Here is a 45,589-nt window from a genome sequence, read left to right as displayed (position 1 = left end):
GATGATCGTATTAGTAAGCATTTAATCTAAATGGCAGTTACACAGAATCTGGGATGGTCTCGTCCAGTAACTTCGCAATTTCTGTATCCATTATTATTGCGTTCCTTCTTTAAGCTCATTGATCCGTTTTTCTAACAGTTCAGTCAGTATTTTTTTAGCATTTTTTTGCTGTGAAGCATTGTCACGAGCCAGCTTAAGCTTGTTGATATCAATATCAAAGGCATCTTTTAGTAGGTCTACAAATGCAGCGTTATTCGGATGCTCTATCAGCTCAGTTTTGACCACGCCATCTTCTTTATCACGGTATAACTCATAAGCTTCGCCATGTTGTAATTGACTTAAAACAATAGCAGAGTGAGTAGTGATATAAAAGGTAGTATTAGGGAATAGACGTTTCAAGGTAGGAATAATAGTCGCTTGCCATTTGGTATGAAGATGGCTTTCTATTTCATCAATGAAGACCACCCCTTTGACATGAGCGATATTGGTTTCATTAGTGAAATAACTGTAACCTGCGATAATGGACTGCATGATTTTTAGTATTGAGGCAAAGCCACTAGATAATTCAGACAGCTCAGTTTTCTGTTCAGCTACCTTGATAAATACGCGATTGCTACCTGATATTTCAAGAAACTTACTATCAATTCGCTCGTCTACTTTGTTAAGTAAATTTAGCAGCGTGGTAATTTCAACTTCGCGATTATCTTCTACAGCTTGATAAGGGTTAGCAGATTGAGCACGCTGAATTATCCATTGATTTAATAACTCACCCATCCCAAGGCTCTGCATTTCTTTGCTATTTAATGCAGAAAGATTTGTACTAAGATAATTTGATAAGCGAGGACCGTAAGATAAAATACTTTTTTCAAAATTACCTTCATGATATTTGATTGTGCCTCGATTCAAAGCTCCAATCATGACTACAGCCATACCATGACTTTCGAAACCTTTCAAATTTTCATTAGAAACATTATTAAATGTTCGCCCGTTAGCAATTATATTATCAAATGTGAATAGCTCATCGCTCATAGTGCTAGGATGAAGGATTTCATTGGTAGTAAAATATAAAGCAAACAAAGCCTCTAAACATCTGGTCTTACCAATACCGTTTTCACCAATCAGGCAATACACGCTTTGCTTTGGTTGAAAGCTCAAATGCACATCACCTACGCCTACCAGCTGTTTGATTTGAATGTCATTGCCTAACATGGCTACACCTAATTTTTATTAAACTGTTAGTTTGATAATGAAACAGCGAATTTAGAAATACAAGCTAATCATCCCCTAAACACTCGCTCCAACCGCCCGTGCCACCGCAATACCTTCCTCAATCGTCAAAAACTTACGCTGGCTTGGGCTGTCTTTAAACAGAATCTCGCCGTCTTGGAAGATCAAACATTCATTGACCGCCAGCTGTTGCCATTTTTCATTTTCAGTGAGTGGAACGGTCACTAAAATAGTGACTTTATCCTGATCCGTCGTCACATCACCAAAGTTAATTGCTAAGTCATCATCTGACAGTTTGGCTTCCCCAAAAGGTGCTTGGCGCGTGAGATAAAACAATAAGCTACCGGCATAAGCCAATTGCCATCGACCATTCGATATTAGACAATTAAATAGACCGTTGGCGGATAAATAACGACATTGAGTAGTCAAAAAATTAAACAGCGTTTGATCATCGGGACGCGACTTAAAGCTACTTTTTAGGCGATTAACGAGGTAGCAAAATGCCATTTCAGAGTCAGTATTGCCTACTGGCTGGCAATGTGAGGCGTTACCGTTGTCTTGCAAGCGCTGACAGCGTTTGATAAATTCACTATTCATCTGTCCATTATGCGCAAACACCCACTGTTCGCCCCAGACTTCACGAACGAAAGGATGGGTATTCGCCAAGCAATTCTGCCCTTGAGTCGCTTTACGAATATGCGCAATGACGTTCATGGCTTTGATTGGATAGTTATTGACCAAATCAGCGACTGGTGACAGATGGCTTGGTCGGTTGTCATGGAACAAGCGCAGTCCCGTTGAGGCATTTGCCGACTCATCACGCTTAGAGCTGTCATCATTGGCACACTCGCTACGCTCAAAAAACGCAATGCCAAAGCCATCTTCATGACTGTCCGTCATGCCGCCGCGCTTGCGAAAGCCAGCAAAGCTAAAACCAATATCCGTCGGGGTATTACAGTTCATTCCTAGGAGTTGACACATTTATGCGTTACCGCCTTTATTAAATTGGTTATCTGCTGCGTCATGATTGACCGGATTACCTGACACAATACCAAGTTCTATATCACTCATACTAGCCAATAAATCCGCTCCAGTATTGTCGTCGCTTTCAACACCATCTAGGATACGCTGGGCTTGTGCCAAATCCGTGTTTTCTACCCACAGGACGACACCAGAATTCATCCCTGGAATGGCACTTAGCGGTTGCAAGGACACGGTGATGCCATTGTTGCGTAGCAGATTGGCATGCAGCTCGCCTTGCATATTGGTGTCGTAGCGTGCCAGTTTGTGCCAGTTATCAACTTGATCGGTCATGGGGTCGCCTCTAAGGTTTCGGTACTAAAATTGGTACTAAAATAAATGCGTAAGCAATGTTTACGATAATTGATCTAGCGTATATTCTTTGATTGCAAACTCACTACTATTGCTCAATTTTTCACGTGCTTGCTCGGCTTGCATGATGTTGCTAAAGACACCGACTACTTGATTGTCTACTTTATTCCCCAAAAGCACAAATACTGTATTATTTTGCGGTTTTTCTACATGAGCCCAATGATAAGCAGCAAGGCGTTTCATCAAGTCAGGGTTTTTGACCATGATATTATCGCCAGTACGACCTTCGGTACGGTTATAATGGATAACATTGAGACGTAACAGCCAAAAAATAACGGCCGCTTTTGCCAGCATAACCGATAACGCACGTTTTTCATCGTTTCCAAGTGGACGTTTTGACTCATAGCCTTGTAAAAATGCCGCCATTTTATTGCGGTCAAAATTCACTGACTCGCCTTGCTCGGCATCGCCCCACGTGGTGCAAAAATCATTAATCGTAATGGCAATATCCATCACATAATGCTCGACGCTGACTTCGGTAAAGTCTAACAGCCCCGTTAAGCGCTCTTCACCTTTTTGGCTATTATTTAACGATAAGTTCCATAAGGTATTATCAGCAAACATGTCTAAATGACACAAGCCTTTTGGCAAAGTCGCAAGCGGCAAATCTGTATAAGATTGCCAAATATCACTCATGAGCTTAGCTTCGTCACCGGGCATAAACTGCATTTCACGGTCACGTACATCGCTCCATGGATACAAAGGTACGCCATATTCCTCAGCAGGTTGCAGTTGCTGTAGCGTTTCATGCAATACTGCTAACGACGCACCGATTTCATGACACATCGCTTGCGTAGTCTGCTGTGGATGCGAGCCTGCCAAACATGGCACTAGGGTAATGGCTTTATCGTCATAATGGATAACATAGCGTTTATCATCACTATTTTTATCACTGTCTAGTCCTTCATCATCAATCAATGCCAATGGCGCAGCGACCGGCAACTTACCGTCTAATTGGTTTAAGATAACCGCCATTTTTTCGATATCTTCTGGTGGGCGCTCTTCAAACAAGGTAAACACATAAGAGTGCGCACCATCTACGTCATCAGTTGTCTGAATAAACCAGTTAGAGTTTTTGATACCTTGGGTAATCGGAATGGCGCGTGCAAACGAGACGCCAAAGCGTTGACAAAAGGCGGCAAACTGATCATTGGTTAACTGGGTATAGACGGACATGACATCTCACTTTTGGCAATTAAATAAAAAGTTAAATAGGATAGATTTAAACAGCAATGGCGACAATTGTAACGCGCCTGAGCAAACGATAGCGAAAAGCGTAATAATCTTGCGAAAATCTGCCTGATATGGCGGTGATTTTGCTAGACTAGCGCATTGAGAGAATTGATTATAAGGTGAAAGACCCTATGTTAGCAAAGCGTATCATTCCTTGTTTGGACGTTGATAATGGCCGTGTGGTCAAAGGCGTGCAGTTTGTCGATATCAAGGACGCAGGCGATCCTGTTGAAGTCGCCAAACGCTACAACGAACAAGGCGCAGATGAGATTACTTTTTTGGACATTACTGCCACCAACGATGAGCGCGATACCACTTATCATACGGTTGAGCGTATGGCAGAAACGGTATTTGTGCCATTAACTGTCGGTGGCGGTGTGCGTAAAATTGCCGATATCCGTAACTTGCTCAATGCCGGTGCGGATAAAGTCGCGATCAACTCAGCTGCCGTATTTACGCCTGAATTCGTCGGTGAAGCCGCGCAAAAATTCGGTAATCAATGTATCGTCGTGGCTATCGATGCCAAACGTGTCGCGGATATTGAAGTTGATGGCATCATCCTGCCGCGTTGGGAAATATTTACCCATGGTGGTCGTAAGCCAACGGGCATTGATGCGGTTGCTTGGGCGAGCAAAATGGCTGAGCTTGGCGCTGGTGAATTACTAGTCACCTCGATGGACGGTGATGGCACCAAAAAAGGCTATGATTTGGCCTTGATGCAACAGATTACCAGCCGCGTTAACGTACCTGTCATTGCCTCAGGCGGCGTCGGCAACCTACAGCATTTAGCAGAAGGCGTATTAGAGGGCGGCGTCGATGCGGTGCTTGCCGCCAGTATTTTTCACTTCGGTGAGTACACCGTGCAGGAAGCCAAAGAATATATGGCAGCGCAAGGGATACAGATGCGCCTGTAATACGTTTGTAAAATGCAAATAAATTAGAAAAAATGTTATCATAGCGCTAACTGCTTATTATCATTTGGTTTTCGTTCATTTAACGGTCAATTCGTTTACGTGATAACCAATCAAATAAGTTATACCATTCACAAAAATTAAAGTAGCAAGGAAAACGAGTGTAAGTACTACGCATTGTAGACTAAACAAGTTTGACACAGCTAATCGTACTTTTTGGGTTTGGTATTATTTGACTCTATCATTATATTTAGCTACTCCTACATTTTAATTAAAAGCCCATTAGGCGAAGGATATTTTTATGTCGAATTTACAACAGCAACGCAATGACGTGACTCATATTGATGGTAACTTACATCAGAATGAAGATGCCCGTATTGGTATCGTGGTTGGTCGTTTTAACGGTTTTGTCGTTGAATCATTGGTAGATGGTGCTATCGACGCCCTACTTCGTCATGGTGTGTTGGGTAGCAATATTACCGTTATTCGCGTTCCTGGTGCTTTCGAATTGCCATTGGTTGCTCAGCGCGCTGCTGAATCAGACCGTTTTGATGCCATCATTGCGTTAGGCGCGATTATCCGTGGTAGCACGCCGCATTTCGACTTTGTCGCGAGTGAATCAGCCAAAGGCCTAAGCAGCGTTGCGATTGATTATAATATTCCTGTTGCCAACGGTGTATTGACGACTGACAGCATTGAGCAAGCGATTGAGCGTTCTGGTACGAAAGCTGGTAACAAAGGCTCTGAAGCCGCTATGGTCGTGTTAGAGATGATTGCGGTACTATCACAGCTAGACATCGATGACGATAGCGATGACGCTTAATTGAATGCGTTGCTCATTCATTAGTATTTGAATATTTTTGAGTCACGATTCAGCACCATTCTTTATTGATAAATATTATTGTTGATTAAATCTGTTAGGGCTATGGTTACTGCGATAGCCCTAAGTATGTCATTTAAATGTTCAACAGCAGTATCTAAAACTGTCTGGTAAATTTGCCAGCCGACTACTATTTAACATTTTATTTTAAAACTTCTTATCTTAAAACTAGGTATAGACCCCCTATGACTGACCAACTCAAGCGCGCTATTAACGCTGCGAAAACCGCCCAAACCAATGATAGTCAAGCTGAAGCCACGCGTATTGCGAGCAGCAGTGCGGGTGATCAAACCTTCGATATGAGTGAGTCTTCTTACAAGACCAGTCACACCGCTATCCGTAAAGCGCGCCGCTTTGCGATGCAAGGTCTATACGAATGGCTCGTCACTGATCGCCGTTTTGATGTAGACGGCAAGCTTGGCTGGAAGGCCAATGCGCCGCATGATATCGCTGCTCGTACACGCGCGACCAATGCCATGCATACCGTACATATCGGCTATTATCATGAAATGATGCGCGATATTCCTGAGCAGATTGAGGCACTAGATGCGCTTATTAGTCAGTATCTCGATCGTGAAATTGATAAACTCGATACCGTTGAACACGCTATTCTTTTGATTGGTTCTTACGAGCTGCAAAACCGTTTAGAAATCCCTTATAAAGTCGTGCTTGACGAAGCGATGAAGCTAAATAATCACTTTGGTGCCACTGACGCCCATAAACTGATTAATGCCGTCCTTGATAAAATGGCAGTTGAGCTGCGCGCTACCGAAGTAGAAGCAGATAGTAAAGCCAATCTACGCACCTCACAAAAAGCGGCCGCTAAACCGGTAGTAGAAGCTGATACAGATAGCAGTGCCGATACCCATGCTATGGAAGAAACACTCACTGCTTCAAACAAGCCACGTATCAGCGCCAATAATGCTACCGTCAAACGTAGTAGCGTTAGTAAAGCCAGTGCAAATATTAGTGACTTTAAGGCGAGTAAGAAAGATGCTGCTGAAAACACGGTTGAAAACGACAGTGTTGAAACAGTTACTGCAGTAGAACCGATTGTTGAAGAAAGCATTGTTGAAAAAGATATCGTCGTTGATGAACAGCCTGCAAAAGAAGCGGTAGCTGCTGACGCTGTCAATGACGACAGCAATGTAGAAAATACCACAGCGGATACTGGTCTAACGGACTCTAATATTCTCAATGTTGACTCAGAAGAGACCACATCAGATACTAATGTGTCAGATGTTACTGCAACAGACGATACTGATACGAAAAGCCAAGACTAACCATGAATGAATTTGAGCTGATCGAGCGCATATTTTCACAGATGCAAGCGGCACATGCACCATTAATCGGTATCGAAAAAGGTATCGGCGATGATGCAGCCGTCATAGCATTGCCTGCAGGCTCGCGCTTGGTCAGCTGTATTGACACACTGGTTCAAGGTCGTCACTTTCATGCCGACTGGCAACACATTGACGAATTGGCGTTTGCGATTGGTTATAAAGCCGTGGCGGTTAATGTCTCAGATATTGCCGCTATGGGCGCAACACCGCATAGTATTCTGCTAGCATTAGCATTGCCTGAACGTTTAGCGAACGAGCAATGGCTGACTGAATTTGCCAAAGGCTTGTTTCATGCCTGCCAATTATTCGGGGTGACTCTCATTGGTGGTGACACCACGCGCAGCGAGCGCTTAGTACTCAGCGTCAGCGCGCAAGGATTACTTGCCGCAGACACGCCAGCCGTCTACCGCTCAGGTGCGCAAGTTGGTGATAAAGTCTACGTATCAGGGTCACTCGGCGATGCCAGCTATGCCCTGCAACATCCTGACAGTGCTCAAGGCGTAGAGCTTGCCCATCGCTTGCATATGCCGACTCCACGTATTGCCTTAGGGGCAGCACTGGCAAAAATTGGTGCAACCGCGATGATAGATATCTCTGATGGTCTTTATCAAGATCTTGGCCATATCTGCCAACAAAGCAGCGTTAGTATGCGGCTTAATCTGGAGCAGCTACCTACTAGCAAACCATTGGCAAGCGTAGATTTGTCTGAGCGCTTATTGTGTCAGCTGGCGGGTGGCGATGATTATGAGTTGGCTTTTACTTTGCCTGCGCATATTGAACGACCTACGGGCAACACGCTAGTCACCTGTATCGGTGAGGTGACTGCGATGACAAATCATAAAGACACAGACACACCTACCGCTTTACGTCCTGAGTTATTTTATCAAGGACAGCCAGTCACACCGACTCATCCCACGCCGTTTTCTACATGGCCCACCCTTACCGGCTACCAACACTTCACAGGCTAATCCATGACTGATCACGACCTATCTAAGCCTGACATCAGCAAAGCCAATGACTGCCCTCCATTGCCCGTAAATGCTAGCCTGCTTGATCGTGTGGTTTATTGGCTCGGTATCGGTTTAGGTAGTGGCTTGCCTCGCCGTGCTCCCGGCACTTGGGGGTCAGTTGGTGGCTTAATCGTCGCCATACCTCTAATGAGCTTAGGTTTTGTGCCATTTTTGATTATTACCATCTTGTCCTGCCTCATTGGTATTTGGATATGTGGTCGTACCTCCGAGCTGATGCAAGGTCATGACGATCCGCATATTGTTTGGGATGAATGGGCAGGCATTTGGATTACTTTACTGCCGTTTTCTTACATGGGGGTGTCTACTGCCAGTTTTTGGCAAGACATTTCACAAAATTTATCTATCATTGCACTTATCATCGCTTTTGTACTTTTTCGCTTTTTTGACATTATTAAGCCACCACCGATCGGTTGGGCAGACAAAAAAGTCGCCGGTGGTCTCGGTATTATGCTTGATGATATTATTGCTGGCGTAATGGCGGCAGCGGTATGGCTCGTTGTAATGCTCGGTATGCTGTTGTAGTCAATCCTCTATAGATCAGATACGGTGTCAGGCTCGCTTAGTCCACTGTTTCTAGTACTTTCACTTGCCTTTATGGTATCTAAACTATATTGAACCGATTAGGGTCTGTTGAACATTCAAATGTGGTACTGGCAGTGGCTGTTTTTTAGACAATACGCTGTGAAATTTTTGACGCCTAGTCATTCTAGGGTAGATAATTTCGCCATGTATTGGCAAAAAATAGCCCTGCCCCTGCTTGTATACTTGGGGCTGATGCTAAAACCACCCCAAACGTTGTTGTAAACCTAGCTAAGGTCTCGACATTATCGTCGGTTTACGCCTGATTTGATAAAAGGTTTGGTGCGATTTTAGCGATCAGCAGTCCTAATATTTGAGTGTTCAACAGACCTTACATAAGCAGATACGCGGTTCGGCTTTTTTGTATGACTGACTATATAACCCTTTGTATAACCTTAAGTTACAAAGCTTGCACGGCATTGCGTTTTTTTGCAGTGGCGTTTGCGCTATAATCATAAATTATATTTTGTTACATTTAACGAGCCACTATGACCTCTCCTCTTTCTGTAATTATCCTAGCTGCTGGTAAAGGCACGCGCATGCAATCGGCCAAGCCAAAAGTGCTACAGACACTGGCCGGTAAGTCTTTATTAAGTCACGTATTAGATACCTGTCACCAACTGACTGTTGACGCAACTATCATCGTCCATGGTTTTGGTGGCGAGCAAGTAAAATCAGAAATTGCTAACCAATATACCCAATCCTCAATTACGTGGGTTGCCCAGACTGAACAGTTAGGGACAGGACATGCCGTTAAAGTGACCTTGTCCGATTTGCCAAAATCAGGGCAAAGCCTCATTCTCTATGGTGATGTGCCATTGGTCAGCTGCCAGACGCTAGCGGCATTAAAAGTGGCTAATACTGACGGTATGTCGATGCTGACACTTACTGTCGACAATCCGTTTGGATTGGGTCGCATCAAGCGTGACCAAGCAGGCAATATCGAAGCCATCGTCGAGCAAAAAGACGCCAGCACCGATGAGCAAAGCATCCAAGAGATTAATAGCGGTATTTATTGCGTCGACAATGCCCTACTGCATAAATATCTGCCTGAGCTCTCTAACGATAATGCGCAACAAGAGTATTATCTAACTGATATCGTTAAAATGGCCGTCGCTGATGGTATTACGATTGCCGCGATTGAGCCTGAGCATACGTTTGAGATTGAAGGCGTGAATAACCGTCAACAGCTGGCCAGCTTAGAGCGCACATGGCAGGGTAAACTGGTTGCCGATTTGCAAGAAGCTGGTGTACAGTTTGCTGATCCGAGCCGCGTTGATATTCGTGGCACCTTAACAGCTGGTCAAGACGTATTCGTCGATGTCGGTGTGGTGTTCGAAGGCGACTGTACTTTGGGTGATAACGTTTATATCGAAGCGGGCTGTGTCATCAAAAATGCCCAAATTGGTAACGCCTGTCATATCAAACCGTATTGTGTGATTGATCGCGCCGAGGTTGGTGCAGGTGTTGATGTAGGACCTTTTGCCCATTTGCGTCCTGAGACCGTATTGTCTGATAACAGTAAGGTCGGTAATTTTGTAGAAATTAAGAAATCGACCATCGGTCAAGGCAGTAAAGTGAATCATTTGAGCTATATCGGTGATGCAACTGTCGGTACAGGCGTCAATATCGGCGCTGGTGTGATTACCTGTAATTATGATGGTGTCAATAAATCACAGACTATCATCGAAGATAATGCATTTATAGGCTCTAACGCCAGCCTAGTCGCGCCAGTCACCATTGGAGATACCGCAACGGTTGCGGCAGGCTCTGTAATTACTAAAAATGTTGATAGTAAGGCATTAGCCTTTGGTCGCGCGCGTCAAGTGCAGAAAAATGACTTTCAGCGTCCAATCAAAAAATAAATTTAAGGAATACTTATGTGCGGAATAGTTGGGGCAGTCGCTGAGCGTAATATCGCCAATATCTTGCTTGAAGGTCTTAAACGTTTAGAATATCGCGGCTATGACTCAGCTGGTTTGACAGTCATTCGTGATGGTGAGCTACACCGCGAGCGCCAAGTCGGCAAAGTACAAGCATTGGTCGATGCTGTCGCGGTTAATCCAAACGCTTTTGATGGTCATATTGGTATTGCGCATACACGCTGGGCCACGCATGGCGAACCTGCACAACGTAACGCCCATCCGCACGTATCAGGCAAGATTGCCGTGGTGCATAACGGTATCGTTGAGAACTATGCCGAGCTAAAAGAAGAATTAATGGCTAAGGGCTATAAATTCACCTCGCAAACTGATACCGAAGTCGTTGCGCATCTAATTCATGACATTTATAAAAACACGCCTGATTTATTAGAAGCGGTTCGTGCGGTTATTCCATTACTCCATGGTGCATTTGCGCTTGGTATTGTGCATATCGATTGTCCAGATGAGCTAATTACCGTACGTTTAGGCTCACCTCTCGTCATTGGTGTGGGTATCGGTGAGAACTTTATCGCCTCCGATCAGTTGGCGCTATTACCCGTTACCAACCGCTTTATGTATCTAGAAGAAGGTGATATTGCAAAGCTGACTCGCAATAGCATTAAGGTCTATGCAGATGGTGTTGAAGTGCAACGCCAGATACATGAGATTGATGCCGCCCAACATAATGCGGATAAAGGTGAGTTTAAGCATTATATGCTCAAAGAAATTTATGAGCAGCCGGACGCAGTAGCACGTACTATCGAGATGGCCATAAATAATAGTGAAACCTCTAAATTACGCGATGACTTTTTGCAACGTCATGAAGTGCTACTAGCAGATATTCGCCATGTGCAAATCCTCGCTTGTGGTACCAGTTATCATGCGGGCATGGTAGCCAAATACTGGTTTGAAAGTCTGATACGGGTGCCCTGCTCAGTCGAAGTAGCCAGTGAATTCCGTTATCGTAACCCTGTCGTCGTCGATAACACACTGGTCATTTGTATTTCTCAATCTGGTGAGACGGCTGATACCTTATCAGCGCTGCGTGATACTCAGAAACAAACCCCAGCAGGGCTAGTTAGCTTAGCCTTATGTAATGTACCGACCTCATCGTTGGTACGTGAAACCGATATTTTCTTACCGACCCTCGCGGGACCTGAGATTGGTGTGGCATCTACTAAAGCCTTTACCACGCAGCTGGTGGCATTAATGCTATTGGTATTAAAGGTTGGTGTGGTTCAGAAACGTATGACTGGCGAGCGATTGAGCACATTGCTCGGTGAGTTACAACAGCTACCTGGTCAGCTGCATGCCAGCTTAAACCTAGATGCGCCTATCAAAACCATGAGTGAAAGCTTTGAAGATAAGAAAAGCTGCCTATTCCTAGGTCGTGGTATTCAATTCCCAATCGCCTTGGAAGGCGCGTTAAAACTCAAAGAAATCTCTTATATTCATGCGGAAGGTTATGCCGCTGGTGAGCTGAAACATGGTCCATTAGCTTTGGTCGATAAGGATATGCCTATCGTGGTGCTTGCACCCAAAGACAGTATGTTCGATAAGCTTAAAGCCAATATGCAAGAAGTTCATGCGCGTCACGGTGAGCTATTCGTATTCGCCAGTGAAGCCAGTCAAATGGTCGCAGAAGATCGTTTGCATGTAGTATATGTACCCGATGTTTGCGAGACGCTTGCCCCTATCGTTTATAGCGTGCCAGTACAGCTGCTGTCGTATCATGTTGCTGTGATGCGCGGAACCGACGTCGATCAGCCGCGTAATCTTGCAAAAAGTGTTACGGTTGAATAATTTTTACGTTTAGATAGTAAAAATTGTCTGCGAGTAATAAAGTATCATACTGAGTAATAAAGTATCAGCCTCTTGCTTACATATTCACCCCTGCTATTTTCGATTCAATAGCAGGGGTTTTTTATGCGTTCAAAAAACTGACCTCTACTATAAAATCTGTAAACTTGAACTTGAAAGAGATTAGGGCGTGTTGAACATTCGACCATGGCACTGACTCGCGAATGTTCAACACGCCCTAATCAATCAGCGTTCACTATCTCGATGAGATCGAAGGCTTCTCTTCAAAAAAATGATAAATATATATATTCATTTTTGTAGAAATACTTGTTACTATGACTGCCAGTCTATACAATGACCAGCAGTCACAACATGAATAGGTGTAGATTATGGGTATTCAAGAGCGCAAGATTCGCGAATTCGAACAACGCGGTCAGGAAATTCTCGATGCCGCTTTGAGTCTGTTTGGGTCAGATGACTGGGAACAAGTCACTGTTGAGCAGATTGCAAAAAAATCTGAGGTCGGTAAAGGCACTATTTATAAGCATTTTGAAAGTAAGAATGAGATTTATGTGCGACTCGCCATTCGCTTTCAAAAACGCATGGCAAGTGAAATAGGTCTTCTCGATCAGTCGATGCCTGTGCTCGACCGGCTTCGCTGTTATATTCGCGCGGCATGGGAGATGCACTTATCTAGTAAAGAGCTGCATCGAGTATTCATGTTTTGCAGCCGAGCTGAATTTCGCGCGCAACTGCCTAGTAATTTACTGACCGAGATGCAAGAAGCTGAATCGCGAGTCAGTATTTTTACCCACCAACTTATGGTTGAAGGTATTGAACAGGGCTTGTTTCCAAACAAACCGATCAATCTGCTAATTTTTGGCCTCCAGTCAATGTTTTGGGGTGCGATACAGCTCATATGGAGCGGTTATCTTGGCGACATTGATCATGAGCAACATTTGGAAGAAGTAACGAGTTTTATGATCGCTGGATTGGTACATCATAACCAGCCTATCCCGCAGACTAAAGACTAAGTAACACTATTAACCCCATTTTAAATTTTTAGCACGCCGACCTATACACGCTTTTTTTTACCTAACCGTGACCAACAGTCATATATAGACCAGCAGTCTTAAAAGAGAAATCAATCATGAACCCGCGTGCAAAAAGCTTAAAAAACTCACTGTACCCATCTGCTATTACACTACTGGTACTCGCCACTCTAGGAATGAGTACGACGGCTATCGCTCAGTCAGAATCGAACGCCAGTAATAAAAATGAGTCGAATTTCACAGTGGGTGCTGGTTTGGCTTACTCACCAGAATATGAGGGGTCAGAAGATTATAAGACCAGTGTCTTACCACTGCTTAATTATCGTAATGGTCGTTTTTTTGCGGGTGCGCTTGGCGGCATAGGCTATGACTTATCGACCAAAAAGGGTTTATCTATCGGGCCTGTTCTTTCTTACCAACCTGGGCGTGACGAGAGCGACCACGAACGCTTAAAAGGACTTGGTGACATTGATCCAAGCGCCAATTTAGGCGCTTTTGTGAAATGGGATCTAAAGCCATTTTCTGTGAATAGCACCATTAAGCAAGGCTTAGGTGGCGATGTAAGTGGCACTGAACTTAAATTAGGGGTTGGTTATGCGCTACCTTTAGGCCCTAAAGACAGCCTCAATTTTGATGCCTCTATAAATTGGGCGGATCAAGACATCATGGAGGGGTATTTGGGTGTCACACCAGAGCAATCGAATAGCTCTGGCCTTGCTACTTATGATGCCAGTGCTGGTATCAGACGTTATGGTGTGGGTGCCTCTTGGACTCATATCTATACACCGAAAGTGTTTTCAACGTTAAATGCTGGTGTTTATCAATTAGGTAGTGAAGCGGCGGATAGCCCAATTACCACATCACGTACTGGTGGTCTCGTAGGCGCTAGTGTCGGCTACAAATTCTGATAAAAAAGCTAATGATATTTTTAGCAACAACAGGCGTTAGATTTGATGTGCTACAACGCTCAGAGCAGTTACTTCAGGCACTAATAGGTGGTTGTAATAGTACATCCCGATAAGCCCTAAAACATAGCAAAACATAGAGAATTACAATGAATATTAAATACTGGGCTTTCCCCCTTAGTGTCGTACTGGCTTTGACAGCGGCATGTTCAAAAGAACCTGAGGTTATCGATACCAAGTCGGAAGAATCGAGTATTCGGACGGTTAGCGTAGATACGGTCATATTACGTCCTATGACTGGAAGTGTGACTGCTTCTGGATTACTGTTACCGCGCCAAGAAGTGGCAGTTGGTTCCGAGATATCAGGCTATCGAGTAGCTGAATTGCTGGTCGATGAAGGGTCAACCGTTAAGAAAAATCAGGTATTGGCTCGTCTTGATCCAAGTCTACTCTTAGCCAAAATTGCTCAAGCGGAAGCCAATCTTACTCAAGCTAAAACCCTTGCAAACCAGTCAAGCGCTGAAGCTGATCGCATCAAAGGCTATGAGGACATCGGTGCATTTTCAGAGGAAGAGATTGCGACCCGAGTGGCTAAAGCGAAGAATGCAGATGCTGGGGTTGAGGTAGCTCAAGCCCAATTAAATGAATTACAAACACAGCGCAACCTTATGGAAGTACGCTCTCCAGTAAATGGGTTTGTACTTGAGCGCATCGTGCGTCTTGGAGATGTCTCGGGGCAGTCGCAACCTATGTTTCGTCTTGCCAGCGATAGCTTAATTGAAATGGATGCTGAAGTACCTGAAGATGATCTTGCTACTATTACTATTGGTCAAGCTGCAACGGTCATATTACCATCGGGCGCTGAGTTACAAGGTAAAGTGAGACTACTATCACCTCGTATCGATCCAGAAACGAAACTGGGTCATGTGCGGGTACAGCTTCCAACCCACCCTGAGCTAAGAGCGGGTGGTTATGCGAAAGTTGTTTTTCAGCAGGTTTCTACACCTGTCCCTGCTGTCCCTGAAAAAGCCGTACAGTTTGAGGCCAGTGGTGCGCTATTAATCGTCATTGATAAAGACAATTTGGCGCGGCGTGTTGTGGTAGAAACTGGCGCTCGAACCGATGGTTTTGTTGAAATCAAAAACGGACCAGCCGTCGGTACTCGTGTTGCACTTGGCGGTGGTGCTTTCTTATTGAATGGTGATGCAGTCAATCCAATCAATAAAGCAAATGAGCCTGACGCTGTATCAGACAAGGTTGCACCAGCCACGAAGGTGACACCATGAATTTGCACATTTCGGCATGGGCAATTCGCAACCCAATCCCAGTTGTCCTCCTATTCATTGTACTCATGATTGCAGGGATGAGCGGTTACCGCGCTCTCCCTATTAAACTTTATCCAGACGTCTCATTTCCGATTGTCCAAGTAAGCGTTACCTTATCAGGTGCAGCAGCAAGCGAAGTTGAAACTCAGATTACTCGTACCGTTGAAGCTGCCGTATCCAATGTCTCTGGCGTCAAACATGTGCAATCCGTTGTCACACAGGGCTTGTCATCCAGTACGATTGAGTTCGAAATTGGTGAAGATGCACAAAAAGCAACGGACGAAGTTCGTTCAGCTATTGATCGCATCAGAAGCAGTCTGCCGTCTAGTATTGAAGAACCTATCGTACAGCGTTTTGATATAGACTCAGCACCTATCGTCACGTATGCCGTCTCTACCGAAACGATGACGGATGTCGAGCTTAGCTGGTTTGTAGAGGATACCGTCGCGCGTCAGTTAATTACGCAAGAAGGGGTCGCACAAGTCGATTTGGTTGGTGGCATCAACCGAGAGATTAATGTCACACTCGACCCCAATCGTCTGCAAGCATTAGGTTTGACAGCGCCCAATATCAATGATGCATTACGAACATCAAGCACCGATGTGCCTGGTGGACGTTCTGAAATTGGTGAGCGCGAACAAACAGTGCGCGTACTTGGCGCGGCCGAATCGGTACAAGCACTAAATAACTTGGTCATCCCTAGTATCAGTGGCAATACTGTTCAGCTCTCTGATGTTGCCACGGTCTCTAGTGGTGCAGCCGAAAGACGTGGATTTGCTTCTCTAAACGGTCAATCGGTCGTTGGCTTTCAAGTCAAAAAAACCAAAGCTGCCTCTGATGTTGCGGTAGCAGATGCCATTGCTAGCGCCACTAGCCAGTTGGCAAAAGACTATCCTGATGTAAAATTTGAGCGCATTGTATCGACAGCTACCAGTACACAAAATAGTTTTACGGCTACTCTGAGCGCTTTGATAGAAGGGATGTTGCTTGCCGCCATCGTAGTATTTCTGTTTTTACGTAACTGGCGCGCGACGCTCATTGCCGCTGCAGCGATGCCGATTTCTCTCATTCCGACCTTTGCGGTGATGAGCTGGATGGGTTTTAGCTTAAACATGATTACCCTACTCGCTCTAACGTTGGTTATTGGTATCTTGGTCGATGATGCGATCGTTGAGATAGAAAATATTCAAAAGCGTATTGAAACAGGTCAAAGCCCCTATGAGGCTTCATTGGTAGGGGCAGATGAAATTGGGCTGGCAGTAGTAGCAACCACAGCAACGATTGTCGTTGTATTTTTACCAGTATCATTGATGGGTGGTTTTGCCGGTCAGTTCTTTAAAGAATTCGGTTTTACGGTTGCTATTTCAGTATTGTTTTCACTGTTAGTCGCTCGCTTGTTGACTCCTTTAATGGCTGCCTATTTATTAAAGCCATCAACCAAACCACATGAACCAAAACCCTTTAAAGGTATTTACCGCACAGTGCTAGATCTTGCGCTCGTGTACCGTTGGACATCACTTGGTCTAGCTGGATTGCTACTCGGCGGCTCTGTTTTTCTAGCCACTCTGCTACCAACAGGTGTGACACCTCCACAAGATAACGGTATTGTTCAACTGTCTATTGAAGGCGCGCCTGGGGCAACCTTGGATGACATGCGCCGTAGTAATGATGTCCTAACCAAAAAATTGCTTGCTTTAGACGAGATAAAAACAGTATTTACCTCGATCGGTTCAAACTCTAGTAATGGTGATGTGAGCTCTGGGCAAGCAACGGTACTGCTTACAGAAGAAAGATCACAATCAACACAATCTTTCCAAAGCTCACTAGGTGCTCTATTGCTGAGTGTTCCTGACGTGCGTATCGGTTTTGGTCAGGCTGGCGGCGGCGGTAGTACCACGCTACAAATTGTTTTAGCCAGTGAAAACGCTGATGCGTTATCTGAATCGACTCTCAAGCTTGAACGCGAAATGCGTGAGCTTGCCGAGCTTAGTAATGTGCATCAAGTGACACCTAGACCCAGCTCGGAGCTGATTATAACGCCCAAACCAGCTGAAGCAGCTCGTCTGGGTATTACCTCTAGTACGCTTGGCTCAGTGATTCGTGTCGCCACCCTTGGTGATGTCGATTCCAATACTGCCAAATTCAATACAGGTGATCAGCGTTTGCCTATTCGTGTGCGCTTGCCTGATAGCGCACGTACCGATTTAAAGACCCTTGGAAACCTAGAAGTACCCACATCTAACGGAACCTCAGTTCCTTTGTCAGCAGTGGCTGATCTCAGTTTCCAACCGGGTGCATCACGTATTGATCGCTATGATCGTAAGCGCCGTGCCACTATCGAAGCACAGCTCAATGGCGTGACCTTGGGAGAAGCAACAGCCGCCATTGATCAACTAGATACTCTCCAGAACCTACCCTCTGACGTAACTCAACCTGCCTTTGGTGATAGTGAAACCATGAATGAGCTTTTTTCTAGCTTTGGTATTGCCATATTGGCGGGTATCGGTCTCATCTACGGGGTGATGGTGCTGTTATTCAAGAGCTTCTTTAAGCCAATTACGATATTAGCGGCATTACCTTTATCACTAGCGGGTGCTTTTTTGGGTCTATTGATAGCAGGCAGCTCGCTTGATTTGTCAGCACTGATTGGCTTATTGATGCTCATGGGGTTGGCGGCTAAAAACTCAATTTTATTGGTTGAATTTACCATTGAAGCTGAAAATAAAGGCGCATCACAAAGGGAGGCGTTACTCTCGGCTTGCCGTGAGCGTGTACGTCCAATCGTGATGACAACGATAGCCATGGCGGCGGGGATGGTTCCTACCGCGCTAGCACTGGGCGAAGGATCAGAGTTCCGTGCGCCTATGGCTATTGCCGTCATTGGAGGACTGATTAGCTCGACATTGTTATCACTTATTTTGGTACCCGTGGTCTATGAGTTGATCGAAGACTTTGAACTATGGATAAAACCAAAGCTGGCTAAATTGGTTGAGCTGCCACCAGAGAAAAATTTGGAGCCAGTCGCAGCGAAAAGAGAAAATAACGAACACGATTAATCACTTACTTAATACAAGCATTCGCTCTCTTGAGCGTTTACGTGCAAAGCCTTTAGCAGATAGCAAATGAAACATACCTGCTGTCTGCTGGGGTTTGCAAAATTTGAAAGTTGATAAATATAATATAAGGATAAAATTATGTTAAAACAAATAACCGCTCCAGACCATGTCATCGCCCTATCCCTCGATGGAACGCTGACTGGCGAAGGCCTACAAGAATATCGTCATGTTTTGGAAAAAAAGCTACAAGAGCATGATCAAATTGGTCTCTATATTGATATCACAGAGCTGACGGACATGACTGCGAATTCGATAGTAGAAGGAACTAAAGCGGACATGGAGCTATTTAGCCACATAAAGCAGCTTAAGAGATGTGCTTTTGTGTCAGATAAAGAATGGCCGAAAGCGGCTATCTCAATTGCTGATCGACTACTGCCGATGTTAGAGATGAAAGTATTCTCTTCAAGTGAGAAAGCAGACGCCTTAAGCTGGGCAGCTGAGAAATCCGAGCAGCCTATAGAAAAGCGTGGCGCCATTCATTTCTTGCCTACGAATAAAGACAACGTGCTCGCTTTTGAGGTGGACGGTGTATTGTCCTCAAGTGAAATGCCAAGCGTCACGCAAAAGCTTGAGCAATTCCTTAATGATTATGACACGGTAAGATTGCTTGCCCGAATGAAAAACTTTGATGGTTTCGATCCCTCTATCCTTATACACAGCAGCGGCTTACTATCCATGAAAGTGGCTGCTATGAAAAAGCTAGAGCGCTACGCTATCGTCGGCGCACCGCGCTGGATGTGTACATTCATTGAAACGATGAACCCAGTTTTTCCAAAAGTGGACATCAAAACCTTTACTGCCGATCAGGAAAATGAGGCACTTGCTTGGCTTGATGCTGAGCTGGTGAAATAGCCTTTATAGAACGATAACTGACATATTTGCTTTTACCAACAGCTCTTCAAAAGAAGGGCTGCTCTATTTGTAAGTCGAACTAATAATAATATTGGCTCAATGAGACATTTAAACGCTTACTTTAGAAGCGTCTTGATATGTTCTCAATATTCAAAATTACTGCACTTATATTCTATTGATATGATTTAGGACACCATCAAATGGTCAGAAAACATGCTCAAACAACATGGGCTTTACTATCGGCGATAGTAATATTGAGCATATTAGCGATACTTTTTCTGCTGACACTGTTCATCTAATGACAGTCTCGGTATATGACAGTCTCGGTATATTTTTAAGCAAATACGACTAAAGGTAGACATAACAGTCTAGAGTGAAATGGACACTAGGTTTTTGAGGTTACTAGTTTTTGAGGTTACTAGTTTTTGAGGTTACTAGTTTTTGAGGTTACTAGTTTTTGAGGTTACTATATGGTATCTGACACGTCATTTTTATTAATAGGAACGTTGGCGATGCAAGCCAATACCACCAAAGACACTGTGCGCCATTATCATGATATGGGTTTACTAAAATCCCGTAAGCGCCAAGCAGGTTCGCGCCTATACACTGAGTTTCATCCAGAATGTGTAGAGCGTATCGACCTGATTAAAAATGCACAAGCGGTCGGTTTTAATCTCAACGAACTTAAAGTCTGGTTGAATGATTATTACGATGGCACTCTCGATATTGATAAGCAAATGGATGTAATTTCAGAAAAGATTGCTCAAGCGCAGCGTCAACAAGTCAATTTAATCAATGTGATTAACCAACTTAGTGCGCGCCATACCGCTTTAAAAGAAATGAAATCAGATAATATTGGCAAAGCAAATATTCAATAATGCATTGGCGATTGCCAACAGCAGACGCAGTGACCCTTCGTCATCCAAAGAAAAGCGGTCAAAGTGCTAAAACATAGTCGCAGTGACATTCCATCTATAAGATAAATTGTCACTGCGACAGTCGTGCTTAGCGGAGATTAATTATTTTTGATCTCTTTCTAATACCACTCGATAGCGAGCGTTACCGCTTTCTAGTCTCTCGAATGCTTCATTTATCTCAGACATTTTATAGGTTTCAGTCACTGGCTGAATATTATGTCGAGCAGCAAAATCCAGCATTTTTCGCAGGGTCGACGGTGAGCCGACTGGCGAGCCTGATAGGCTGTTTTGAGCCATGATCATTGGCGCAGCCACTATCTCTAACGGCGCTTCTAATAGACCAACAAAATGCAGTTTACCTTTTGGTCTCAACGTCTTAATAACGACATCCCAATTCATATCAACGTTCACTGTTGATATGATTAAATCAAAAGAGCCCGCTGCTTTTTTGATTTCGTTCTCATCTCTTGAGTTTAAAGAGTGATGAGCACCCAACTCTTTTGCTTCTTCCATCTTTGATTCGCTGGTAAATGCTGTCACTTCACAGCCCCACGCATTAGCAAACTGAAGCGCAAGATGACCCAGACCACCGATACCGATAACCGCTACTCTAGAGGTTGGTTTGATATCGTATTGCATTAGGGGGTTAAATACTGTGACACCGCCACACAGCAGTGGCCCTACCGCATTGAAATCAAGCCCTTCAGGAATTTTGATAACGCTGGTATCTTTTGCGCGTACTTTATCTGCAAAGCCGCCATGGTTACCAATGATAGTTCCTTCCTGCTTAGCGCAGAGGTTATGGTCACCGCCGATACATAGGTCACAAATGTTGCAGTAGCCTTTATGCCAACCAAGTCCGACTTTATCGCCAAGCTCAAGATGCTTTACGTGCTTGCCTTTTGCGAGGACTTTGCCTGCAACTTCATGCCCACCGACAAACGGATATTCGGTCATACCCCATTCGTTTTGCCACATAGAAAGATCACTGTGGCAGACACCGCAGCTATGCACTTCGATTTCTACTTCGTGATCGCCTAGAGTACCAGGATCATATTGATAAGGCACAAACTCGCCGCCTTTCTCTTTTGCTGCGTATGCATTAATCATCATTATTCCTTATTTAATAGTATTTATGGAGGAGTGCTCATAACAAATGAGCCAGTCGTTTCTAACGATTCAAATTTTTCCCATTCAAAAAAGGGTTGTCGATAAGTTGAACTGGTCTGACCAAAGATTGGTTAAGTTATACCATCCAAGCCAATAGTTGTAAGACTATCATAATACAAAGCCTCGTACTTGAAAGGCGACGAATCACCAACACTATCGCTTTGCCGCCTCAATCTGAATGTTCAGCATGATTGTCGAAAGAGACATTGGATTCATAATGACATGCATGGCTTTGCGATAGTAACTAGCAGGGCAATCACATCGTTTGTGCTTGTGTGCTTATAAAATGACAACAAGCCCATACTCAATCAATAAGTATGGGCTTGTCTGTGTTAGACCTAGCATTATTACTGCTAATGCTAGGTCATGTATACGATCAAATAAAGACGTTAAATCATATTTTACTGTCCGTCGTTGTCTGCTCTTTGCCACTTGGCACAAGCCATTTAGCAAACCATCCTGACAAATCATCCATCAACGTATAGACGACTGGGATGACCACCAAACTCAACAGCGTTGAAGTCACTAGACCACCCAATACCGCTGCTGCCATCGGTCGCCTAAAAGTAGGGTCAGCATCACCCCAACCAAACACCAATGGCAACATGCCCGCCCCCATTGCAATGGTGGTCATGATGATAGGACGCGCACGCTTATGACAGGCATCAATAATCGCCTCAAAACGTGCCAGCCCGCGACGTTGGGCAATCAAGGCATAATCAACCAACAGAATCGAGTTTTTGGTCGCAATACCCATGAGCATAATAAAACCAATCATCGAGGGCATCGACAGGCTACTGTTGGTAATAACCAAGCCGACAAACGCACCGCCTATCGATAGAGGCAATGCCATCAAAATGGTAAATGGCTGCAACAAACGACCAAATAGTAAGATAAGCACGCCTAATATACAAACCACACCGACGGACATCGCAATGATAAAGCCACTAAAAAGATCTGCCATATTTTCGGCTTGACCTTGATCGATGATAGTAATCAAAGGCGGCAATTGTTGCATGGTCGGCACTGACTTGACCGCTTGTACCAAATCGCCTAGCTCACCATCTGCCGGCTGCACCGTAATGCTAATGGCGCGCTCTCGATCCAACCTACTTATCTGAGCAGGACCTGTGCCAAAATCTAACGCAGCGACTTCGCCCACACGTACCCCTTGACCTGCTGGTAGTGAGTTTGGTACGTACAAGCCCTCTAATTGACTGACATTTTGCTTGGCGACATCTGGCAGACGCACCACAATAGGAATCTGACGCGTATCAAGATTGAGCTTGGATAAGCGCTGCTCGTAGTCGCCGACAGTCGCCACACGTAAAGTCGTAGCGATATCTTGCGTGGTCACGCCTTTATCAGCCATCGCCAGTCTATCAGGCGTGACGGTGAGCTCTTGACGTGGCAAACTGCGATCACTGGTCACAGCACCTACGCTTGGCAAACCTCGAATTTCAGTCATGATCTGCTGAACAGTCTGCTCAAGCAGCTGTGGACTGGTACTGGTTAACGAAAAATTATAGCCACTCTCACCACCACTTGATAGTCCAACGGTAAAGCGAGCGCCAGGTACTTCTGTCATCAACTTACTGATTTTACGTTCTATTTCTTGCTTAGTGCCCCGCTCCGCACGCGGTGCAAGCACAATATCCAAACTGGCAATATTCTCCGCTTTGCTACCACCAGACTCTGAGCTCAGGGATGCTTGTGCTTCTCCCACTGACGTAAAGATATTCGTCACCTCAGGCATGGCTAAAATGCGCGCACTGGCAAGCGCTGACACGCGCTCCGTATCTGCGAGCGACACATCAGGGGTTAGCTCAATCGCCACACGGGTTTGGTCAATATCGTTGTCTGGAATAAAAGAAGTCGGTAGTAGTTTCACTAATGCCAACGAGGCCACAAACAACACCAACGTTGCACCCATAGTTAACCAACGATGATGAAGCGTCCACGAGACAATTTTGAGATACCACGTCATCAATGCACTTTGCTTTTCGACATGCTTTTTCTCGGGTCGTAAGATGTATGCAGCCATCATAGGTGTGATCAGACGCGCCACCATAAGCGATGCAAAAATCGATAACGCAGCCGTCCAACCGAATTGACGGAAAAACTGCCCAACAATACCACCCATAAAGGCCGTCGGTAAAAACACAGCAATCAAGGTAAAGGTAGTGGCGACAACAGCCAAACCAATCTCATCAGCGGCTTCCATCGCCGCTTCATAAGGCGTCTTGCCCATCCTTAAATGCCTGATGATGTTTTCGACCTCGACGATTGCATCATCGACCAGTACCCCAATGACCAATGACAATGCCAGTAGTGAGATAATATTGAGACTAAAGCCAAATAAGTACATACCTAAGAAGGTAGGAATCACTGACAGCGGTAACGCCACAGCGGCAACAATAGTCGCCCGAATATTGCGTAAAAACAGAAATACCACCACCACGGCAAGCAAACCACCTTCGATCAACATGCGTAATGAAGCTTGGTAGTCTTCCGCAATAGGCGTCGCTCGATCATAGACCTTTTCAATACTGATATTGCCCACATCGGCAGTCAACTTGGCAAGCTCGTCATCGACCAGTTCCATTACCTCAACTTCACTGGCACCACGCGAGCGAGTGATATTAAATGCAACCACCGTTTGACCGTCGAGCTTAGCGATAGAGCTAGGATCAGCCGCACCATCAGTGATTTGCGCCATACGTCCAAGCGCTTGAGTGCCACCTGTAGGGACAGCCACTTGTAGGTCATTAAGCTCGCCTGCACGCTCGACCGCGCCCAAAACGCGAATGGTTTGGGTGGTTTTACCCACTTCTGCTTCACCCCCTGAGCTGTCTTGTTGAATACCTGCTATTTGCTGTGACAGCTGGGTAATTGAAAACTTCAAGCCACTCAAAGTGATAGGATCAGCTGCGACCGTAATCTCACGCTGAAGCCCACCGATACGACCGACTGTACTAACACCTGGTATATCAGAGAGCCGTTTAGTGATCGTGTCATCTACGAACCATGACAGATCCTCTACACTCATATTGTTAGCAGCGACAGAGTAAGTAACAACCGGAAATCCTGCGGTAGACACCTTAGTGATGATGGGATCGTTGGCGGCAGCTGGCAGATCACCACGCACTTCGCCAACCGCTGATCTTACGTCGTCGACCGCTTCTTGAATGTCTTTCTCTAATGTAAACTCAGTGGCAATGGTCGCCGCACCCGTCTGTAGGGTGGTGCGAATATGACTCACACCTTCGATACTGGTTAGTTTGTTTTCAATCTTCTTTGCGATATCGTTTTCAAGCTGTGAGGGAGCGGCACCGGGCAATGTCACCATGACTACCACCGCTGGCAAGTCTATATCTGGAAACTGCTGAACCTTCATTTTCATAAAGCCATAAATGCCGCCTAAGGTCAGGAGCACAAACAGCAAAATAGCCACGAGCGGATTTTTGATCGAGTAAGCGGAGACGTTTAAGCTCATGATTGTGCCTGCGTTGCTGTACTCGTTTGGCTCACGCCTTTAACAATACGCACCAAATCCCCATCGTTCAAAAAACTGCCGCCCTGTTTTACGATACGACTATCGCTTGGCAGAGGCTCTAGCACTGCTACGTTCTCACCAAGTCGCGCGCCCAAAGTCACTCGCTGTTGCTTGATACGACCCATGGACTTACCATCTTGGTTTGTAAGACTGGTCACTAGCATCACATAATCATAACCGTCATTGCTGACGATGGCGCTATTAGGAATCGTTTGGGTGCTGGCACTCCCTAATAGAAACTCGCCAGTCTGATACATGCCTGCGCGTACTTTTGAGTTGGCCGCTAGACTCGCATAAATAGTGATCTGGCGGTTATTTTCCGCCGTCGGTGCGATACGGCTCACTTGTCCCATCACTGAATCACCATTTGGCAATCCTACTCGCACCGATGTACCGACATTGATGTCACCGATAAGTTTAGGATCTATATCTGCCCGCCACTCCAAAACACCACCTTTGATAATCGTGAACAGTGGCTCACCGCCAGCCACCATCCCAACTTCCACCATTTTTTCACTGATAATACCGCTGACAGGCGCCACAACCTTTGAATTGTCTATCGTCAAGCGCTGATTATTTAAGCGAGCTTTGGAGGCCTGCAAAGACGCTCTAGCACGCATCTCAGAGGTACGATAGCGATCGGCCTCTTGTTTGCTAATGGCATCAATATCTACCAATGGCAAGACACGTGCGGCATCAGCGCTGGCATTGGCAAGCGTTGCTTCAGCTTCTGCCACATCGGCCTCTGCTTGCAAAACTTGCTGCTCCATGGCATCGGTATCAAATATCGCTAATACTTGACCTGCTTTGACCCGCTCACCTTCCTCAACCAGTACGCGCTCAATAGCCACACTATTGACTTTAGCGCTAACATTAGCCACATCCTTGGCATTGATGGTGCCGTCAGCACTTAACGTATTGCCAATCGTATCTTGGCTTGGCATCACCGTTTCTACCGATAATACAGATTGTTCTGTACTAGTGTCGCTAGTAGGGGTGCCATCATTTTGTGTACTGGCAGATGCTAGCGCCTCGTCATTCATCGCTTTATCACCAGTACCCCAGTATTTTCCAAGCAGAACACCCATGACCAGCACAATGCCCAATACTGGCAACAACCATAGCGGCAATTTCGACGAAGACTTATTAGCATTAGCCAGCGTGTCAGGTTGACGATATGGTGGCAACTCAGATTGAGGAGATGGTTTAGGATTGGTTTCTTCAAGATCGCTCATGATAGGTCTCTATAAATACGGGCAATAATAAAAATTAAGATAGTCGGTCATTGGAATGTGTTTTTTGATCGCACACTCTGGCAATACCGAGCCTATCCCACTAACGATGGGGTCAGTAGTAAAAGAGCAAAGGCAGATTGGCTAAATGAAAATGGGATAACAGTGGCACAAGCAGGCGTAGACGTCTGTTTCATAATACATCCTTGTATAAATATTCAGACAGTTGAAAAGTAGTGGTACAAATAACACGATAATGATGCAACCTCATAAATTGCCACACTACTCGATGCATATCAATGACAATCAGCGAACACATGAGTTAGTATTAATAGATAAAAACTACCAAAGAGCCATTTTCATCAACTAAAGCGATGGCAGAAAAAATGATGCATAAATTATTGATTTCGCTCGCTCTTTATATTCATTGTTTAGGGCCTGTCCTCATTTTAAAAATGGTGATAAATATGAGATAAATTGCCGTCAAACGAGGAAAATAGCGCAGATAATATCGGGATATTAACCAGCTGTTTAACGATGTTTGGCAAAATTTAGCCATTTTTAGCCCATTTAGATATGATCAATTGAATTGAGGACACGCCCTAGCATTAAATGATGAATATTACTAAAAATAAGAAATAACACCCTGAATTATTCGGTAAGAATATAGAGAGAAAAACTCTGCTATGCATTGGTGTAACGGCTGGCCTCTGGCATCCAGCGATGGATCAGCTGGCTGACATCTGCTTTACGTGCAGGATCTGCAATTAAGTGTTTGGCGAGACGCTGAGCAATCGCAAATAATTGCTCATCACGGATCAAATCCGCCAAATAATAACCAACATTGCCCGTTTGACGTTTACCCAACAGCTCACCTGGCCCGCGCAGTTCCAAATCTTTTTGGGCAATAACAAAGCCATCGGTGCTGTCGCGCAATACATTTAGACGCTCAGTGCCTGTCTCTGATAACGGCTTTTGGTATAGTAGAACGCAGAAGCTTTTGGTCGAACCACGCCCGACTCGTCCACGCAATTGATGCAATTGCGATAGACCCAAACGCTCGGCGTTCTCGATAACCATTAGCGAAGCATTCGGCACATCGACGCCAACCTCGATGACCGTTGTGGCAATGAGCAAGTCAAGATTTCCGGATTTGAATGCTTGCATGATGGCTTGTTTATCAACGGATTTCATCTTGCCATGGACAAGACCAATACGAATATTTAAGCGCTCATTTAAGTCCTCGTAAGTGGCTTCAGCGGCTTGTGCATCCAGCACGCTAGACTCTTCCACCAGCGAGCAAACCCAATACGCTTGCCTGCCCGCCTCACAATTAATCGCAATACGTTCGATCACCTCATCACGGCGGTTACGATCAATCGTCACCGTCGTAATTGGCGTGCGACCCGGTGGCAGCTCATCAATGATGGAGGTATCCATATCGCCGTAGACACTCATCGCTAGCGTACGCGGAATAGGTGTTGCCGTCATTATTAGCTGATGTGGTGTGCTATTGGCCACGCCTTTACTGGTCAAAGCCATGCGCTGCTCGACACCGAAACGGTGCTGCTCATCGATAATAACCAAGCCCAATTTAGCAAACTGTACTTGCTCTTGAAATAACGCATGGGTGCCGACGACCACTTGCACGGTGTTTTCAGCCACAGCTACCAACGCTTCACGGCGCTGCTTTGCGGTTTGCTTACCCGCCAGCCAACCAACCCCAACGCCTAAGGGTTCAAACCATTGTTTAAAATTAACCAAATGCTGCTCTGCTAAAATCTCAGTCGGTGCCATAACAGCCACTTGCCAGCCACTATCAAGCGCATATCCTGCGGCACCTGCCGCCACCAACGTTTTGCCAGCGCCTACGTCCCCTTGTACCAGTCGTAGCATCGGAATAGAAGTCGCCATATCGGCCGTGATGTCTTTCATCACTCGTTGCTGCGCGCCCGTTAAATCAAACGGCAACGCGGCAAATAATTGATCAGCCAATGGGCTTTTAGTGGCACATTTAGGGGCTTTATGCTGATGCAATTGCTGACGACGGTACAATAGACTGAGTTGATGCGCGGTCAACTCTTCAACGATCAAGCGCTGACAAGCAGCATGGGTGCGAGCACTTAGTTGGGTCAATAGCTGATACTGCCGCCCAGCATCGGTATAAGTTGGTGGAGTGTGCAACAGTACCAAGGCTTCAAATATCGTCAGGGTATAGACATTATTAGCGGCCATCGTATCGAGATTATGATTCATCGCGTCATACGTTGCATCATAATCAGCGGGATGGGCTTTATTGACACTATTACTGGTAGCATTGTCGGGCACACTGCGGGCGAGCGTCGAAAAAATATCTTCAGACTCATACGCTTCTATTACCGATTTTTTTGGTGGTTCAAAAGGTACCAATGGTAAATCCGCAACGACGGCAAAATCTTCATTGGTAAACAGCGTCATCGGTAGACCCTGACTACGCACCGTTTGCAGTGCCAACTTAATCAAGGTACGCAATTTATTCTGATGCAAGCCTTTGACACTGGGATAAATGGGCTGCAACCCAGTATTAGTCATCACACTGCTATCAGTGATAATTTGATATTCGGGATGGTGCATCTGCTTGCCATAACGGCTGACTTTTACTTCGCCGAACAATTGCAATTGTGTACCCAAACTCATGGTCTGCGCCAGACCACGATAGACCTTAAAGAACCGCAATGATATCGTATCGGTGTCATCGTCTACAATTACGGTCATGCCACTGCGCTTGACATCGACGTGTACCACACGCCCAGTGATTAATGCTGCTTGTCCATGCCCCACGTCTGCTATCGATACCAGTCGGCTACGATCTTCATAATCTCGTGGCAGATGCAGCAGCAAATCAAATATTCGTATGATACCCAACTGCGCGAGTTGCTCAGCAACCTTAGAGCCGACGCCTGCCAACGCAGTCACTGGCATATCGAGTGCCGATAGAGGTTGCTCAGATATCCCATGAGCGGTTGACTGGGCTGAGGAAGGAGCTGAAGCGTGACTGACCGACATGGGCATCAAAAATCCTAACGATATTGGTTTTAAATTCCGTAAGCGCAAAATGTTTTATTAGAGCGTGTCCTAAGCATTCTACTGCTAGTAACGAGCTGCAAAGGTGATAGCAATCAACCAACTATCAAAATACTGAATCAGTCTCATTATAACTGACAACATGATTGATTATGCTAAGCTATTTAGTAATACTGCGTTTAGACACTTTGTCGAGAAATACATCCAGTCTACTTTATGGATAAGCAACTTTATCGATAAATGGCTTTGTCGATTTGGCAAAATTTCTGCCGATGTTTAGCAAAATTTAGCCATTTTAAGACCACTAAATATATAAATATGCTAATTGATGACACGCCCTAATTTATGATGATTTTATAAGGTCTTTTTTATGTTTGCTCCTGCTCTATTGCCTCAATCTTATCATCATTTAATACTCCTGCGTATCAGTGTGCTTGCTGTATTGGCTCTAGGCACTAACGCTTGTAGCACACTGACACCAGCACCGGCACCATTAACGCCTATAGCAGATGAACTCAGAGTTGCGTTAGTGTTGGGCGGCGGCGGTGCCAAAGGTTTTGCGCATGTTGGCGTGATTAAGGCTCTAGAAGCAAACGGTATCAAACCAACCTTGGTCGTTGGCACGAGCATCGGCAGCTTGGTTGGTAGTCTATACGCTAGCGGCTACACGCCAGCACAGCTTGAGCGCTTGGCATTGACCACCACTGACAGCGAATTGACGGACTTCACCTTATCCAACCAAGGATTTATAGAAGGTATCAAACTCAAAAACTTTATTAATGCAAAAGTTGGTGGTCGCCCTATAGAGTCATTTCCCATTCACTTCGCTGCCGTCGCGGCTGAAAAGCACACGCTAAAAAAAGCAGTTTTTACCACGGGAGATGCTGGGCTTGCTGTCCAAGCGTCTTGTAGCGTACCTAATATTTTTATTGCTCCGCGTATTCCTGAAAAAGTCGGCAAAAAATATATCGATGGCGGTGTGGTCAGCTTAGTGCCTGTCGATAGCGCCCGTGATTTGGGGGCAGATATCATCATCGCCGTCGATGTGACGGTGCCTACCTCGAATAAAAAGAACATAACAAGCAATCTCTTACCCGCTATCACCTCATTGAGTAGCTTTTGGGGCTTACTTGAAAACAATTTAACCACCAACACTGCTCATTCAAATACCAAGCACAGCGCATCAATGCGCAATGAACGCGCGCGTGCTGATATTGTGATTACCCCTGATGTCGGTCATATCAGTTCATTAGATACCAGTCAACGTAGCGCCCTTATTGCTGCTGGCACACAAGCAACCACACCACAAATCAATGCGATTAAACAATTAATTAAAGAAAAATCACAGAGTAAATATGCGACTTTATAACGATATAGTCAAAATATCTTAAAAACGCGACGGTATTGCTGATATAAATTTTTTGTAGCCTCTGTCGGCATAGGCACAGCAAGCCAGAAAAATTGATATCAGCAGTGCGTGATGGTTCGATATTACTTTTCACTGACTATATATAGTAAATCCTCGACAAGCTAACCTCAAAATTAGAATCTCAGCCATTAAAAAAGCACCGCAGTCATAAACTGTGGTGCTTTTTGCCGTTAGCTAAATCAATTCTGCTTAAACAGACTGTATCAATTAATAAGCAAATCTATTTAACGCGGGCGCGGTATTTCACTGCTACGGTGTCATTGAGGCCAACACCTTCGATATCCCAGCGTACTGCTTTGTAGTATTTGAATGGGATTTCTTGTAATTGATTGTCCACCTTGCCACGTAGCGGCATACGGGCGAAAGTATCGCCATCCGTGCTGCCATATGGGAAGTCAGGCGAGACCGCACGCAATAATTCTACTTGCTCAGGGATACTCATGGTGACCGTCATTTTTCGTACTCGATCAGCATTGGTATTGGTAAAATACCCTTGATACTCTAAGACGTTGCCTGCTTGCAAGCGCGTGTTGGCATTAACAGGTACCAAGACCTCCTGACCATTGGCATCAACACTGATCAGCGAGGCAGTAATTTTGGTATTAACGGCTTGCACACTAGAATTACCGCTACGGGTGCTTGCTTGATTGGTACTTGACTGCATGGTAGCTAAATTATCTACTGCTTGCTCTGGGGTCGGCAGCATCGCTGAGGCTTGGGTCACAGCCATGACGCCGACGAGCGTACCAGCGATCACGTGAAACAGACGGTGTCCGCTAAAAGCGCTAAAAGGATTGGCAAAATGGTTACTTTTTTTCATGACTTTCATTATCCCTAGTTAATATATCGGTAAAACGCAGCTGGCAAAACCTGACTGTCTGGTTAATGCATTTTCAATGCTTTTAAACTCTGACATTTATCGCTTTAACTTTTTAAGTTTCTCGCGGTTTGGATAGACGAGACTTTATCTGAGCAATACACTTAATGACGACATCTCTGATTATGAGCAGGCTATCATCATATACGCTCCATGCTAGTAACGTTCATTTTTATTGATTATCTGCGTTAGCTGTCTATAAAGCAATAGCGCTTAGCATAGCAAAAAGCGTTTGTAGGTACACTAACCCCGTGTTGAGGTTGTGTATATTGTCAATTTACTACAAAGATTGATGAACGCTACTGAAATAAAAGATAGCTCACAACGGCGTTTTTTGCTATGGTAATTCTTTAGCGACTGGCATTTTTTGTCACGTCCTTTTTTCTTATTCTGACTACTACTGCTCCCATTATGACTACTAGCGCCATGCCACAGATTAATCCCGAATACGTTCATTGGTTCCGTAATTCTGCCCCCTACATTAATACCCATCGCGGTAAGACTTTTGTGATCATGTTTGGCGGTGAAGCGGTCAATCACCCGAATTTTAGTACGCTTATTCATGACTTCGCCTTATTACATAGCTTGGGCATCAAGCTGGTATTGGTACATGGGGCCCGACCGCAAATCGAAAACAACCTGCAAGGTACTGATATCACCTCGCCGTTGCATGAAGACATTCGAGTGACGCCGCGTGTAGCGATGCCGTCTATCTTGCAAGCCGTTGGTGCCATTCGCTTACAGATTGAAGCACAGCTGTCGATGGGACTGGCCAATTCACCCATGTACGGCTCGCGCATCGATGCCGTGTCAGGCAATTTTGTCACCGCTCGCCCTTATGGCATTCGTAATGGTGTCGATTATCAAATGACGGGTGAAGTGCGCTCTATCGACGTTGAGGCCATCAAAAACAACCTACTCCACGATCATATCGTGATTTTAGGCTCGATGGGTTATTCAGCGACTGGTGAAGTTTTCAACCTACTCGCTGAAGATGTGGCATTGAGTGCTGCCGTCGCACTTGGCGCGGATAAGCTGATATTCTTAGGTGAAGAAACGGGTATCAATGACGATGATCGCTTGCTACGCGAAATGATTCCAAATGAAGTCGATCGTTTCTTACGTGGCCGTGATCTAAATTGTGAGATCAACTACTTTTTAAATTGCGCCAGTAATGCTTGCCGCCAAGGCGTTCATCGCACCCATATTATCTCTTATGCCAAAGATGGTGCATTATTAGAAGAGCTATTCACTCGTGATGGCTCTGGTACGCTCATTAGCCACGACCCTTATGAAGAGATTCGCCGAGCAGATATCGACGATGTCGTGGGACTTATTGAACTGTTATTACCGTTAGAAGAACAAGGCATCTTGGTCAGTCGTTCGCGCGAATGCTTGGAGCAAGAGATTGATCACTATAGTGTGATTGAGCGTGATGGTATGATTCTGGGCTGTGCCGCGCTTTATCCATTAGATGCAGATGCGGCAGAAGTCGCTTGTGTCGCGGTTCATCCCGAATATCGTAGCGGCAGCCGAGGTGCGGATTTGCTAGCGTTTTTAGAGCAGCAAGCGCGCAGCCATGGTTTGCACAAATTGTTTGTGTTGACGACTCGTACCGCCCATTGGTTCGTTGAACAAGGCTTTGCAGAAGTTGAAGCAAGCGCCTTACCAGAAGCACGACAAGAAAAGTATCATAACGGACGTAACTCTAAAGTCTTCCAAAAGACACTTTAACGAGTGACTCAATTGATGAGTAAACAGTGAACTAAACCACGTCCAAACAAAAAGCCCTCATAATATTTATGAGGGCTTTTTCTGTTTTAGGACGAAACGTAGGACGGTGCAGATTATTACGTTTTATCGCAGCATTATTTTACTTTTAACAGCTCAACCGTAAAGATTAAAGTGCTATTAGGCTCGATACCTGAGTTACCTGCCTCGCCATAAGCGATGTCTGATGGGATGTAAAACTCGTATTTGCCGCCCTCTTTCATCAACTGTAGACCTTCCGTCCAGCCAGCGATAACTTGATTTAGTGGGAATTCAATCGGCTCACCACGCTCATAAGAGCTGTCAAATACCGTACCATCGATCAATTTACCTTCGTAGTTTACTTCAACCACGTCAGTCGCTTTTGGTGATTTACCAGTACCTGGAGCGATTACTTTGTATTGTAGACCAGAAGCCGTCTCTTTCACGCCTTCTTTTTTCGCATTTGCAACTAAGAATGCTTCACCAGCGGCTTTGTTGTCAGTCGCTTTGCTTTCCATATCTTTGACAAACTTCTCTTCTTGCTCTTTTTGATAGGTCATCAATACTTCTTGCATTTGCTCTTGTGTCAGTGCGGAATCAGTGCCCTCATAACCATCACGGAAGCCTTTTTCAAAGGTATCAAGGTTGAGATCACCGACCGCTTCTTTGTTACCTTCTGCCATCATATAGCCCAAGCTATAACCCACTTTTTCATTGGCTGGGCTTTTTTCAGTCACTGAAACGCTTTGACTAGAGGTTTCTTGATTACCATTATTAGTACTACAACCGGTAACTAATAACATAGCACTAACAAGTGCACTAACGCTTAAAGTAGTGATTTTTTTCATAGAGTACTCTCAAATTGTAAGTATAGTGGCGAGATGTCACATATTTCTATAATAACAAATCTTAGTTTTAGGAGCCATGTTTAGGATGAAATTATCGGGCCAATGTACAGTCTGTGTTAACATTTCTCGCAAAAATAACAAGTTATCACACAAATATAGTAACAGGTTAAGCTTTCTGTCTTTAAATCTATCAATACATCAGCTAAGCTAAATTAGTTAAGGTGATAAGTAACTGGACGTCAGTTTTACTTCTATATATTGGGATATCGGTAGCCACATTGCGTAATAGAGATGTATGGCCATCGCAGATCCACATTTTCCTATAGTAGTATTACTTTTCCAGTCACTATAATGTCCCTGTATAACTTAAACTAAAAACACTATTTATAATTACCATCTATATGATTTTGCTCAATAACTAAAGTGCTGATTACCTACTATTTGTGATGGTTACCTTTGTTATTTCACAGCTCATATATGATGATTCAAGGAGGATAAGATGAATCCAACATTTACATCTTTTAATGGTTATCTTGGTGGGCCGATCGGCTCCATTATTGGTGCTATCTTAATATTTATTATTGGCTGGCTCGTAGCCTTAGGCATCGCGGCACTGGTACGCGGTGTGCTGTCTAAAGTGAATCTTAATCAACGTATGAATTCTTCTACTGGCAAAACCTATGATCTAGAGGGTATTATCTCTAAGATTATTTTTTGGTTTATCTTTATCATTGCCATTTCAGGAGCGCTTAGTCAGTTGAACTTGAACTCTATCTCAGCACCATTTGCAAATATGGTTAACCAAGTATTGGCGTTCATTCCTAATCTGATCGGTGCTATTGCTCTTGGTGTGATTGGTTGGGTTGTGGCAACTGTTGCCCGCACAGCGATCAACGCTGCATTGGCCAAAACATCAATGGATGAGCGTTTAAGCGCTAAAGCTGGCGTAAAACCAATGAGTAGCACGATTGCTGATATGGTTTACTGGTTCATCTTATTGGTTGTTCTAACCATGGTATTGGGCCAATTAGAGCTTGATGGTTTATTTGCTCCATTGACTAATATGGTAGACAAAATCTTCAGCTTTATTCCTAACATCCTAATTGCTGGTGTGGTATTTGTCGTTGGTTATATCATTGCTAAAGTTGTACGCGGCATTGTGACCAACCTTGTTTCTACTTTTAACGTGCAAGAGTTGGCGTCAAAAGCAGGTTTGAACGAGCAAAACAGCCTACCTAATATCGCAGGTTCATTAGCGTTTTTAGTTGTGATTATCCCAACGATTATTGCCGCATTAAATGCGTTAAAAATCGAAGTGATTGCTCGTCCTGCGACGAATATGCTGAACAAAATCATGGAAGCCTTGCCAAACATCTTTATGGCAGCGGCTATCCTAGTAGTGACTTTCTACGTGGTACGTATGGTCGCTAATATTATTAAAGGCTTGATCGAAAACACTCAGATCAACCAGTTGCCTGCGAAAGTTGGCTTACAAGAAACCATGGGTGATAAAAGAGTTTCTGACCTTGTTGGTTATGCGATCATCTTTTTTGCCATGCTGTTTGCCGCTATCGCAGCCGCTGATTTATTAGGTTTTGAGCCTATCTCAGCTATTATCACGATGTTTATCGCTTTCGGTGCCAACATCATTTTGGGCGCGATCATTCTATTCATCGGTTTCTGGCTTGCCAATATCATTGCTGGTGTCGTTGAGCGCTCTGAGCAAGGCTCACAGTTCTTAGCAAACATCGTACGTGTATTAATCATGGGCTTGGTATTAGCCATGGGTCTAAAAGCGATGGGTATTGCTGACTCTATCGTTAACTTAGCATTTGGCCTAACATTAGGTGCTGTCGCCGTTGCCTTTGCTCTATCATTCGGTCTTGGCGGTCAAGAAGCAGCAGCACGTTTCCTACGCAAGATGCAGGACAAAATGGACAAAGAGCGTACTGAAGCGAAAACGAAGTCTGCTTTGACGCCTAATTCATCAACGCAAGACAAAGTTGCTGATTCAGTTCGTGAGAATACGCCGAGTGCACCAACTACCTCGACTACCAACTTACGTACAGATACGGTCGATACCACAAAACTTGGTACAGATCCTGTAGATACTACTGATGTTGGAACTACTGGAACTACTGGAACTACGACTAATAACGATTTATTACCTGGTAGCGGTCTTATCGACGACACCAATAAATAAACCTTTATGAAAGTATAATTTCGAACAAAAAAAGACAGCTCAGGCTGTCTTTTTTTATGGGTGTTTGTATTATGGATGATTTCTTTAAGTTGAACGACGACAAATTTACCTATAGTCAAAATACCCCAAAACGCTACGATACTGCTGATATCAATTTTTTGTAGCCTCTGTCTGCACAGGCACAGCAAGCAAGAAAAATTGATATCAGTAGTGCGTGATGTATCGATATTACTTTTCACTGACTGATATTACTTTTCACTGACTAGGGTCTGTTGAACATTCAAATATTAGGACTGCTGATTGCTAAAATCGCATCAAACTAGGCGTAAACTGACGATAATGTCGAGACCTTAGCTAGGTTTACAACAACGTTTGGGGTGATTTTAGCATCAGCCTTTCAGGGCAGGGCTATTTTTTGCCAATACATGGCGAAATTGTCTACCCTAGAATGACTAGGCGTCAAAAATTTCACTGCATATTGTCTAAAAAATAGCCACACATTTGAATGTTCAACAGACCCTATAGTATCGATTTATAGCTTATCTTTACGGGCTGGAATAGAAAGGTTGAGACGGATCTGAGGCAAATCATTTACTGGCTCGTTTGGCTTCTTATCCGCTTGCTTCTTAGCCACTGGCTGCTGAATATCTTGCTGCTCAGCACCTTGCTGCTTAAGACGTTGTATTTGCTTGGTAAGTTGACGCTCGCGCTGAGTCATATTATTCACAGGTTGAATCCACAGATCGATGTCCATGAACGTCTCGCCGGCATCAGAGATAAAATCTATACCAAGTATAATAATATGGTGTAGCTCAGCCATCGGCAGACGCGTGGCAACATCTTGCGCAATTTGCTGTAAGTTTGGCTGAATAGCCGCTTTACTGTTCTGCCCCGCCAAATCTTGCCCATAAAATATCAGCACATAATGCCGACCGAGATTTTCATATGAATGCTGATGTACCACATAGCCAGTTTTTTGCAACGCCAGCTCTTGTTTTGGGTGTCTATATAAAGTGCGAATCAGTTCATGCCGCGAAAACGCGGATTCATCTAATAATTGCTGCTGCCAAAGAGAGAACTGTGGCTTTAGCGACTCGATGCCTGCTTGAGCTGTCAGCTCTGCACTGACTGTTTGGATCATCTGCGTACTAAGTTGCGACCAGAGTGTTGCTGCTTGTTGCCTATGTTGTTGATACATCTGGGCAGTTTGGCTCTTATTTTTTTGAGCTAAGGTCATGGCTACCAAAGCGGAATTTGGTGCTTGCTGAATACCATATTTGATCAGGGCATTATCGATCGTAATAGCATGGTCAAATAAGAGCGCACTGCTTAAGAACTGCGTGACAAGCATGTCTTCAGATTCAAAACTCGCGACATGGCTGGAGACCGAGCGCTGGAGCTGGTCAAGATGATATCCTAAGAATCGCCATAGCTCGCATGACGTCTGTAATGCGAGCGTTATCGAACACCAGTCATGCCAGCTAAATACTTGCAGTCGCTGTGCATGGTCACTCATATCGACGACCAAATTTTCCATAAAATAGCGTGCTGCAAATTCGTGCTTTAAGCGCTTCGGTAACTGATTGCGCTGACGGTTATGTTCAATGTTATTGTCATTGTTGTGTTCATCATTATTGTCACTGTTATTATTGTTGCTACTATTAGCGTCCTCACTGAACTGGATGTCGACGACCAATACGTCATAAACGAGCGCCTGATTGTCTTTATCTTGAGAAGAGTCAGTCTTAGTCTTTTGCCATGCTAGCACCGCTTTGACCGCTGCCATACGTACTGTTTCGATATTAGCCAAGCTGGTCTCAGAAGGCAGATATAAGATGAGCGCTAATAGTTGAAGCTTACCTAGTGGTAAATGATAGTGATACTGTCGAGCTGTATAATGAGCCTTATAACGAATCTCTATCATTTGCATGTTAGGTAAAGCAATGTCTAAAGCATCTGTCTGTAGATAGCAGGCCAACTCATTGACCAGATAACCCCCATCAGATGTGCCAGTAATCGAATTGAACACAGTCTCAACCTTTTATTATCAATGAAATATAACGTACCCTACACGGCAACTTACAAAGATCATGCCATTTTTGTGAGGATGATAGGCATAATTCAATAAAGAAAAAGTAAACTACATAAGTGCAATTATACAAGGTCGCTTTCCAAGTAATGACTTGTTATGATGACATAAAAGTAGCACAGCTGACGCATTGATTTATAGTGCAGCCATTACGTTAGGGTCTGCTCATTCATTTTTTATGTAGTGACTATTATTATTTACATATAAGAACAAGGACTGAATACTATGAAACGTTTTAAAGAAAAAACCGTTATCGTAACAGGAGCAGGCTCAGGTATTGGTCGTGCGACGGCCATTCGCTTTGCTCAGGAAGGCGCCAGTGTCGTTTTAGTGGGACGGACTGCCGATACGTTGGCAGAAACCGCTAAAGAATTCCCGCAAGACCGTACGTGGATTCATACCGATAATTATATGACCATCACTTGTGACATTAGTGTGCAGAGCCAAGTGCAAGAAATGATTAAAAGAGCCATTGATCAGTTTGAAAAAATTGATATCTTGGTGAACAATGCAGGTAAAGCCACCCAAGGTAAAATTACTGAGCTAACGGCTGAAGACTGGAAATCAGCGATTGATGTGAATTTAAACGGTACTTTTTATGTCTGTCAGGCAGCCATGCCACATTTGATAGCGACCAAAGGTAATATCGTCAATGTCTCCTCATTATCAGGGGTCGGTGGTGATTGGAATATGGCCGCTTACAATGCTGCCAAAGCTGGCGTTAGCAATCTAACGCGTACCCTCGCCTTAGATCATGGTCCTGATGGAGTGCGAGTCAACGCGGTTAATCCAAGCGTGACTAAGACAAACATGACCAGTGCCATTCAGAATAATGATGCCAAGACTGATAAATTCTTAGATCGTTGTCCACTTGGTCGTCTGGCCACGCCAGAGGATATTGCCGCCGCGATTACTTTTTTAGCGAGTGATGATGCGTCGATGATTACCGGTGTTAATTTACCGGTAGATGGTGGGGTTAGTGCTTCTAACGGTCAGCCTCAATTCTGACCATTGCTATCTTTGTAATCAAATATGAGCGTTTTACTAACCATTCATAAGAGGTTCAAACGCTCATATTCGCAAGATAGACCTAATCGGCTGAATTATTAACATCCTGTAGTGGCTGCGATAAGCGTTCAGGATGTCTTGGTATTACCCCTTTATATTGAGCATAAATTTTTGGTAAGTCAGCCTCAATATCTCCAGTAGGATACACAGCAGATAAAAAACGCACTTCTTTGGTATTATAATCTAACGCCACTGGCAAAATAGGGATACCAGCACCCACTGCTAAGTAATAAAATCCTGTCTTCCAGTCTTTGGTATATTCCCGCGTGCCTTCTGGAGACAATCCCAAAAATAGTGGCTCACCGGTTTTAAACTTATCAATACTCGCTTGTAGCACAGAACCTTTATTACCACGATCGATGGGAATAATACCCATCCAACGTAATAGTTGCGCCAATACTGGGACTTTGAATAACGTATGTTTACCCATAATGCTGATTTTTAAATCTAAGGCAAACAAGCTGGGTAATGCATAGACGCCATCAACGTTTGACGTGTGCGGTAATGCCAATACCACCGCTTGCGAGATATCTGGAATTTCACCAACGATTCGCCAGCCTGAGGTTTTTAATAGGAAAGAGGCTATCACTGGAGCAATTGTGCCGCCCCGTTTGGGAATTAAATGGCCTAAATCCTTTTTGCTAAGCTTTGGCAATATTTTAGAGCGTGCAGAACTAGCAGCAATTGGCGGCTTAGAGCGATGGGTAAACTTCGATGTCATAACGGCACCAGATTATAAAAGATAGCTACATAATACCATTAAGTTTATGCCACTAAATTGCCTTTTACGGGCTTTTATTGCGCTATCTCTTACTCGACTCTACAGTGAGCAATCAGCCTATCTAGTATTCATTATTATGATACTTTATGAAATATCAGCCAAGTTGCCTTTATCCTCAAGCCAAGTCTTACGGTCAGCAGAGCGTTTTTTGGCGAGCAGCATATCCATGACGCTATTGGTGAGCACCATATCGTCCATATCTAACTGCACCAAACGACGAGTATCACGATTCATGGTCGTTTCACGCAACTGCTCAGCACTCATCTCACCCAACCCTTTAAAGCGCGTAATCTGCGCTTTTTTATTGCCAGGTACATTGGCTAAAATGTGGGCAAGCTCAGGCTCATCCAACGCGTAATGCACGTCTTTACCGACATCCACGCGATATAACGGCGGCATGGCGACAAATAAATGTCCTGCATCGACCAAAGCAGGAAAATGCTTAACGAATAATGCGCAAATCAAGGTGGCAATATGCAGCCCATCAGAATCCGCATCCGCTAAAATACAAACTTTGTCATAACGTAGTTCGGACAAATCATCTGATGCCGGATCGACACCGATAGCGATGGCAATATCATGAATTTCTTGGCTCGACAGCACGGTATCTGAGGATACTTCCCATGTATTTAGAATCTTACCGCGCAGTGGCAATATGGCCTGATAATGACGATCTCGTGCTTGTTTAGCACTACCACCCGCCGAATCCCCTTCCACCAAAAACAACTCTGCGCCATCGCGCAAATCACCACGGCAATCAGCCAATTTACCCGGTAATGCTGGTCCTTGAGTAATCTTTTTACGCGCGACTTTTTTGGCAGATTTTAGGCGACGTCCCGCTTTATTAATCGCCAACTCGGCAATTTGACCACCCATATCGGCATGCTGATTTAACCACAAGCTAAAAGCATCTTTTGCCAATGTCTGTACGGCTCCGGCAGCTTCACGGCTAGATAAACGCTCTTTGGTTTGACCTGAAAATTGTGGCTCAGAAAACTTAAGCGACAAGATATAATTGACCCCATCCCATACATCTTCTGCCGTTAACTTCACACTACGCGGCAATAGGTTATGAATATCACAAAACTCGCGTAAGGCTTCTAGAATACCGGTGCGCAGACCATTAACGTGCGTGCCGCCTTGCGCAGTCGGGATAAGATTGACATAGCTTTCTTGAATGGGCGTACCACCATCTGGCAACCAAGACAGTGCAAAGGTAATGGCTGCACGTTCGCCCGCTTTCGCATCGTAATTATAATAGAAAGGTGCCTCAGGCAACGTCTCAAGACCATCTAACTGTTCGTTTAAATATTCAACAACGCCATCGGCAAACTGCCAAACGATTTTTTCATTGTTAATATCATCGACGAACTCAATCGTCAAACCCGCGGCCAACACCGCTTTGGCTTTTAGATTGTGCTTTAGCTGTTTAACATTAAATTTTGGCGTATCAAAGAAGCTACCATCCGCCCAAAAATGTACTTTAGTACCGCGTTTGCGCTTGTTTGAGCTGATCGTTTCCGTCAAAGGCGTAACTGGCGCACCATTTTCAAACGCCATTTCAAACTGTGTACTATCACGCCATACGGTGACTTCTACGCGCGTGGACAGGGCATTGACGACCGAGATACCCACTCCATGCAGACCACCTGAAACTTCATAGTTAGCGGTCGAAAACTTACCGCCAGCATGTAAGCGGGTCAAAATCAGCTCAATCCCTGACTGTTTAAACTCAGGATGGATATCGGTCGGCATACCGCGCCCGTCATCCTCAACTGACAGCGAGCCATCACTATGCAATTGAACTTTGATTGTCTTAGCATATCCAGCCAACGCCTCATCGACGGAGTTATCAATCACCTCTTGTGCCAAGTGGTTGGGGCGTGTGGTGTCCGTATACATGCCGGGGCGACGACGTACCGGCTCAAGTCCTTCTAAAACTTCTAACGATTGCGCATTATATTCACTCACAAATGCTTCCCTTAATATTTACAGATCATTTATTCTATTGAACCATTATAACCAAAAATAGCGACGGTAACGCTAATTGTCAGTCGCTCACGTCAGATAATGTCGTCTCTTTAAGCCGATAACAAACGCTGTAGCATATCTATCACCATCGGTAATTGCTCACCAAAATCCGTAAATCTATGATCGCCACCCGCTTGCACAGTTACCGTCGCTCCCTGCGTTTGATAAAAGTCTTTTGATAGCTCAGCATTTAGCAGCTCGTCATCTTCTTTTAGCAAGACCTCAATTTTATTCGGATAATTAATGGATACCAATTGATGATCTGCAAACCATTGTAAATCCGCAGGGGTTATTTCCCAACCGCCAGCGGTCGTGTGGAGAATTTGATTCTCTGGCAATTCCAGAAACTCATGAGCAAAGCGCTGTAATGTCACGTGTGGCTGAATACTAGGATTCAATAATAAAGCAGGACAGCCTGTATGATTGCTCACCAAGGTAGAAAAATAGCCTCCTAACGAGCTGCCAATCAGTACAGTTTTATCCTTTCCATTGAGTGCGGTTACTAATTTAACTAATTGCTCAAAGACTTGCGCAGGTGCGCTATTAAGGTCTGGGCGATATACGTTAATATCAGCGTGATGCTGCTGGCAATAGCTTTCTAATAATATGCCTTTGGTCGAGTTGGCATCACTATCCAATCCATGAATATAAATAATGTTCACGTACAATCTCACTTATTAATTTTGTTATGATGACTTTATATATACTGCAAAAGCTAAGCATAGCATTGCGTCGCCAAAAACAGTAACAATAAAGCGGCACACTATTATTCGTTATTTACGACATAATAGTGTTTTAAAGTAAGATGAGGTAAGTTAAAGGAATAACGATGAGCGCGATGGAGCCGCCATGAATCAACAGTTTGAACTGTTCGATATCACCAATCCGTGTATTGGTGTGTGCACGAGCAATAAAAAAGGCTATTGCTTTGGTTGTTTGCGCAGTCGTCCTGAGCGTCAGCTATGGCTGAGCATGACCAATGAGCAGCGTCGTGAGGTATTACGGCTCATCGTTGGGCGTAAACAGCGTATTGAACAGATGAGACAGCGTAAAGGTGAGCAGTTAGGGTTTGATTTTGAGGAAGACGTTGATATGGGTGAGTTGTTTTAGAATTTTATAAATTTTGAAGTAACTTTCCTTGTTTCGTTATATTAAAAAGGAAGTATTTAACTAAAAATAGAATTCGAATTCGTTCAATTTACTTCTTATGTATGCATTTCTGCTAATTCTATAAAAAACTTCAAACCCGATTTTGTTACTCCATCAGAATAATAACCCCGCTTTTTCAAATCTACGATATAACCACGAGGTAAATTATTCAATTGTTCGTTGATATATTGTTTTAATTCAGCATCACTAGAAGTAAAAATAACATCTTCGCTAATTCTGGAAATGACGTTTTTAAAAGTGAATTCTTCAAAATTACTTTCAAATGCTTGACTCTCCTTTTTACGCATTTGATCCATAAATAATCTTCTACTCATTTTATTAAGCTCTTTTTGAGAAGATGACAATTCGTTCTCTTTTTCTTTTAACTCTTGCAATATCTGCTGTTTTTCTTCTTCTTGAAGTTGAGCTCTATCAAGTAAATTTGAGACAATCTCATTTCTTTCTTCTAGTACTTTTTCTATCTCCTCTTTCTCACCTTTTATTTTTTCTTTAGTCTCACTAATATCTTTATTAGTTGAAGGTGAATTTTGTAAGTAATCTCTCATTGATGTATAACCTTCATCGAGATTTCTTAATTTTTCACCGAAACCGCTTTCCATTTTAGCTAACAACTGAGCGATATCTTTAGTAAAATTATTAGTATTGTCGTAAAAAGTATTGCTAGTTTCAGTAGCTTTAAAATAGAAAAGAGCAGCCAACCCTACAGAGAAGAGTGCCAATAAAAGGGAAAGTAAAGTTGGAAAGTCAACAGTTAATTCGATAGGAGTTAAATATACTTTGTAAGATAAAACTCCTACAATAATTATAGTACAGATGGCTTTAACGAAATCCCATAGTACTGCTTTAGTAAAAGTATAAGGCTTATTGGTCAACTTAAAATTCCCATTTATGCATAAAGAGTTTACTGTTTAACAGTGGAAAAAAAGCGCAGGTTATTATTTATTTAGTGCTTTTCTTCATTTATTTTTTTTAAATAAATAATCTAATTCTTGTTGTTCTACACCATGCACTTCAACCAAAGTAGTACCTTTATGCTGAATTATACATATTTTAATCACTTTACCATCTTCATTTTCAGCTTCTTCTCTAGTATAAATACAAGTAGAGATTCTGCGAGAAGACGGATTATATCTATTATTGCCCTCAAACTGATTTATCTTTCCATTTTCAATCACTGTAATAAGAACACTCTCTTCATCCTCTCCCCTGTCAAAAACCACTGTTGCAAACTGTTGACTAGAGTACACTTCGAAATTTACGTCTTCATAGTCTAGCTTTTTCAATAATGTCACTTTCGATCTCCTTTAGGTACAAATTACACGAAAATTTATCATTCCGTAAAATAATAATATATTATAAACTGATGACGTACTAATATATCAACAAAAGCCTAATCGTGCACTATTATTTAAGGATATAGATTGTTGATGTATACAGATAATGAGTATTATGCTATTAGAATGTAAAAAGATACGTAAAACCGCACACGAAAGAAAACCCCCAACGAATTAACGTTGGGGGTTTAGCTTTTAGAATAGAGAGCTGACGATGACCTACTCTCACATGGACGAATCCACACTACCATTGGCGCTACGATGTTTCACTTCTGAGTTCGGGAAGGGATCAGGTGGGGCCATCGCGCTATTGTCGTCAGCAAAGGGGGTTAGATATGAGTCTGATGTTGTTATTATTGACGTCAAGATATTATCTATTGGTCGACCAACTTGTAACCTAACTGAATCAAGGTTAAAGGTGATATCGAAATATTCTTTCTTTTATTCTATAGCCTAGGCTATACAAGATAGATTAATTAGAGCTTTGATACAAACCACTTG

Annotated in this window: 34 protein-coding genes and 1 rRNA gene; 18 read left to right on the top strand and 17 right to left on the bottom strand. The window is 44.0% G+C overall.

The features are described 5' to 3' along the window. Positions 1 to 93: 93 nt before the first annotated feature. The 4 genes from IE130_RS13935 to IE130_RS13920 all read right to left on the bottom strand — a co-directional run bounded on the left by IE130_RS13935 (position 94) and on the right by IE130_RS13920 (position 3,795). A complete protein-coding gene (locus tag IE130_RS13935; RefSeq protein ID WP_189587001.1) occupies positions 94 to 1,209 on the bottom strand; it encodes an AAA family ATPase in 1,116 nt (371 codons plus the stop codon). Between the two features lie 75 nt (positions 1,210 to 1,284). After that, positions 1,285 to 2,208, bottom strand: coding sequence for a class II glutamine amidotransferase (locus IE130_RS13930; RefSeq protein ID WP_189586999.1), 924 nt, complete (start codon positions 2,206 to 2,208; stop codon positions 1,285 to 1,287). Then, positions 2,209 to 2,541: a hypothetical protein gene (locus tag IE130_RS14280; protein WP_227676228.1), complete on the bottom strand. Its 333-nt coding sequence runs from the start codon at positions 2,539 to 2,541 to the stop codon at positions 2,209 to 2,211. Between the two features lie 60 nt (positions 2,542 to 2,601). Further along, positions 2,602 to 3,795, bottom strand: a complete 1,194-nt coding sequence (locus tag IE130_RS13920) for a homoserine kinase (protein WP_189586997.1) — start codon at positions 3,793 to 3,795, stop codon at positions 2,602 to 2,604. A 188-nt stretch (positions 3,796 to 3,983) separates the two neighbouring features. Between IE130_RS13920 and hisF the strand changes: the two genes are divergently transcribed. The 13 genes from hisF to IE130_RS13855 all read left to right on the top strand — a co-directional run bounded on the left by hisF (position 3,984) and on the right by IE130_RS13855 (position 20,446). Continuing rightward, positions 3,984 to 4,766: an imidazole glycerol phosphate synthase subunit HisF gene (gene hisF, locus IE130_RS13915; RefSeq protein WP_189586995.1), complete on the top strand. Its 783-nt coding sequence runs from the start codon at positions 3,984 to 3,986 to the stop codon at positions 4,764 to 4,766. 298 nt (positions 4,767 to 5,064) lie between these two features. Then, positions 5,065 to 5,586, top strand: coding sequence for a 6,7-dimethyl-8-ribityllumazine synthase (gene ribH / locus IE130_RS13910; protein WP_010200525.1), 522 nt, complete (start codon positions 5,065 to 5,067; stop codon positions 5,584 to 5,586). A gap of 242 nt (positions 5,587 to 5,828) precedes the next feature. Next, positions 5,829 to 6,926: a transcription antitermination factor NusB gene (nusB, locus tag IE130_RS13905; protein WP_189586992.1), complete on the top strand. Its 1,098-nt coding sequence runs from the start codon at positions 5,829 to 5,831 to the stop codon at positions 6,924 to 6,926. 2 nt (positions 6,927 to 6,928) lie between these two features. Beyond that, the gene (thiL, locus tag IE130_RS13900; protein WP_189586991.1) at positions 6,929 to 7,954 is read left to right on the top strand and encodes a thiamine-phosphate kinase; all 1,026 of its coding nucleotides are present in this window, start codon (positions 6,929 to 6,931) and stop codon (positions 7,952 to 7,954) included. A 3-nt stretch (positions 7,955 to 7,957) separates the two neighbouring features. Then, positions 7,958 to 8,539: a phosphatidylglycerophosphatase A family protein gene (locus IE130_RS13895; protein WP_010200521.1), complete on the top strand. Its 582-nt coding sequence runs from the start codon at positions 7,958 to 7,960 to the stop codon at positions 8,537 to 8,539. A gap of 545 nt (positions 8,540 to 9,084) precedes the next feature. Continuing rightward, positions 9,085 to 10,461, top strand: a complete 1,377-nt coding sequence (gene glmU, locus IE130_RS13890; protein WP_189586989.1) for a bifunctional UDP-N-acetylglucosamine diphosphorylase/glucosamine-1-phosphate N-acetyltransferase GlmU — start codon at positions 9,085 to 9,087, stop codon at positions 10,459 to 10,461. Positions 10,462 to 10,476: 15 nt separating this feature from the next. Continuing rightward, positions 10,477 to 12,321 (top strand): glutamine--fructose-6-phosphate transaminase (isomerizing), encoded by a 1,845-nt coding sequence (gene glmS, locus IE130_RS13885; protein WP_189586987.1) that lies wholly within the window; start codon positions 10,477 to 10,479, stop codon positions 12,319 to 12,321. A 386-nt stretch (positions 12,322 to 12,707) separates the two neighbouring features. Continuing rightward, positions 12,708 to 13,352: a TetR/AcrR family transcriptional regulator gene (locus IE130_RS13880; RefSeq protein WP_189586985.1), complete on the top strand. Its 645-nt coding sequence runs from the start codon at positions 12,708 to 12,710 to the stop codon at positions 13,350 to 13,352. 116 nt (positions 13,353 to 13,468) lie between these two features. Then, entirely contained in the window at positions 13,469 to 14,278 is an 810-nt protein-coding gene (locus IE130_RS13875) for a MipA/OmpV family protein (protein WP_189586983.1), read from the top strand. 146 nt (positions 14,279 to 14,424) lie between these two features. Beyond that, complete coding sequence (locus IE130_RS13870) at positions 14,425 to 15,561, top strand: efflux RND transporter periplasmic adaptor subunit (RefSeq protein ID WP_189586980.1); 1,137 nt, start codon at positions 14,425 to 14,427, stop codon at positions 15,559 to 15,561. Further along, a complete protein-coding gene (locus tag IE130_RS13865; protein ID WP_189586978.1) occupies positions 15,558 to 18,656 on the top strand; it encodes an efflux RND transporter permease subunit in 3,099 nt (1,032 codons plus the stop codon). The genes IE130_RS13870 and IE130_RS13865 overlap by 4 nt, the downstream gene beginning before the upstream one ends. A gap of 138 nt (positions 18,657 to 18,794) precedes the next feature. Then, positions 18,795 to 19,568 (top strand): SpoIIAA family protein, encoded by a 774-nt coding sequence (locus IE130_RS13860; protein WP_189586976.1) that lies wholly within the window; start codon positions 18,795 to 18,797, stop codon positions 19,566 to 19,568. A gap of 470 nt (positions 19,569 to 20,038) precedes the next feature. Continuing rightward, the gene (locus tag IE130_RS13855; protein WP_189586974.1) at positions 20,039 to 20,446 is read left to right on the top strand and encodes a MerR family transcriptional regulator; all 408 of its coding nucleotides are present in this window, start codon (positions 20,039 to 20,041) and stop codon (positions 20,444 to 20,446) included. Between the two features lie 141 nt (positions 20,447 to 20,587). Here IE130_RS13855 and ahr read toward each other — a convergent pair whose 3' ends face one another. The 4 genes from ahr to recG form a co-directional block, all read right to left on the bottom strand. Then, a complete protein-coding gene (ahr, locus tag IE130_RS13850; RefSeq protein ID WP_189586973.1) occupies positions 20,588 to 21,595 on the bottom strand; it encodes an NADPH-dependent aldehyde reductase Ahr in 1,008 nt (335 codons plus the stop codon). Between the two features lie 454 nt (positions 21,596 to 22,049). After that, entirely contained in the window at positions 22,050 to 25,151 is a 3,102-nt protein-coding gene (locus tag IE130_RS13845) for an efflux RND transporter permease subunit (protein WP_189586971.1), read from the bottom strand. Next, positions 25,148 to 26,446 carry an efflux RND transporter periplasmic adaptor subunit gene (locus IE130_RS13840; protein ID WP_189586969.1) on the bottom strand — a complete coding sequence of 433 codons (1,299 nt, stop codon included), beginning with the start codon at positions 26,444 to 26,446 and terminating at the stop codon, positions 25,148 to 25,150. The genes IE130_RS13845 and IE130_RS13840 overlap by 4 nt, the downstream gene beginning before the upstream one ends. 681 nt (positions 26,447 to 27,127) lie before the next feature. Then, entirely contained in the window at positions 27,128 to 29,494 is a 2,367-nt protein-coding gene (recG, locus tag IE130_RS13835) for an ATP-dependent DNA helicase RecG (RefSeq protein WP_227676227.1), read from the bottom strand. 382 nt (positions 29,495 to 29,876) lie between these two features. Here recG and IE130_RS13830 point away from each other — a divergent pair, with 382 nt between their 5' ends. After that, positions 29,877 to 30,875 carry a patatin-like phospholipase family protein gene (locus IE130_RS13830; protein WP_189586967.1) on the top strand — a complete coding sequence of 333 codons (999 nt, stop codon included), beginning with the start codon at positions 29,877 to 29,879 and terminating at the stop codon, positions 30,873 to 30,875. Between the two features lie 280 nt (positions 30,876 to 31,155). Here the strand turns inward: IE130_RS13830 and IE130_RS13825 are convergent, their stop codons facing one another. After that, complete coding sequence (locus IE130_RS13825; RefSeq protein WP_010201301.1) at positions 31,156 to 31,755, bottom strand: hypothetical protein; 600 nt, start codon at positions 31,753 to 31,755, stop codon at positions 31,156 to 31,158. Positions 31,756 to 32,223: 468 nt separating this feature from the next. Between IE130_RS13825 and argA the strand changes: the two genes are divergently transcribed. Then, positions 32,224 to 33,546 (top strand): amino-acid N-acetyltransferase, encoded by a 1,323-nt coding sequence (gene argA / locus IE130_RS13820; RefSeq protein WP_189586965.1) that lies wholly within the window; start codon positions 32,224 to 32,226, stop codon positions 33,544 to 33,546. Positions 33,547 to 33,680: 134 nt separating this feature from the next. On the opposite strand, the gene bamJ is transcribed toward argA, so the two are convergent. After that, a complete protein-coding gene (bamJ, locus tag IE130_RS13815; RefSeq protein ID WP_189586963.1) occupies positions 33,681 to 34,412 on the bottom strand; it encodes a BamJ family beta-barrel-assembly machinery protein in 732 nt (243 codons plus the stop codon). 499 nt (positions 34,413 to 34,911) lie between these two features. On the opposite strand from bamJ, the gene IE130_RS13810 reads away from it, so the two are divergent. Further along, complete coding sequence (locus tag IE130_RS13810; protein WP_189586961.1) at positions 34,912 to 36,615, top strand: mechanosensitive ion channel; 1,704 nt, start codon at positions 34,912 to 34,914, stop codon at positions 36,613 to 36,615. Between the two features lie 532 nt (positions 36,616 to 37,147). Here IE130_RS13810 and IE130_RS13805 read toward each other — a convergent pair. Then, entirely contained in the window at positions 37,148 to 38,644 is a 1,497-nt protein-coding gene (locus tag IE130_RS13805; protein WP_189586959.1) for a hypothetical protein, read from the bottom strand. A gap of 285 nt (positions 38,645 to 38,929) precedes the next feature. Here IE130_RS13805 and budC point away from each other — a divergent pair, with 285 nt between their 5' ends. Further along, positions 38,930 to 39,712 (top strand): meso-2,3-butanediol dehydrogenase, encoded by a 783-nt coding sequence (gene budC, locus IE130_RS13800; protein ID WP_189586957.1) that lies wholly within the window; start codon positions 38,930 to 38,932, stop codon positions 39,710 to 39,712. 82 nt (positions 39,713 to 39,794) lie between these two features. Here budC and IE130_RS13795 read toward each other — a convergent pair whose 3' ends face one another. The 3 genes from IE130_RS13795 to IE130_RS13785 form a co-directional block, all read right to left on the bottom strand. Next, the gene (locus IE130_RS13795) at positions 39,795 to 40,493 is read right to left on the bottom strand and encodes a lysophospholipid acyltransferase family protein (protein ID WP_189586955.1); all 699 of its coding nucleotides are present in this window, start codon (positions 40,491 to 40,493) and stop codon (positions 39,795 to 39,797) included. 144 nt (positions 40,494 to 40,637) lie between these two features. Next, positions 40,638 to 42,524: a DNA topoisomerase IV subunit B gene (gene parE / locus IE130_RS13790; protein WP_189586953.1), complete on the bottom strand. Its 1,887-nt coding sequence runs from the start codon at positions 42,522 to 42,524 to the stop codon at positions 40,638 to 40,640. Between the two features lie 110 nt (positions 42,525 to 42,634). Continuing rightward, positions 42,635 to 43,246: a YqiA/YcfP family alpha/beta fold hydrolase gene (locus tag IE130_RS13785; RefSeq protein ID WP_189586951.1), complete on the bottom strand. Its 612-nt coding sequence runs from the start codon at positions 43,244 to 43,246 to the stop codon at positions 42,635 to 42,637. Positions 43,247 to 43,433: 187 nt separating this feature from the next. On the opposite strand from IE130_RS13785, the gene IE130_RS13780 reads away from it, so the two are divergent. Beyond that, entirely contained in the window at positions 43,434 to 43,694 is a 261-nt protein-coding gene (locus IE130_RS13780) for a DUF1289 domain-containing protein (protein ID WP_189586948.1), read from the top strand. A gap of 95 nt (positions 43,695 to 43,789) precedes the next feature. Here the strand turns inward: IE130_RS13780 and IE130_RS13775 are convergent, their stop codons facing one another. The 3 genes from IE130_RS13775 to rrf form a co-directional block, all read right to left on the bottom strand. After that, on the bottom strand, positions 43,790 to 44,626 hold the full coding sequence (locus tag IE130_RS13775) for a hypothetical protein (RefSeq protein ID WP_189586946.1): 837 nt from the start codon (positions 44,624 to 44,626) through the stop codon (positions 43,790 to 43,792). An 84-nt stretch (positions 44,627 to 44,710) separates the two neighbouring features. Beyond that, the gene (locus IE130_RS13770; protein WP_189586944.1) at positions 44,711 to 45,046 is read right to left on the bottom strand and encodes a short-chain dehydrogenase; all 336 of its coding nucleotides are present in this window, start codon (positions 45,044 to 45,046) and stop codon (positions 44,711 to 44,713) included. Positions 45,047 to 45,294: 248 nt separating this feature from the next. Next, positions 45,295 to 45,409, bottom strand: a 5S ribosomal RNA gene (rrf, locus tag IE130_RS13765). Positions 45,410 to 45,589: the final 180 nt, after the last annotated feature.

Origin of the sequence: Psychrobacter glaciei, assembly GCF_014652895.1 — a bacterium.
GTDB classification, from domain to species: domain Bacteria; phylum Pseudomonadota; class Gammaproteobacteria; order Pseudomonadales; family Moraxellaceae; genus Psychrobacter; species Psychrobacter glaciei.
The sequence above is the reverse complement of the archived record's forward strand: the minus strand, read 5'-3'. Positions and strand labels throughout refer to the sequence as shown.

Excerpts from the sequence above, each read along its gene's own strand:
- IE130_RS13935 (WP_189587001.1), bottom strand. The coding sequence starts at position 1,209 with ATGTTAGGCAATGACATTCAAATCAAACAGCTGGTAGGCGTAGGTGAT.
- IE130_RS13930 (WP_189586999.1), bottom strand. The coding sequence starts at position 2,208 with ATGTGTCAACTCCTAGGAATGAACTGTAATACCCCGACGGATATTGGT.
- IE130_RS14280 (WP_227676228.1), bottom strand. The coding sequence starts at position 2,541 with ATGACCGATCAAGTTGATAACTGGCACAAACTGGCACGCTACGACACC.
- IE130_RS13920 (WP_189586997.1), bottom strand. The coding sequence starts at position 3,795 with ATGTCCGTCTATACCCAGTTAACCAATGATCAGTTTGCCGCCTTTTGT.
- hisF (WP_189586995.1), top strand. The coding sequence starts at position 3,984 with ATGTTAGCAAAGCGTATCATTCCTTGTTTGGACGTTGATAATGGCCGT.
- ribH (WP_010200525.1), top strand. The coding sequence starts at position 5,065 with ATGTCGAATTTACAACAGCAACGCAATGACGTGACTCATATTGATGGT.
- nusB (WP_189586992.1), top strand. The coding sequence starts at position 5,829 with ATGACTGACCAACTCAAGCGCGCTATTAACGCTGCGAAAACCGCCCAA.
- thiL (WP_189586991.1), top strand. The coding sequence starts at position 6,929 with ATGAATGAATTTGAGCTGATCGAGCGCATATTTTCACAGATGCAAGCG.
- IE130_RS13895 (WP_010200521.1), top strand. The coding sequence starts at position 7,958 with ATGACTGATCACGACCTATCTAAGCCTGACATCAGCAAAGCCAATGAC.
- glmU (WP_189586989.1), top strand. The coding sequence starts at position 9,085 with ATGACCTCTCCTCTTTCTGTAATTATCCTAGCTGCTGGTAAAGGCACG.
- glmS (WP_189586987.1), top strand. The coding sequence starts at position 10,477 with ATGTGCGGAATAGTTGGGGCAGTCGCTGAGCGTAATATCGCCAATATC.
- IE130_RS13880 (WP_189586985.1), top strand. The coding sequence starts at position 12,708 with ATGGGTATTCAAGAGCGCAAGATTCGCGAATTCGAACAACGCGGTCAG.
- IE130_RS13875 (WP_189586983.1), top strand. The coding sequence starts at position 13,469 with ATGAACCCGCGTGCAAAAAGCTTAAAAAACTCACTGTACCCATCTGCT.
- IE130_RS13870 (WP_189586980.1), top strand. The coding sequence starts at position 14,425 with ATGAATATTAAATACTGGGCTTTCCCCCTTAGTGTCGTACTGGCTTTG.
- IE130_RS13865 (WP_189586978.1), top strand. The coding sequence starts at position 15,558 with ATGAATTTGCACATTTCGGCATGGGCAATTCGCAACCCAATCCCAGTT.
- IE130_RS13860 (WP_189586976.1), top strand. The coding sequence starts at position 18,795 with ATGTTAAAACAAATAACCGCTCCAGACCATGTCATCGCCCTATCCCTC.
- IE130_RS13855 (WP_189586974.1), top strand. The coding sequence starts at position 20,039 with ATGGTATCTGACACGTCATTTTTATTAATAGGAACGTTGGCGATGCAA.
- ahr (WP_189586973.1), bottom strand. The coding sequence starts at position 21,595 with ATGATTAATGCATACGCAGCAAAAGAGAAAGGCGGCGAGTTTGTGCCT.
- IE130_RS13845 (WP_189586971.1), bottom strand. The coding sequence starts at position 25,151 with ATGAGCTTAAACGTCTCCGCTTACTCGATCAAAAATCCGCTCGTGGCT.
- IE130_RS13840 (WP_189586969.1), bottom strand. The coding sequence starts at position 26,446 with ATGAGCGATCTTGAAGAAACCAATCCTAAACCATCTCCTCAATCTGAG.
- recG (WP_227676227.1), bottom strand. The coding sequence starts at position 29,494 with ATGCCCATGTCGGTCAGTCACGCTTCAGCTCCTTCCTCAGCCCAGTCA.
- IE130_RS13830 (WP_189586967.1), top strand. The coding sequence starts at position 29,877 with ATGTTTGCTCCTGCTCTATTGCCTCAATCTTATCATCATTTAATACTC.
- IE130_RS13825 (WP_010201301.1), bottom strand. The coding sequence starts at position 31,755 with ATGAAAAAAAGTAACCATTTTGCCAATCCTTTTAGCGCTTTTAGCGGA.
- argA (WP_189586965.1), top strand. The coding sequence starts at position 32,224 with ATGACTACTAGCGCCATGCCACAGATTAATCCCGAATACGTTCATTGG.
- bamJ (WP_189586963.1), bottom strand. The coding sequence starts at position 34,412 with ATGAAAAAAATCACTACTTTAAGCGTTAGTGCACTTGTTAGTGCTATG.
- IE130_RS13810 (WP_189586961.1), top strand. The coding sequence starts at position 34,912 with ATGAATCCAACATTTACATCTTTTAATGGTTATCTTGGTGGGCCGATC.
- budC (WP_189586957.1), top strand. The coding sequence starts at position 38,930 with ATGAAACGTTTTAAAGAAAAAACCGTTATCGTAACAGGAGCAGGCTCA.
- IE130_RS13795 (WP_189586955.1), bottom strand. The coding sequence starts at position 40,493 with ATGACATCGAAGTTTACCCATCGCTCTAAGCCGCCAATTGCTGCTAGT.
- IE130_RS13780 (WP_189586948.1), top strand. The coding sequence starts at position 43,434 with ATGAATCAACAGTTTGAACTGTTCGATATCACCAATCCGTGTATTGGT.